This window comes from Rubrobacter sp. M3-4, from assembly GCF_059772285.1.
The window spans coordinates 1-54048 of sequence record NZ_JCBAJP010000007.1; the positions used below are offsets into that span (position 1 = coordinate 1).

Here is a 54048-nt window from a genome sequence, read left to right on the forward strand (position 1 = left end):
TTGCAGCCCGCCTACGAAAACTTCTCTGCGCTCTCGCCCACGCTGCTTGCGCTCGCGCTGCCGGCGCTGGTGGTGATGGTGTGGGGGGCCGTGAGGATCTTCGGCGGCGGGGAGATGGTCTTGGGGAGGGTATGGACCTCCGGGGAGGCCTCTACTGGGGGCGTGGGTTACACGCCGAGGGGCTTTTCCAACGCGCTGCGCACGGTCTTCTCGGACTTCTACCGGCCGAAGGAGGAGGTCGTGGGGCGTCTGTACCGCTCGCGCACGCTCTTCTGGCTCGAAGGTAGCTTCTACGAGTGGGCATCCGGCGTCCTCCTCGGGGTGACGCGGAGGATGAAGAGGATCCAGTCGGGCAACCTCTCGGCGTACCTCCTGTACGTCTTCGTGGTCCTCATGCTCGTGCTCGTCTACGCCTCGGCCGGGTAGACCGTGATCCGCAGGCTGCGACACGCTCCGGGTCCGGAGGAAACCAGCTCCCTCAGGGTCGCCCGGGCCGACGTCCTCGGCTCGCTCTCCTCCGGGGAGTGCATCTTCTGCCGGCGGGAGGGCGAGTCGGTCGGGCGGTTCTTCTTCTGGTACCTGCACGAGGGCTATTCCCAGCCGGAGAACGTGGAGCGACTGCGGCGATCGGGCGGGTTCTGCCCCGCTCACACCTCCTTCCTGATCCAGCAGGCCGTACCTCAGACGGTCGCGAGCATCTACCTGCCTCTGATCTCCGCGGCGGCGGAAGACCTGCGCGGAGAGGGAGGTGCCTTCTCTTTGGAGGCCCCGTGTCCGGCGTGCACCGCCGCAAGACGGGGTCGGGAGAACCTCCTGCGCTCGCTCGTATCCTCCCTGCGAGACGGTGAGGTGCGCGGCGCCCTCCGCCGCAGCCGGCCCCTCTGCCTTCCTCACCTGCTGTGGCTCGCGCCGGCCCTCTCCTGGGACGAGCTCGCCTTCGTGGTCGGGGTGATGCTCGACGAGATCCAGGAGGGGATGCGCACGGACTCCCTCTCCACCCCGCTTTGGGGATCACCACATCCCGGGGAGAGCCCCCCTCCCGAAGCCACACCCGCTACCAGCGGCACACCTGGAAGGGGCTGGTCTCCGGCCGTGGCGGAGCTCAGGTTCGACCTCTCCCGCCCCGGCTGCCCCGTATGCCGGGCGGAGGAGGAAGGGCTGGGACGCTACCTGAGCTGGCTCTCACGGGAGGTCGCGGAGCACCCCCACCACCGCTGGGAAGAAGCCCTCGGGCTCTGCGGGGAGCACGGACGGGCCTTCGGAGAACTCTCGGAGGCTTCCGGTAGGCTTCTCACGGAGCTCGCCTCCCGCTGGCAGGAGAAGCTCGGCGCGCTGGGGGATGCCCTGCGGGAGGAGAGGCCCCCGGAAGGTTTCCTCCCCCGTCTGGCACGCCTGCCCACCCTTTTCGGGAGCCTGCGGCGCGAGTCCGCGGCACTCCCGGCGCTCCGTCAGGCGCTCGTACGGTCGTTCGAGCCGCGCAAGAAGGTTCTGCAGAGGCTGCGCGGTCCGGTGCTGCAGCGCTCGCCGTGTCCGGCGTGCCGCAGCGCGAAGACGGCCGGGAGGTCGAAAGCGGACCTCCTCTGGCGCGCCCTCTCCGACCCGGAGACCCGCCGCACCTACGAGGAGTCGAACGGGCTCTGCCTGAGACACCTTCCACCGACGCTCTCGCTCTGCGAAGATGGTGCGGCAAAAGAAGTGCTGTCGGGCACGGCGAGGAGCAGGATGCTGATCCTGCAGTGGGAACTACGCGAGTACCAGCGCAGGCAGAGCTGGAACGCACGGTACGAGAGAAAGGGGCCCGAGCAAGACGCCTGGCTCCGGGCCGTGGCGGCCTGTTCGGGGATCACTGGGGAGGTGAAGCCATGATGGAGGTCACGATACCGGGACGCGGCCCCCTCACCTGGGAGCACCTGGTGCTGGATTTCAACGGAACGCTCGCCCTGGACGGAGCACTGCTCCCGGGCGTCGCCACCCGGCTGAGGAAGCTCTCCCGAAAGCTGGAGCTGCTGGTCATCACCGCCGACACCTTCGGGAGCGCCTCCCGCGCCCTCGCCGGGCTCCCGCTGCACCTGGAGGTTCTCGGCGAGGGGGTACAGGGCGAGAGAAAGGCCGCGGCGGTGCGCAGGCTGGGCGCGGAGAGGACCATCGCCGTCGGCAACGGCGCGAACGACGCCGCCATGCTCGAGGCGGCCGGTCTCGGGATCGCGGTCCTGGGCGGGGAGGGCGCCGCGCGCGGCGCCCTCCTCGGAGCGGACGTCATCGCCCCGGACATCCGCTGCGCGCTCGACCTCCTGCTCCTCCCCGGGAGGCTCGTCGCCACCTGGCGCCCCTAGGGATAAGAGCCGGGTGACCTCAGTAGGCTTCCTCTATCTCCAGGACGGTTATGTACCCCGGCTCCCCCGCCTCCACCGGATAGCCCTCGACCAGAAACCCCGAGACCCTCACGTGCTGCCCAGCGTACGCTCCGAGGTCTTCGGTGTCGCTCCTCAGGGCGTAGGCCACGTCCTCCTCGTCCTCGTCGAGGAGCGCCCACTCGGTACCGTAGGTGTGCCTGAACTCGGCATCCTCCACCCTCTCCAGCATACCCTCGGCTTCGACCTGCTGCTCCTCCACGGTCTCACCTCCATCTCGCTCGTGCAGCTCTCCTCCCTCTCTCTCTGCCTACCCCGAACCTCCTCCCGGCAAAACAAACTCAGCACGAACCGTCCGCCCGCCGCCGCGCGGCGGCAAGATCAGAGACCACCTGCTCCCTGAGTCCCTCGTAGTCCCCCCTCCCCCGCAGCCTCAGCAGATACGCCGGATGGTAAGTGGCGATCGCCGGGAGGCCGAGGTTCGAGTCGAAGAAGCGGCCCCGGCCGCGGCTCAGGGTGAACGAGCCCCCGAGGAGCGCCTTCGCCGGCACGCCCCCCAGGAGGACGAGGACCCGCGGACCGACGATCCCGAGCTCCTCTTCGAGTATCTCGAGCCCTTCCCGGATCTCGGCGGCGCGCGGCGGCCGGTTGGAGAGACGCCCGCCCCGCTCCTTCGTCGGCCGCACCTTGACTACGTTGGTCACGTAGACCCCGGACCGGTCGATCCCGGCTTCCTCGAGCAGCTCGTCGAGGAGCCTCCCCGCCCTTCCCACGAACGGCCTCCCGCGCTCGGCCTCTTCCCTGCCCGGCGCCTCCCCGACGATCGCCAGATGCGCCCCCACCGGCCCCTCCCCGAAGACCGCACCCTCCCCGAGGCGCTCGACGGTCCTCCCTTCGAGCCTCTTGAGCTCCCCGGTGGATCCCATGCTTCCCGCCGCTCCCTGCGGAGCAGGCTTTCCCTTACGTCCCCTCCTCGTCGGGCTCCAGCAGGTCCTGCACCGGCACGTCCGGGTCGAAGGGGTAGGGCTCTATCTGGCTCGATCCACACCTGGGACAGGCGAGGTGATCCTCCTCCGGCTCGACCGGGCTGAGGCGCGCTCTGCTCTCCGGGAAAACGTGCCGACAGATCAGACAAACGAACCTGGCTTCTGCCATCTTCTCCCCTTCCGTCTCCCGATCAAGACAGCGGGCGGAGAGAAGGCGAGACCCTCCGCCTGGTCTTCCACCCCTGACTCTACCACGCTCCCGATCGCCCGAAACCGGACCCTCGATCCCCGAAGGCGGGCCGCACCTCCCCCACCACCCCGCCGTGCAGGTCGTGCACCGGCGCGGAGAGCAGGCCGGGCGGCACCCCCACCCCGCGACGGGCGAGCGCCCCGGCGGCAGCCGGTCCCACGGCCCTCTTCGCACCGTCGGAGACCTTCAGAGCGAAGCCCCAACCTCCTTCGGGGCTCCCACAGGCGAAGACGCCCTCGGCCCCGCTCTTGGCGACGAGCGGAGCCCCCCGCATGAGGTCGGTGTCGAAGCGCCCGGTCCCGGCGACGAGGTAGGGATTGTGCATCATCGCCTCCCGGACCCGCCGCGCCGCCTCCGCAATCCCGCCGCAGAGTCCCTCGCCGGTGGCGAGACGGGCGAAGCCTGTGGCGAGCGCCCGCAGAGGGAGCGCGAAGGTCTGCACCCCGCAGTTGTCGCGGGCGGGCGAAAGATCCCCCTCCGGGACCCCGCAGACCCGCGCGAGCACGGCCCTCACCCCGCGCTGCACCGGGTGTTCGAGCTCCTTGTAGCCTGCGACATCCCACCCCCGGTGCACGCAGAGCGCGAGCATCCCGGCGTGCTTGCCCGAGCAGTTGCCGTGCACGGGACGCGGCCTCTCCCTGCTCCGGGCGAGCGCCTCGGCGGCGGGCCCGTAGAGCGGAGGATGCGCCCCGTTGCCGAGGTCTTCCTCCCCGAGACCGGCCTTGCGCAGGACCGAACGGACGGCCTCCACGTGCGCCTCCTCCCCGCTGTGCGAGGAGCAGACGACGGCGATCTCCTCCTCCCCGAGCCCGAAGCGGTCCGCCGCGCCGGAGACGAGGAGGGGCAGGGCCTGGAAGGGCTTGGCCGAGGAGCGGGGGTAGACGGGGACTTCCGGATCCCCCACCGCCTCGAGAACCTCCCCCGAGGGATCGCAGAAGACGAACCTGCCGCGGTGGACGCTCTCGACGAGAGGCCCTCGGGTCACGGTCGCGAGCGGGACGTCCTCCCGCATCTTACTCCCCACAGAGCTCGATGATGCGCAGCGAGATCATGTCCTGCGCCACCCGCAGGCGGGCCATCGCCGCCGCGAAATCCTCCTTCTTCCGGTAAGAGACCGCCTCCTCGAAGAGCGCGCGCACCTCCTCCAGGAAGGGCTCGTCCTTCCCGCCGGGGCTCTTTTCGTTCAGGCTGGCGCGGGCCATCGCGAGCAGCGACTCGGTGCGGCGGTTCGGCATCCAGAGCGCCGCGATCGCCCCCTCCAGGTAACCTCCGACCCGCAGCAGGTGCGCGACCCTCACCCCGGTCGTCCCCCCGCTCATCCGAACCACCGCCGGATGTTCCCGGAGAGGATGCCGGAGACCTCCTCCTCGCTCAGACCCGCCGCCCGGCAGGAGGCGAGGGTGGCGTGCAGGGTCGAGGGGAAGTCCCCGTAGGGGATGTCCGATCCGTAGCAGACGCGGGCCGGATCCACCGAGCAGAGCAGCACGTAGAGGTCTTTCGCCCTCACGACCGAGGTGTCGAAGAGGACGTTCGGATTATCGGCGAAGGCGCGGGAGGCGGTGAGCACCTCGACCATGGCGGAGTGGCCCAGGATCAGGCGCAGCTCCGGGTGGGCCTCCAGCGTCGGCAGCAGCGGCTCGACGATCCTGCCCATCCCGAAGCCGGTGTGGATGAGGACCGGGATGTCGGCCTCGGCGGCCATCCCGAGCAGCCTGACGACCCGCTCGTCGTCGAGCTCGAACCGCTGGCTCACCGGATGCAGCTTGAGGCCCCTGAAGCCCCGCCCGACGCAGCGCTCGAACTCGGCGTCGTAGTCGAGGTGGGGGTTGAGCCGGAAGAAGGGGACGAAGAGATCCGGGTGCTCCTCGAAGGCCCGCCAGATTACGTCGTTCGGTCCCGAGTAGTCGTCGCGGGCGTCGGGGTCGTTGAGCGGGAAGACGATGTTGCGCGAGACGCCGGCGGCCCGCATCTGCGCGATGAGCCCCTCGGTGCTCATCGCGTGGCCGTCCACGTCGGTGCCTATGTGCGAGTGGCAGTCGAAGATCTCGGTACCCGGCGGGATGCTTCTCCTGACGCGCTCCCACACCGGGGCCATCGCCCCGCTCGTGAGCGCCTCGACGCTGGTGGTGCGGGCCTCTCCCTCTGAGGCATCCATTACTGGCCTCCGTCCTCCTCTCTAGATCCAGGGCGAATGTTAGCAGAGTAAGACGTCGCCGCGGTGCGATCGAAAACCGCGTTCATCCGCCGGAGCGGTGCGAGAACCCGCTCCAGTAATCGAAGGACTCGGTCCCGTCGGGAGAGCCTCCCCCCTCCTTTGCGCCGTACACCATCACGTAGGTGAGGGTCCTCAGGTGGCCGAACTCCCTCAGGTCCGGGGTGGAGGGGATGCGGCTGCGCCAGGTGCCGGTGTCCACGAAGTAGCGCTCATCTTCCGCGTCGGAGGCGAGCAGCGCGAGCCTGGGATCGTGGGTGTGACCGGCGACGACGAAGCGCACCGCTCCGTCGCGCAGCGCGCGCTCGCGGGCTGCGAACGGGACCGGGCCGGTGCCGGTCTCCTCGCGTACGGCGTGGCGGGTGTAGAGTCGGGCGGCCCCGAGGGGGATCCCGAAACGCCAGCCGCGCAGCCCGAGGAAAGCCCTGACCGCGTCGAGGACGTCCGGGCGGCCCTTCCTCTCCAGACGCTCCATCTCCTCCAGCAAAAACGGGCTCTCCCGGATGGAATCGAGTATCCTCCCCGCCACGGGCTCCAGAAGCCCCCAGATCTCCTCCTCCGGCAGGCGGGATCCGCCGACGTTGAGCAGGAAGTTGAGCAGCGCCGACTGCGGACGCAGGTCGTCGAACTCGAGCAGGCGCAGGTAGACCGCCGCGAGCGTCTCGTCCGCGAGGATCTCCTCGTCCCCGTAGACCTCGCGGAAGACGCGCGGGAAACCGACGGCGACCTCGGTGGTGATGAAGTCCCCCAGGTTCGGTCGGGCGTAGTACGCGGCCGGGAGCTCGACCGGGAGCTCGTCCATCCCCCCGCAGTCCAGCGCAAAATTGTAGCGGTCGTACTCGTGGCCGTGGCGCACCAGCACCCTCGGGTCCTCGAAGAGGATCTGGTTCGGGAAGGGCTCGTCCTTCCCGCCGAGCCCGACGAGGCGCCGGATCTCCCGCCGCAGGCGCGGGGTGGCACCCGCGAGCCGGTCGTGGTTGCCGGTGATGTAGTGCAGCGCGGTGGGCACGGGGAACTCTCTCTCCTCCCCATCCTCCACGTAGCGCCCGGAGGCGAAGGCCCGCAGGGCCTCGAGGCTCCCGGCGACCTCCGGTTCAGCGGCGATCGCGGAGAGTATCTCGAGCGCCTTCGATTCCACGGCGGAGCCGGAACCGTCCTCCCCGAAATGGTACGGTCTCTCCTCACCCGAGAACCAGAGGTCGGTACGGTTGAAGTCGAAGAGGTCCCCGGCGAGCACCAGGTCCACCCGCTCCGCCCGCCGGCGTTCCGCCTCAGAGGCCAGCGTGGCGACGAAACGCCAGAAGGCGCGAGACGGAGCGTTGCGGGAGAAACCGAGCGAGGAGCCGCCCTCCCCCTCTATGCGATCCGAACGCTCCTCCTCGAAGTGGCTGTCGGAGATCACGGCCAGCATGGGAGCATTCTAGAGGCGGGGAGCGCCTCCTGCATACCTCGTTTACTGGCCGCCTCTTCGCACGGCCTCTTCCTGCGTGTAGAGGGTGAGCATCGCCACCCGCGGCCCGTCGACGCTCTTGACCCTGAGCGTCGCCCCCTCCACCTCGACCGTGTCCCCCGGCCGAGGCGGACGCCCCAGCGCCCCGAGGACGTAGCCGCCGATGGTCTCGAAGTCCTCGCGGGGGATCTCGAGCCCGAAGCGCTCGTTCACCTCGCTTATCGGGATGCGCCCGTCGACCGCGAACACCCCGCGTCCGAGCTCCTCGACGGTCGCCTCCCCCGCGTCGAACTCGTCCCGGATCTCGCCGACGATCTCCTCGATTATGTCCTCAATGGTCACGAGCCCCTCGACCGAACCCCATTCGTCGACGACTATCGCCATCTGCAGCTTGCGCCGCTGAAACTCCCGGAGCATCTCCTCTATGCGTTTGTTCTCGGGGACGATGAGACACTCCCGGATCAGGGGCTCGAGCCTGAAATCCTCCGGGTTCTCCCGTGCCGCCCGGAAGATGTCCTTTATGTGCACGACCCCGAGGATGTGGTCGAGGTCCCCCTGGTAGACCGGGTAGCGGGTGTAGCGCCCGAAGACGGCGCGCTCCACGAGCTCCTCCAGCGGCAGGTCGCCGGGCAGGGCGACGATGTCCGGTCGAGGCACCATGATCTCGCGCACGACCATGTCCCCGAAATCGAAGACGTTCTCCAGGTAATCACCCTCCTCGGGCTCGATGTACCCCGATCGCGCCGAGGAGGCTATGAGGAAGCGAATCTCCTCCTCCGATGGCACCTCCGAACCCTCCCCGAGCCGGATGCCCCACGGCCTCAGGACCAGGTTGGTCGCGGCGTTGACCAGCCAGCTCATCGGCCGCAGGATCACGACGAACAGGTGCAGCGGACGGCTGATCCAGAGCGCCGCACCCTCGGCCCGCTCTATGGAGAAGTACTTGGGGGCCTGCTCGGCGAAGACGAGCTGGAAGAAGGTTATTATCGAGAAGCCGATCACCACCGAGACGACCCGGATGAGGCCACCGTCGCTCACCCCGACCGCCGCGAGCGCGGGGCGGATGACGGCGGAGACGGCCGGCTCGCCGATCCAGCCGAGAGCGAGAGAGGCCATCGTGATCCCGACCTGCACCGCCGAGAGGTAGGTGTCGAGGTTCTTGAGCGCGCCGTGCACGCTCGCCGCCCGCGCGCTGCCTTCTTTCTCGAGCTGCGCGATGCGGCTCTCCCGTACCCGTACCAGCGCGAACTCGGCCATGACGAAGAAGCCGTTGAAGGCGATCAGGACGATGGCGGCGAGTACGCCGAGCCAGGATAAGAGAGGGTCTTCGTGCATCTCTAGCGGCCCCTGAACCTCGGGCCTGCCGTATTATCCCTGAAAAGCTCACACATCTTCGTCTCTTTCGTGATTATACCGTGGAAGGCGGGCGGCGCACCGCCCCCGGGAGCGGCTAGAATCATCGCGTGACACACGAATCTTCTTCGAGAAGGGCGGCGGGCATCCTGCTCCACCCGACCTCGCTCCCGGGGAACGCCGGCATCGGGGAGCTGGGGGAGGAGGCGCTGCGCTTCGTGCGGTTTCTGCGCAGGGCCGACCAGCGCCTCTGGCAGGTCCTCCCGCTCGTCCCGACCGGACCCGACGGGTCGCCCTACTCCTCGTCCTCTGCCTTCGCCGGCAACCCCCTGCTCGTGAGCACGGGGCGGCTGGTGGAAGAAGGCCTGCTGGAGGAGGGGCCGGAGCCGACGCCGGAAGACGCCCCGGTCGACTACCCGCGTCTGATCTCTTCTCGCAGAAAGCTCCTGTACCGTGCCTTCACCCGCTGGCGCCCGGATGACAACTTCCTGCGCTTTCGGGAGGAGAACGCCTGCTGGCTCGAGGATCACGCGCTCTACGAGGCCCTGAGAGAAGCCCACGGCGGCAGACCATGGACGCGCTGGGAACCCGCCCTGCGCGACCGAAGACCGGAGGCGCTGAAGCGGGTGCGCAGGGAGCTCGCAGAAGAGATCCGTTACCACCAGTTCGTCCAGCACCGCTTCCAGAGGGATTGGGACCGGGTCAAATCGGCGGCGAACGCGGCGGGTGTCCAGATCATCGGGGACCTCCCCATCTTCGTCTCCCGCGACTCGGCCGACGTCTGGGCCGACCGCCGCCTCTTCCGGCTGGACGATCGAGGGGAGCCCGCCGCTATCGCCGGGGTTCCTCCGGATTACTTCTCGGAGACGGGCCAGCTGTGGGGCAACCCGCTCTACGACTGGGAAAGGATGGAGCGGGAAGGCTACCGGTGGTGGGTTTTGCGCATGAAGCGCGCCCTCACCCTCTACGACGCGGTGCGCGTAGACCACTTCCGTGGGTTCGAGGCCGGCTGGGAGGTCCCGCCGGGCGAGAAGACGGCGAAGAACGGCCGCTGGGCGCCCGGCCCGGGGAGGAAGCTCTTCCGGAGGCTCGAGGAGGAGCTCGGGGAGCTCCCCGTGATCGCGGAGGACCTCGGCGAGATCACACCAGAGGTCGAGGAGCTGCGCGCCGGGCTGGGGTTCCCGGGCATGAAGGTCCTGCAGTTCGCCTTCTCCTCCGACGCCGCCAACCCCCACCTCCCGCACAACCACACCGGGAACTGGGTCGTCTACACCGGGACCCACGACAACGACACCACGGCCGGCTGGTGGCACGATGCCTCCCCCGCCGAGCGCTCCTTCGTCCGCCGTTACCTGGGGCGGGAGTTCGTCTCGGTGTGGGACTTCGTGCGCCTGGCCTACGCCTCTCCGGCAGACCGCGCGATCGTCCCGATGCAGGATCTCCTCTCGCTCGGGTCCGAGGCCCGGATGAACGACCCGGGGAATCCCGAAGGGAACTGGCGGTGGCGGATGTCCCGGGAGGCGCTGTCGGAGGAGCTCGCCGAGAGGCTGCGCGATCTGGCCGCAACCTACGGCCGCTAGAGCCAGCGCAGCTGGCCCGGGGGCCAGAAGATGAGGAAGGCCTCGCCCTGCAAGTCGCTGTCGGGGACCGCCCCGAAGAAGCGGGAGTCGAAGGAGTTCGCCCGGTTGTCCCCCATCGCGAAGAAGTGGCCGGGCGGCACCTTTACCGGCCCGAAGGAGCAGGTTCTGGGTCTCCCCGGGACGCAGGGGTTCTTGTGGATGTAGGGCTCTTTCTGCGCGACCCCGTCCACGTAGAGCACGCCGTGTTTTATCTGGATCGTATCCCCGGCGACGCCGACGACGCGCTTTATGAGATCCTCGCCGCTCCCGTTCGGATCCTTGAAGATCACGATCTGCCCCCGCTTCGGCGGCTCGAAGCGGTAGATGAACTTGTTCGCCAGCACCCTGTCGCCGACCATCAACGTCGGCTCCATGCTCGCGGATGGGATGCGGTACGCCTCGACGATGAACGGCCTGACCACCCCGAAGACCAGAACGAAGGCGACGACGAGGGTGATGACAAACTCGCCGACCGGCCCGCCGAACCTGCCGCGGCGCTCCGGCCGCTTGCCCTGGTGTGAGAGATTATCGCTCATGCAACCCGTCAATCGTACCGCAGCAACCCCGATCGTGCACGCACCACACGGGCTCACAGCCACCCGAAGCGCCCTGGTGGCCAGAAGACGAGGAAGACCTCACCCTCCAGAGCCCTCTCCGGGACCGCCCCGAAGTAGCGGGAGTCCTCGGAGTCGGTGCGGTTGTCCCCCAGGACGAAGACCTTCCCCGGAGGCACGGTGACGGGGCCGAAGGGTGCGGGCTCACCCCCCTTCACGTAGGGCTCCCTCCGGGGAGCGCCATCCACGTAGAGCACGCCGTGTTTTATCTGGATGGTGTCCCCCGGCAGCCCGACGATGCGTTTGATCAGGGGGGCGCCGCCCGGGTCTTCGGGGTTCCGGAAGATCACGATCTGCCCCCGCTTCGGCGGCTCGAAGCGGTAGACGAACTCGTTCGCCAGAACCTCGTCGCCGGGCCGCAGCGTCGGGATCATGCTCCCCGTCGGGATCCAGTAGACCCCGACGACGAACGGTCCGAGAATCCAGAAGAGAGCGGCCAGAACTGCGGTGAGGACGAGCGAGAAGCCCGGCACCCCGATCCTCCGTCCGGACGAGGTCTCGAAGCGCCGGTAGGGGTCTCTCGCCGCCACGGAGGCTCAGGATACCATCACTCCCGGGGATCCCGACCGGTCGGAGGATCGTCTCGGGGCTCGGCGTGGATGACGACGTGCTCGAGATCCGGGAACCGCCCCCGTATCGCCTGCTCCATACGCTCGGTCAGAGCGTGCACCTCCCCCACGTTCTCCGAACCGGGGAAATCGCAGTGGAGCACGGCGTCCACACCGTCCTCCGAGCGGTACAGCCGCACCTCGTGGCAGCCCGCTCCCCTCCCCACCCCTTCCGCCACCCGCTTTATCTCCGATGCAAGGTGGGGCAGCTCGGAGGTGATCTCCTTCGCCTCCCCCGCGGGCTCCGGTTCGGCGACCTCGATGTGGGTGTTGACCCGGCTCAGCTGCGGGTACCGCCCGCGCACCGCCCGGCCGAGCCGGTTGGCGAGCGCGTGGGCCTCCCCGAGGGTGAGTTCCGGAGAGACCTCCAGGTGCAGCGAAGCCTCCAGATGTTCCCCGGAGCGCTGCACCCGCTCGTGGTGGGTCCTCAGGCCCATCTCGAGCGCCGTCGCATGGATAGCCTCGGCGAGCGTCTCGGTGTCGGTGACGACCGGTTCGGTGTGCACCACGCTCTCCACCCGCGGGTCGACGCCGCGCACCGCCTCCTCGACCCGCTCGGAGATCTCGTGCGCCTCCGGGGCGCTGATCGTCCGCGGCACGGTTATCACGACGTCGGCGAAAGCCCGGCTCCCGGACTCCCGCAGGCGCACGGAGGGGGTGTCGATGACGCCGGGGACGGAGGAGGCGGCGCTGCGCACCCTCTCCTCCATCTCCTTCGGCGCCCGATCGAGCAGCACGTTGACCGAGCTGAAGAGCAGCTCCGTGGCCTTGTAGAGGATTATCCCGGCGACGGCGAGCGCGGCCAGCGCGTCGGCGTTCGCCAGGATACCGATCCCGGTGGCCCTCCCGAGCGCGACCAGCGCGAGCCCGACGATGACGGCGGAGGAGCTCAAGAGGTCGGCCCGGAAATTCAGCGCGTCGGCCTCGAGCGCCCGGCTGCGGTAGCGCCGGGCCACGCTGAGCAGGATCCGCGAGCGCCAGAGGTCCGTCAAGATCGCCAAAAGCATCACCCCGAACGCCGCCGGGGTGGGCCGTACGTGGCTACCTTCGAGCAGGAGACGGATCGCCGCCTCATAGGCGATCCAGGCCGCCGTCACCAGAAGCAGCACCCCCTGTATTACGGCCGAGAGGTTCTCGAACCGCTCGTGCCCGTAGGGGTGCTCCTCGTCCGCCGGTCTGCGGGCCACGCGTACCGAGACGAAGGTTATGAGCGAGGAGACGAAATCGAGCCCAGAGTGCGCAGCCTCGGCCAGAAGCCCGAGGCTCCCGGTGAGGAGCCCCACCGCAAGCTTCAGGCACGCGAGGAAGAAGGATGCCCCCACCGAGACGAAGGTCGCCCGGTCCTTCTCCAGCCGCTCTCTGTCTTCCTGCCGGCCCATCGCCTGAGTTTAACACTCTCCCAGGGGTGAAAATCGCGCTTTTTGCGGGGCTTTCTCAGGCCTTCGGGGTGCGGGCGGAGAAGCGCCGCCAGAGCAGGTAAGCGACCGCGAGGACCACGCCGAGGACGACCAGATAGTCCAGGTAGTGCAGGTAGGATCCGACCCGCTCCCAGTTGCGCCCGAGGAAGTACCCGAAGTAGGTGAGCGCGGTGACCCACGGGATGCACCCGAGCAGGGTGTAGGCGGAGAACCGGACGAGGTTCATCTTCGCCGCCCCGGCCGGGAAGGAGATGAACGTTCGCACCACCGGCAGGATACGCCCGACGAAGACGACGATCTCCCCGTAGCGCTCGAACCACTTCTCGGCGGTGGCCAGGTGGTGCGCCCGGACGCCGACGAAGCGCCCGTAGCGGAGCCAGAGCCCCCGGCCGCCGGTCGCGCCGATGGCGTAGGCGATCCAGGAGCCGACCATGTTGCCCGCCACCCCGGCGGTCACCGCCCAGAAGAAGCTCATCTTGCCGGCGAAGACCAGATACCCGGCGAACGGCGAGATCGCCTCGGAGGGGATGGGTATTCCCATGCTCTCGAGGATCATCAGCGAGAAGACCGCGAGCAGCCCGTAGGCACCTATCGTTCCGGTGACCCACTGAACGAGGGGCTGCAGGATGGCTTCGACCATGCAGGAAAGCTACCATCGAGGCACGGAGATTTCCACCCGTGGGGTTATCCGGAGCGTGACCGAGGACGTATCATGTGTTCGAAGTGCCTTGCCGCCACGACCAGAGGGAGTAGCGAGGATGCAACACCTGCCACACGTCATACAGCCGATAGCGCCCTATCTCGACCGGTACGGCTACCTCGCGGTCTTCGGCGGCGTCATGCTCGAAGATTTTGGCGTCCCATCCCCCGGCGAGACGCTCATGATCGCCGGTGCCGCCGTCTCCGCGCTCAGCGGACGCCTGTTCGTCTGGTGGGTCCTGCTCGCCGCCTTCCTCGGGGCCGTCATCGGCGACAACATCGGCTTCGCGATAGGACACTTCGGGGGCCGCGCTCTGGTGCTCCGCTACGGCCGCTACGTCTTCATAACCGAGAAGCGGCTGCAGAAGGCGGAGAGCTTCTTCGACCGGCACGGCGGCAAGGTGGTGCTGGTGGCCCGCTTCGTCGAGGGGCTGAGGCAGCTCAACGGGATCATAGCGGGCGCGGCCGGGATGAGGTGGCGCAGCTTCCTGCTCTACAACATGGCCGGGGCCGCGCTGTGGGTTGGGGTGTGGGGTAGCGTCGGCTACTTCTTCGGCGACCACCTGGACCGGGTGCTGCCGCTCGTCGAGCGCTACACCCTCTACGTGGTCGCCGCAGCACTCCTGCTCCTCGCCGCCGGGGTCGCCTACACGCTCTACCGAAAGAAGAAGGAAGGGGGAGCCTAGCCCGCCTCATCATGACCCGTCCTCAGCGCGAGGGCGCAGACGAGAGCGCAAAGCGCGCATCCTCCCACCATCCCGGCGAGCCCTCCCCACCCGCCCCGCGCGTACGCCGACCCGCCCGCCGTCCCGCCGACGCTCGAGCCCAGATAGTAGAAGAGCAGGTAGAGCGAGGCGGCGTACGCCCGCATCCTTCCGGCGATACCGCTCACCCACCCGCTCGCGATCGAGTGCGTCCCGAAGAACCCGAAGGTGAAGACGGCGACCCCGAAGAGGATCAGGGCGAAACTCCTCGAGACGGTGACCGCGAGACCGCAGAGCATGAGCGAGAGCCCCGCCGCCAGCGCCCTACCCCGTCCCGCACCATCGGCGAGACGGCCCATCAGGGCCGAGCTCGCCGTGCCGAGCAAATAGAAGAGGAAGACCCCCGAGGCCTGCGCCTGGCCGAGGCGGTACGGCGGGGCCTGCAGCCGGTAGCCCAGGTAGTTGTACACGGCGACGAAGCCCCCCATCGCAAGCGCCCCGATCGCGTAGAGCAGGAGGAGGCGACCGTCGCGCAGACACCACAGCAGGGCCCGGCCCACGCCCACGAGCCCGACCTTGCGGGGCCTGAAGTTCCGCGCGGGCGGCAGGAGCCTCCAGAAAGCGGCACCCGCGACGAGGGAGACCCCACCGAGGACGGCCAGCGCCACCCTCCACGAGAAAGCCTCCGCCAGAAGCCCCGACGCGATGCGGCCGGCGAGCCCGCCGACGCTGTTGCCAGCGATGTAGAGCCCGACCGCGGAGCCCAACCTCTCGCGGCTCACCTCGTCCCCGAGGTAGGCCACCGCGACCGCCGGCACCCCGGCGAGGCACACCCCCTGCAACCCACGCAGCAGGACGAGCAGGGCGAAGTCCGGTGCAGACGCGACGAGCAGCATCACGAGGGAGGAGGAGAGAAGCGAGAACGTCATCACCGGCGCCCGTCCCCAGCGGTCCGAGAGCGCGCCGAAGACGGCCAGGCAGACGGCGAGCGTCCCGGTCGTCGCCGAGAGCGCGAGGCTCGCCGCCGCAGGACCGAGCCCGAACTCACCGGAGAGCGCCGGTAGCAGCGGCTGCACGCCGTAGAGCATCGCGAAGACCGCGACACCGGCGAAGAACAGGGCGAGCGAGGCACGTCCGAAGCCGGGGGTACCCGGTGCAAGCTTTCCGCCCTCACGCATGCATCCAGCGTACCTCCCCGAGAGAGAACATGCACGCGGCGCCTGCGCCCTCACGTATAATCGCGGCAAGAGAGGAGGCACGTGGACAACCGGCAGATAGCCAGAACCCTGCAGACGATCGCGACCCTGATGGAGATCCGGGGCGACGACCACTACCGGGTGCTCGCCTACCAGCGGGCGGCCGAATCGGTCGCCTCGCTGGGCCATCCGGTCGCCGAGGTGGAGGATCCGAGGGAGCTGCCGCACGTCGGCGAGACGACGGCCGGGGTCATCCGCGAGCTGGCGCAGGGCCGCACCCCCGGGATCCTCTCGGAGCTCGTCGAGGAAGTTCCCGCCGGCCTGGTCGAGGTCACCAACCTGCCCAACGTCGGGCCGCGTACGGCGGGCAGGCTCTGGCGCGAGCTCGGCGTGGAGAGCGTGGCGGACGTGGCGAACCTGAAAGAGGGAGCCATCGCGTCCCTGAAGGGCTTCGGGAAGAAGAGCGAGGAGCGCATCCTGCGCGCCGCCCGCACCTACGGCTCCACCGAACGCCGCATGCTGCTCGACGAGGCGACCTCCCTCGCCGCGAGGATGCTCGATTTCATCCGCTCCCACCCCGCGTGCGAGCGGGCGGAGGTCGCCGGATCTCTCAGGCGTCAGAAGGAGACGATAGGCGACCTGGACCTGGTGGCAGCGAGCACCGACCAGGAGAACCTGGCGGACGCCTTCGCCGCGGCCCCGTTCGTGGACGAGGTGCTGGCCCACGGCCCGACGAAGGTCTCGGTCCGTTGCGCGGGTACGGAGGTGGACCTCCGGATCGTCGAACCCGAGGCCTTCGGCTCTCTGCTGCACCACTTCACCGGCAGCAAGGCCCACAACGTCGCGCTGCGCGAGCGGGCGGTCAGGATGGGGCTGAACATCTCGGAGTACGGCATCGCGAAGGCCGGCAGCGGCCACTACGAGCCGGTCGCGACGGAAGAAGAACTCTACCGCAGGCTCGATCTGCCCTACATCCCGCCCGAGCTGCGCGAGGACACCGGCGAGATCGAGGCGGCCGAAGAGGGCCGCCTGCCGGAACTCATCGAGCTCTCCGACATCCGTGGCGATTTGCACGTCCACACCGACTACTCCGACGGCAGGGGCACGATAGAGAGCATGGCCGAGGCGGCCATCGAGCTCGGCCACGAGTACCTCGTCTTCTGCGACCATTCGAAGAGCCTCAGGGTGGCCAGCGGCCTCTCCCCCGAGAGGCTCGCCCGCAAAATAGAGGCCGTGCGCGCCGCCGACGCGAGATACGACGAGATACACCTCCTGTGCGGCGCGGAGGTCGACATCCTCAAAGACGGCACGCTCGACTACGAAGACGGGCTGCTCGCGGAGCTCGATCTGGTGGTGGCGAGCGTGCACACGGCGTTCAACATGCCCGAGCGGGAGATGACGGACCGCATCGTGCGGGCGATGAACAACCCCTACGTCCGGGTGCTCGGGCACCCGACTGGCAGGCTCCTCAACCGCAGGGAGCCGTACGCCGTGGACGTGAGCCGCCTGATAGCGGAAGCGGTCTCCACAGGCACCGCCCTCGAGCTCGACTGCTACGTGGACCGGCTCGACCTCTCCGTCCCGTACGTGCGCGAGGCGGTGGAGGCGGGGGCGAAGATAAGCATCGACACCGACGCCCACGACGAGGGCGCGCTCTCGTTCATGCGCTTCGGGGTCTCGCAGGCCCGCCGGGCATGGGTCGGGAAGGCGAGCGTCGTAAACTGCCTGCCCTGGACGGAGTTCGAGCGCTACCTGAAGCGCGGGAAGTAACCCGCAGCACCGGCGGAATGTATACTCACCCGGCATGGGCAAGGAGCGCACATCCCCTGAATTGGACTTCGGCATCCGGGTCGGGGCCGTGGTCGAGCGGGACGGCAGGATACTGCTGGTCCGCCACGAGAAGCCGGGGCGAGAGCCCTACCTGGTGCTCCCGGGAGGGAGGCTCGAACCACGGGAGACCATCCCGGAGTGCGCCGCGCGCGAGCTCGCCGAGGAGACCGGGCTGCGCGGCCGCTTCGGACGGATCCTCTACGTGAGCGAGTTCTTCGACGAGGGGCGCCACACGGTGGACATCACCGTGCTGATGGAGGAAGTACACGGGGAAGCGACCCTCGGCCACGACCCGGAGGTGGAGCCAGGAGCGGCTCCGACCCTGAAGGGGCTCGTCTGGGTCGAGACCGGGAGGCTCGGCGAGGCCAACATGCTCCCTCACAGCATAAGGGACCGTCTCGCACGCGGGCTCCTCCGGGAGGAACCGGAGATCTACCTGGGAAGTGGTCGGGATAACTAGCGCGGCGAAAACCCTCCTCCTCGTGGTCGTGCAGGACGTGGTGCTGGCCGCCATCGTGATAGCGATCTTCCTCACCGGGGTGTTCGTGCTGCGCAGCGCCGGACGCCGGGTTACCTACTCGCTGTCCTCGCTGGGCCTCAGGCGGCCACGCAACGGGATCCTGCGGGGCGTGGGGCTCGGGGTCGCCACCGGCCTCGCGGGCATCCTCGTGGAGACCGTGGCGAACCCCATCAGCGTCCTCGTGCTCCGGCACTTCGGCTACTCGGCGAAATCCAGCATCCAGCAACCGTTCATGCAGGGGCTGGAGGGCTGGGTGCGCCAGAGCCCCGGGGTCGCGATCCCGGCGATGATCGCCGTCGTTGTCCTCTTCGGACCGGCCGTCGAGGAGCTGGTCTTCCGCGGGGCGATCTTCAACGGGCTATACCGCCTCGGGGCGCTCCTCTCTTCCCGGCTCCGTCTGAAACGCGGGCGGGGCGTGTCCTTCTGGGTGGCGGCGATCGTATCCTCCTCGCTCTTCGCCCTGCTGCACCTGGAACCCGTGATCTTCCTCTCCATCTTCGTCCTCGCGCTGCTTCTGTGCTACGTCTTCTTCCGCACCGGGAGCATCCTCACCTCCTTCGCCGCCCACGCGACCTTCAACTCGCTCGCCGTGATCGTCATAATCCTCGACGGTCTCAGGGTGCTGAACCTGCCGGTCTGATAGTGCAGGTCCGCCCTTTCGCGACGACCGCGGCGCATGTATCATGAGGTCGTAGCATCCCGCGCCCTGGACGGCCCGGGTCGTGCGGTACGGAAGGTGATGATGCCCGGCTCGGTACGCAGCTCGCTGCTCTTCTGGTGGCTCGCCGCCATGGTGGGGGCGCTGCTGATCTGTTGCCGCCCGGCCCGGGGGCCGGAAGGGCCGTGGCACCTGAGTCTGGTCGCCCACGGACCCGCGGCGCAGGAAGGCACGTTCCTGAGCCGTGCGGGGGATCGACGAGCGCAAGCCGCGGCGCCAGCGCTTTCCCCCGACGGGCCGGCAGGAGGATCTGCGGCGAGGTGGGAATTCGCCTTACACCACCCGCCGGCCCTGCCGCACAACGCACCGCGGGCCGGCAGTAACCCGACGGGGGCGACCGACTCACCGCTCGAGGGCACGCCGCTACCGCTACTCACGGCGGTGCTGGCAGCGGTGTCCGGAATGCTGCCGCCTCCGCCGACCGCCCGCAGGGATTCCTCACGTACGTCCTGCCCTCCCGGCGCACCCTCCCCGACCATCGAGCATCCCGGATAACCCCTCGCCAAGAGAAGGGGCGGCAGAACGCCCACGCGGCGACGGAAGCCCGGCGAGAGCAGGGAGGCGATCATCATGAACACAAACGTGAAACCCAAAGAGTACAGCGCAAGGACAAGATGCGTGCTGCTCGTCCACGGCAACGAACTCTTCCGGGAGGCCCTGGCCCTCCTGCTGCAGTGGAAGACCAGCTTCAAGCGCAGCCTGCAGGCCTCCTGCCCCGAGGAGGCCCGCTCGCTGCTCGGAGAGCTCCGCGAGGGACCGGATCTGGCGATATTGGACCTCGACGCCCTCCCGCTGGAGTACCGTGAGGATCCGGGGAGGATCGGCTGGCTCACCGGGGTACCAGTGGTCGGGCTCACCTCCGGCAAGGGGAAGTACGAGGCGGCCGAAGGGTGTGTGATTCTCAGCGTCTCGAGCTCAGCCGAGAAGATAGTGGCGGCCGCCAGAGAACTCGGGGAACGCGGATGAACATCCTCTACGATCACCGAACAGGGAACGGCCCTCAACCATCTGCGCCGGGCACCTCACCGATGTACCTGGCCCTCGGCCGTATGAGGCCCCCGGACGCGTACTGCTCGATGGCGTGCCCCACCCATCCGACCGTCCGCCCGACGGCGAAGAGCGCGACCGCAGCGCCGGGCGGAAGCTCGAGCGCCCGCGCGAGCACCACCAGCCCGAAGTCCAGGGTCGGCCGCTCCCCCATGATCTCCAGCACGGCCTCCGCAACCTCTTCCGCGAAGGCGACCGCGCCGCTGCCGGGGAGCCTCTCCCGGAGTATCCGCATGATCTCAGCCCCGCGAGGGTCCCCCGCGGGGTAGAGCACGTGCCCGAAGCCAGGAACTCCGTCTCCCCGCCGGAGACGCCGGACTATCGCATCACGCGCATCGCCGGCATCCTCGACCTCCTTCAGGAAGACCTCGACGAGGTCGAGCGCCCCACCGTGCTTCCTCCCCTGCAGGGCCGCGAGCCCCGCCAGAACGACCGCGTAGGGGGTGGCCTCCGCCGAGGCCGCGCAACGCGCGGCGAACGTTGAGACAGCGAGCTCATGGTCGGCGCAGAGGATGAGCACAGCCTCCAACAACCGCCCGTCCCCGGCATCCCACCCGCGCCGCAACGTCTCTGCCATCCCGTCCCCCCCACACTCCTCACCGGCGACCGCCGCCATCGTGCGCAGGATGCGCGCCCCGGTTCTCGCTACAGCCTCCGGACGCAGGTCGTAGGCCGCGAGGTCTTCTGACGCAGCTACCGGTAGGATCACCTGGAAAACCTCGAGCGGCGTAAGATGCCCCACCTGCTCGCGTGCCGCTCGCAGGCGCGAAGAAAGCCCGGAAGGGGCCCCGCCGAAGACCTCCGATACCCGCCCTTCGTCTCCTAGCCAGATCAGGGCGGCCACCTCCTCGAAGGTCGCCCGGCGGGAGAGCTCCACCGCGTCCCTGCCCCGGTAGTAGAGCCGGCCCTCCGAGATCCTGGCGATGCCGGACTCCATCACCGGCACCCCCCACCCGAGTATCCCCTCCACAGCCCGCGCCGGATCCCGCCGCACCTCCCTCCGCCGCTTCAGCGCCCTCACGTCCTCCGCCCGGTAGCGCTTCTTCCTACCCTCACCCGGCTCCGAACGCACCAGCCCCCGGCTCACGTACGCGTACAGCGTCCGTACGCTCACCCCCAGCTCCTCCGCCGCCTCCCTCGCGCTCAGATACCGCCCTTCGCTCATGCATCGGCCTCCTCTCCAATTACATTGATTATATTAGCAACGTTGACAATATATTTACACAAAGCTAATCTGTGTGTGGTTGGCACCCTTTTCAGGAGGCTGAAGATGGACGAAAGGGAAGCGACGTTCGCACCGGGTCTGGAGGGTGTGGTCGCGGCGAAGACGCGGCTGAGCAGTGTGGATGGGGAGAGAGGGGAGCTCGTGATCTCGGGGTTCCCGGTCGAGGAGCTGGCGGGCCGGGCGTCCTTCGAGGAGGTGCTCTATCTGCTGTGGAACGACGAGCTGCCCGATGCGAAGCGGCTGATGGAACTAAGGCGTGGGCTGGCGGCGCGGCGCACGCTCCCGCGGGCCGCGCTGGAGGTGTTGCGGGAGGCAGCGAGAGAGAAGTCGCCGGCGATGGAGGCCCTGCTGATGGCCTGCAGCACGCTGAGCCTGGATGTACCGAAGGGTGACCTCCGGGAGTCGGCGCTCGCCCTCGTGGCCCGCTTCCCGGTGATCGTCGCCGCCTACTGGCGGCTGCGGCTCGGCGAGGAGCCGGTCGAGCCGGACCCGGAGCTCGGACACGCCGCCAACTACCTCTACATGCTCTCCGGCGAGGAGCCCGAGGAAGAGCAGGCCCGGGCGCTGGAGACCTACCTCAACACCGCGGTGGACCACGGGCTCAACGCCTCCACGTTCACAGCGCGCGTCATAGTCTCCACCCGCTCGGATCTCGTCTCCGCCGTCACCGGGGCGGTCGGGGCGCTCAAGGGGCCGCTGCACGGCGGCGCGCCCGGACCGGCGCTGGACATGGTCTTCGAGGTCGGGGAGAAAGAGAGAGCCGAAGGGTATCTGCGCGAGAAACTCGAGCGCGGGGAGAGGCTCATGGGCTTCGGGCACCGCGTCTACAGGGTCCGTGACCCGCGGGCGGACGTGCTCGCCTCCGCCGCGAAGCGGCTGTACGCCACGGAGGCAGACACAGAGCTCTACGAGCTGGCGATGCACGTCGAGAATGTGGCCCTCAGGCTCCTGGAAGAGTACAAGCCCGGGCGCAGCCTCAAGACAAACGTCGAGTTCTACACCGCTCTACTGCTGCACGGGCTCGGGATGCCCTCGGAGCTCTTCGCTCCCACCTTCGCCGTGAGTCGGGTGGCGGGATGGACGGCGCACTGCCTCGAGCAGCTCGAGTCCGGACGCATCGTCCGGCCGCAGTCGGAGTATGTCGGGGTGAAGGACAGACGCTGGGTGCCGCTCGAAGAGCGGCAAGGAGCCGCCTAAAACCGCAGTCGACGGATCCCGGCCCCGCCACGAAGCGGGCGCACGCACAGTGTGGCCTTCGGCATGTTCGCCCTCCGGCGGACAAAAAACAACCCCCGGAAACACAGTCCCGGGGGCCGTACCCTTTCGAGTCTCGCGAGGTATCCCGTTGTCGGCACGCCGCCTGCAACTACCGAAGAGGCGGGGTGACCCAGGGTTCCCGCGGGATTTCGGGGAGCTAGGTCAGTGCCACCTCTCCCAGAAGATACCCGCGACTGCTACTCGGTGCGTCTATCTGGATCACCTCCTTTCCGTGCCGCCAACTGGGAGGAAGTGTACTACCCCGTCCCGTGAGGGGCAAGGGTGGGTTTTCAGATCCTCCCCTCAAGACGGCGGCGCAGCAGGTCGAACGCACCGCTGGCGCTGCGCTCCCGGATCGCTTCCCGCGAGCGGCTCCAGGCGGTGAGGTTGAGTTTCTCCGCGCGGGTGCCCCCGGCGTCGGCGAGGCCGACCCACACCAGACCGACCGGTTTCTCGGGCGTGCCGCCCTCCGGGCCGGCGATGCCCGTGACGGAGAGGCCGTAGTCGGAGTCCGCGAGCCTCCTCACGCCCTCGGCCATCGCCCGGGCCACCTCCTCGCTCACGGCGCCGTACCGGACGAGCAACTCGCGGGGGACGCCGAGCAGGCGTTCCTTGGCCTCGTTCGAGTAGGTCACGAGGCCCTCCTTGAAGTAGCGCGAGGATCCGGGTATGTCCGTGAGGCGCTTGGCGAGGAGCCCCCCGGTGCAGCTCTCGGCCAGAGCGAGGGTCCTGCCCTTCTCGGTGAGGAGCCTGCCCACGACGCTCTCCAGGGTCTCCTCGTCCTCCCCGAAGTAGTAGCGCCCGAGTCGGGAGAGGATCTCGCGTGCGACCGGCTCTATCTGCCTCTCCGCCTCCTCGGGGGTGGCGGCGCGGGCTGTGATCCGCAGCCTCACCTTGCCCTGCCCGGCGAGCGGGGCGACGGTGGGGTTCTCGGCGTCGAGCAGATCCTGCACCCGCTCGGCGAGCGCCGACTCCCCGAGCCCGACGAACCACAGCGTCCTGGAGACTATAGCGCCCTCGCTGCGCTCCCGGATCAGGGGTACCAGCGTCTCCTCGAACATCCCGCGCATCTCCTGCGGGACGCCGGGGAGCGTGGCGAAGAGCGTACCGTCGCTCTCGAGCAGCGCGCCCATCGCGGTCCCGAGCGGGTTCGGGATGAGGGTGGTACCTTCGGGGAAGAGCGCCTGCTTGTAGTTGGAGGGCGAGGGCTTGCGCCCGAACTCCCGGAACTTGCGCTCGACGTGCTCGCGGGCCTCGGCGTACTCGACCATCCTTCGTCCCGTGGCGCGCGCCAGCGCCTCGTTGGTGAGGTCGTCCGAGGTAGGCCCGAGCCCGCCGGTGGTGATCACGAGGTCCGCCCGCGAGGCCGCCTCCTGCAGGGCGGCCGCGATGCGTTCGAGGTTGTCCCCTACGGTCGTGTGACGGTAGATCCCGACGCCGAGCGCCGCGAGCCGGCGGCTGATCCAGGCGGTGTTAGTGTCGACCAACTCCCCGAGGAGCATCTCGGTACCGATCGCGAGAACCTCGGCGCTGTCAATGGTCTCTCTCTCGTGCATGCGCTCCTATTCTACAATCCTTCGCATGGCTAAGGACATGACACCGCAGGAGGCTGAGGAGTTCGTCCGCCCGCTGCTCTCCGAGAAACGCTACGCCCACACGCTGCGGGTGGCGCGCACGGCGGAGGAGCTGGCGTACCGGCACGGCATCGACCCCGCGCGGGCGCGCCTCGCCGGGCTGCTGCACGACGCCGCCCGCGACATGGGCGGAGCCGAGCTCCTGAGGCTGGCCGGGGAGTGGAAACTCCCCGTGGACGGTTGGGAGAAGGAGAACCCCAAGCTCCTGCACGGCCCGGTCGCCGCCGAGATGGCCCGCCGCAGGCTCGGGCTCACCGACGAGGAGGTGTTGGACGCCATCCGGGTGCACACCACCGGCGCGGCGGGGATGGGCCCGCTCGCGCTCGCCCTGTACGTCGCCGACAAGATAGAGCCCGGACGCGACTATCCGAGCGTGGGCCGGCTCAGAAAGCTCGCGGAGGGAGACCTCGCCGCTGCCGCCGCCGAGTCGCTGCGCACCGCCATCTCTTACAACGAGAAGCGCGGCAGGCGGACCCATCCCGCGAGCGTCGAAGCCCTGCGCTGGTTAGAGAGGGAGGCCGGGGGCGTAGAGGAGCCATAGCCCCAAAGCGGCCAGAAGCGCGACCGCGACCGCGACAACGGCCTCGGCGAGGCCGCCGGATCTGATCCCCCCCGGCAGGAGCCGGAAGGGGCGTCCCAACGGCCAGAGAAGCGGCACCCCGCGGGTGTTGAGCGCGTCGGCGAAGACGTGCGAGGCGTAGCCGGCGACGAGCGCCGCGGCGAGCTCCGAATGTCCCCCGAAGAAGTAGCTCACCACGATCCCGAAGACCACGAGCCCGAAGAGCGAATGGGTGAGCGTGCGGTGGCCGACGGTGTGAACGAGGGTGAACGATACCAACCTCAGCGCCCAGCTCACCGGGCGCGTGAGCGCATCGAGCAGCGGGCTCTTCCTCCGGCTGAGGCCGTTGCCGAGGGTGCTGCGGGGGTTGTCCAAATCCGGCAGCCAGGCCGCCACCACCGCCGCAGGATAGACGTAGAGCGGTGGATCGAACCCCGCCACCAGCGCCGCGCCCGCGAGCGCCGCAACCCCGAACACGGCGTGGGTGCCGGCCTTCATCCCCCGAGCAGCGAGCGGTAGATCTCTTCGATCTCCGAGGCGATCTGGGGCCAGTCGTAGCGGCGGGCCGTGATGAGCCCCTCTGCTGCGAGCCGCGCGCGGAGCTCCGGGTCGCGCAAAAGCCGCACCAGCTCCCGCGCCAGCGCCCGCGGGTCGCCCGGCGGCACGAGGATGCCGTCCCGGCCGCGTGTGATCACCGAGTCGTAACCCGGGATGTCGCTCGCGAGCACCGGGAGCCCGGCGGCGAGCGCCTCGATCAGGACGACCCCGAAGGACTCCGAGCGGATCGAAGGTGCGCACAGCACGCTCGCCGCGTGCATCGCCCCGACGAGCTCCCTCTCGTCGAGCATCCCCCGCACCCTCACGCTCGAGAGCAACCTCTTCGGGATCTTCACGTCCTCTGGGCGGCTGCCCACGATCTCCAGGTGCGCACCCGGCACCTCGTCGAGCACCTCCTCGAACGCCCGCAGGAGCACCGGAAGGCCCTTGCGCGCCTCCGGGCGCCCGACGAAGAGCACCCGGTCCGGGTCTCGCCTCGGGGAGGCGGGAGGTGCGAAGCGCCTCGTATCCACCCCGTTCGGGACGATCCTGTACTCCCCGGGGAAATATCTGGAGGCCGTCCTCGCCGCCGCCGGGGAGACCGCCACCCTCACCTTCACTATCCTGCCGGCCCGGTCCATCGGATCCGCCGCCCGTTTGACGGTCCGGAAGGCGCGGTAATAAACGCCCCTCTCGGGGTAGTTCGCGTGGAAGGTCCCGACGACGGGGATACGATAGGCCTCGGCCGCGGCGAGCGCGGCCCAAGAGACGACGGGCACGAACGGCTCGTGGACGTGCATCACGTCCGGCATCTGACGCCGCACTGCCCTCCGCACCGCACCCCACGCCGACGGCGAGAACGCCAGGTTCGCGAGCGAGCCGTTCATCGGGATCGGCACCGATCTCCCCACCGGCTCGACCCGCGGGGGCAGCGGTCCGTGCCGCCCGAGCTTCGGGTGCAAAAGGCGGGTGCGCACGTCGAGGGGGTCGTTCGGCGCCATCACGCACACACGGTGTCCCCTGCGCTCCATCTGGGTGGCGAGCGCGTCCACGTGCTCGAGCACCCCTCCGGGGAAAGACCAGGAGTACGGAGAGACCAGGCAGATCCTCACCCGAACACCCTCTCCAGACGCCCGCCTATCCTGCGCCAGTGCGAGCCGTACCAGAAGACACGCCCGCACCCGCGGCAGGCGTAGAACCGCCGCTGCTCGCGCCTCACCCCGGGCGGGATGCGCCCGGCCACGGTTTCGGCGGAGACCTCCGTGAGATCCCCGCCGCACTCCATGCACCGCGGCGCGCGGCGTTCGAGGGAAAAGGAGCGTACGACCAGGGCGAGCTGCTCCTCGACCGGCAGGTTCTGCGGGATGCGTACGAAGCGCAACCGCCCCTCGCGCACGGGCTTCCGCTCGAGGAAATCCGCGTCGCTGCTCAAGAGCACCCTTCCCTCCGAGAGCGCCTTCTCCGCGAGGTGACGATCGGAAGTATCGGTCCCCTCCCTCGCGTAGTACGCGTCGTATCCGGCCGCCCGGAGCCACTTCGCCAGGGAGCCGAGCATCGCGTCACAGAGGAACCTCACCTCATCCCCGATGATCCGAACCCTCCCTCGCCGCGCCCGTCGGTCGAGGCGCCCAGCTCTTCGACCTCGACGAAGGAGACCTCGGGGACCCTCACCACGACGAGCTGGGCGATCCTCATCCCGGCCTCCAGGCGAAAGCCCTCGGCGGGGTCGTGGTTGATCAGGGGCACCTTTATCTCCCCGCGGTAGCCGGAGTCTATGAGGCCCGGCGCGTTGACCAGCGAGATACCGTGCCGGGCGGCGAGCCCGCTGCGCGGCAGCACGAGCCCGGCGTACCCGGTAGGGATCGCCACGCAGATCCCGGTGCGCACCAGGACCCGGCCTCCGGGCGGGAGCTCCGCCGCCTCGAGCGCCCTGAGATCGTAGCCGGCGTCACCGGCGTGGGCCCGGGCGGGAGGTGAGGCATCGGGCACCACCCTCCTGAATTCGATCCGCGGCACGCTCACCCTCGCGCGCTGGATCTCGGACACGACGTCTCCCTCGGGGGAACACACTCAAGCAGGTTCATACGGAAGAGCATGTTAGCACGGAGCGGGCTTATCGAACCACGCCGGCAGATGCTATGCTTAGCGCCATGGAGAGAGCGAGAGAAGGCAGGTACCTGGTAACCTCGGCGCTCCCCTACGCCAACGGGGCGCTGCACGTCGGTCAGATCGTCGGGGCGTACCTCCCGGCGGACATCTTCGTGCGATACCTGAGGATGCGCGGTGAAGACGTACTCTACATCTGCGGCACCGACGAGCACGGCGTCCCGATCACGCTCACCGCCGAGCGCGAGGGCAAGAGCCCGAGGCAGGTCGTCGACTACTGGTACGCGCACATGAAAGAGACCTTCTCCCGCTTCAGGATCAGCTTCGACAACTTCTCCCGCACCTCGACCCCGCTGCACGCGAAGAACACCCAGGACTTCTACCGGAAGCTCAAGAGCGGCGGCTACATCTCCCAGGCGGCATCCAGGCAGATGTACAGCCCGACCGAGGGACGCTTCCTGCCGGACCGCTACGTCGAGGGGACCTGTCCGGTCTGCGGCTACCGGGAGGCCAGAGGCGACCAGTGCGACAACTGCGGCAGCTGGTACGAGGCGTACGAGCTCATAGAGCCGCACTCCAAGATCACCGGCGGCCCGGTCGAGGTCCGGGAGACGACCCACCTCTACTTCGAGCTGCCGAAGTTCTCGCAGAGGCTCAGGGAGTGGGTCGAAAGCCAGGAGCACTGGCGCGAGTCGGTGAAGAACTTCATCCTCAGCATGATCGAGGGCGGCCTCGAGCGCCGGCCGATCACGCGGGACATCTCGTGGGGTGTGCCGGTTCCGGAGCCGGGTTTCGAGGACAAGCGCTTCTACGTCTGGTTCGACGCCCCGATAGGCTACGTCTCCTCCACCCAGGAGTGGGCCGAGCGGGTGGGCGAGCCCGACCGCTGGCGCGAGTACTGGCAGGAGCCGGACACGAAGCTCATCCACTTCATCGGCAAGGACAACACGGTCTTCCACACGACGATGTGGCCCGCGATGCTGATGGGCGCCTCGGAGGGCGGCCCGGAGGAGTGGGTCCTCCCCTACGACGTCCCGGCGAACGAGTTCATGAACCTCGAGGTCGTCGTCGACGGCGAGCGGCGGGCGGTTCAGATGTCGACGAGCCGCAACCTCGCCGTCTGGCTGCACGAGGCGCTCGACCGCTTCCCCGCAGATCCGCTGCGCTTCTACCTGGCCTCCACCCTCCCGGAGACCGGGGACGTGAACTTCTCCTGGCACGACTTCCAGGAGCGGGTCAACTCGGACCTCATCGGAACTTTGGGCAACTACGTAAACCGCACGCTCTCGTTCACCGAGCGCTACTTCGGCGGGGAGCTGAAGCGGCCGCCGAAGATGCCGCCCGAGGCGCTCGAGGCGCTGGAGGACTTCCGGCGGATCGAGGCCCGCTACGAGGAGAGGATGCTCGCCCGCCGCCCCCGGGAAGCCTTCGCCGAGCTGCTGGCGCTCGGCCGGCGAGCGAACCGCTTCTTCGACGCCGAGGCTCCCTGGCGCACCCGCAAGGAGGACCCGGAACGCGCACGGACCACGCTGTACGCCTGCTGCGTGCTGCTGGGGTCCATCGCCTACCACGCCGCCCCGTACGTGCCGGATGCGATAGAACGCCTGGAGGGGTTCTTCACGGGGCCTGTGGAGCGCGCACTCGACCTCGAGCTCCCGGAGAGATATCGCTCCTCGGGGGCCGAGCCCCTCTTCCGGCGGATCGAGGACGAAGAGGTCGCCGAGGCGGAGGCCCGGCTGCTCGAGGCGCTCGGAGCCTGAGCCGGGCTTTCGGCGCCTGACTAAAGCCTTCTCCATTTTCCGCCGATCAAACAGGTATGCGAGGGACCGCGCTGGCAGAGAGTCGGCCCGCCGGGGAGGGAAGAGCGGCCGGAGGAGGCCCCTGGATCGAGACCTGGACGCTCTTCCTCCTCGTCTTCGGAGCCCAGTTCGCATTCGGGATGTGGATGGATGGCCGGGGTTTCCTGTGGGGAGACGCGCTCGATCGCGCCACGAGCGCGCTCGTGGCGCTTTACAGCACCGACCCGCACCTCGCCGCGATAGGCTTCGTCTGGATGCCCCTTCCGACCCTGCTGGAGATCGCCTTAACATCCACCTACGTCCTGTGGCCGCAGGTGGTCTCGAGCGGCTTCGCCTCGACGTTCATCACGGCACTCGCGGGAGGGGTGACGGCGGTTCTGCTCCTGAAGGTCTCCAGGAGGTTCGGAGTCTCCCCGGTGGTCGGGTGGGCTTTCGCACTTCTGGTGTGCACGAACCCGATGCTCTTTCTCTTCTACACCAACGGGATGAGCGAGGGGGTGGCGGCGCCGTTCCTGATCGGGGCGACGGCGGGCATCACCCTCTTCTGGTACACCGGCCGGCGCAGCTACGTGGCGATGGCCTCGCTCGCGCTCGCCTTCGGGTTCGCCTCGATCTACCAGGCGGTGCCGTACGGAGGATCGCTCTTCGCAGCACTCGTCCTGGGGGTGCTCTTCGGTTCGGAGTCGAAGAGGTCCGCCCCGCAGGGAGCGTGGAGAGCGATAGAGGGTCTCGGGATACTCTTCCTGGTTCCGAGCGTCTACGTCGGCATCCTGTGGATCGGGGCCAACTGGGTAATCATGGGCGATCCGCTCTACTTCGCCCACAGCCAGTACTCCAACCAGGGAGTGGTCGCCTCATACGAAGGCGCGAGGCTCGCCGCCGGGGCCACGGGAGATCTCGGGGCCACCCTACGTTACGTCGGGGAGCGCACGGCTCCTTTTCTCATCCCAACGGCCTTCCTGCTGGCGGCTCGCATACTCGATGGAAGAGCCCGGGAAGTGAACACGATCTCGCTGGTCCTGCTCAACCTCGGCGTGCCGCTGGGCCTGATGGTGCCCCAGCTCTACGCCGGCAGCTCCTTCGGCTGGCTGCGCTACTTCATGTACCCCCTCTTCGCCGCCGCCGGCTGGGGTCTCTACGAGGTGGCGAAGAGCCGCAGGAAGCGCCTGGCGACGGTCTTCGTGCTCGGAGGGTGGGCGTTCGCTTTCCCGGTGGTCCTCTGGGCCATGGCCAACCCGTCGCTGGGCCAGGACGAGCACTACGAGGTGCGCGCCCTGGTGAGCGGTCAGGACGCCTCGGAGACGGGGTTCACGAACTACCTCGCGGACGCCGCTCCGGTCGTACGCTACCTCGAGGAGAAGGTGATGCCCGAGGGCCACGTCGTAGCCGCGGACGCGACGCAGGGCTGGCCCATCGCGGCACAGATGCCCCCCAGGTACCTGTCGAACCTTCTCATGCTCACCCCCGACAGGAGGTTCCTGCAGGCGGTGCGAGCTCCGCAGAAGTACCACGTCTCGTACCTGCTCGTGCCCGACCCGAAGAAATACCCGAACGACCTGATAAACACGACCTATCCCAGGCTGTGGGAAGGGAAGGAGCCGGGGTTCAGGCTGGCCGCGAAGTTCCCCAGAACAATGCAGGGGTGGCGTCTCTACCGGCTCGCGCGGTAGGTCAGGACCCTACTGGCTCCCCTGCGAGGCCCCCGATTGCTCTTCGAAGTGCAGTCCGTGCTCGGTCTTCTGCCAGTAGGAGGGGCGAACGATCAGCTCGTAGAGCGCCATGTACCCCGCGACGCTCATCAGCAGCCAGTACAGCGGGATCAAGAGCGTGTACGGCGCGAGATCGTCGTTGCCTCGTCCAACGGCACCGATGAGCCCGAGGAAGACGAAGAAGAAGTTACCGACGAAGAGGCTCGCGAGCGCCAGGTAGTAGACCGGCCCGGGGAAGAGCATCGGGATCCAGCCGGGGCGCAAGAGCAGCCAGAGGACCAGGAGCAACCAGAAAACCGGTGAGACTATGACGGTGTAGATGAGCCCTCCGACGGTGGCCAGGAAGTGCAGGGTGTTCTTCAGCCCGATCTCCCGCCACAACCGCAGCGGATGGCGGGTGTGGACGAGGAAGGTCTGCATGTAGCCTTTGATCCACCGCGAACGCTGCCGGATCCAGTTCTTGAGCCGGCTGTTCGCCTCCTCGTAGGTGGTAGAGTCTAGCATCCTAGTGGTCCTGCCCATGCGCGCGAGCCTCAAACCCAGATCGGCATCCTCGGTGACGTTGTACGGGTCCCAGCTCATCGACTGTTTGAGCACCTCGGCGCGGAAGTGGTTGGAGGTCCCACCGAGCGGGATCGGGGCCCCCAGACGGTGCAATCCGGGCAGGAACATGTCGAACCAGGCCGAGTACTCGAGGGAGAACCAGCGCGTGAGCAGGTTCTGGCGAGGGTTGTAGTAGTTGAGCTTGGCCTGGATGCAGGCGACCTCCTCGCCGGAGTGCCGGAACCCCCAGACCGCGCCCTTGAGCTGGTGGGGATCGGGCTGATCCTCGGCGTCGTAGATCGTGATGAGCTCTCCCCGCGCGTAGAGCAACCCGTAGAGCATGGCCTTGGGCTTGGTGCGGGGCTCCCCGGGAGGTACCTTGAGCACCCTGAGCCACCCAGGCCTGCCGACCTTCTTGGCAGGTGATCCCCCCGGAGCTTCCGGGACCGGGAGAGACCTGAGCCAGCCTGGTTTGCCGACTTCTTCGACGGCCGCGAGCGTCTGATCGTCGTCCTCTTCGACGAGGAGGATGCCGTCGAGTTTGTGCTTCGGGTAGTCCAGTCTGGAGAGTGCATCGAAGAGGGCCCTCATCGTGGAGGGCTTCTCCTTGTAGACGGGGAGAAGCAGCGTATAGACGGGCAACTCGCGCTCGTCGAGGCTCTGCAGCTCCTCTCGCGAGGGGCGTATGGCCGACCCCGCGCGCCAGCCCTGCCAGGCGGTATACATCCGGTAGGTCCCGTAAGCAACGTAAAGGAGGGTGCCCACCGCCACGAGCACGACGGCGGTCATCACGGGAGCGACGAAGATGGCGCCGGCGGCGAGCACGAGCAACGCGATCCCCACGACGATCTGGAAGGCCGAAAGCCGGTTCCCGAAAGCCGAGAAGTGCGGGACCTCCTCGAGCAACCCGGTGACGACGGCTTCGACGTCGTCCTCCGCGTACAGGGAGCTGGAGAGCGCGGCTACGGTCTCGGCGTCGGCTATCCGGGGCTCGACCGATCGACCAAGGTACTCCTGGATCGCCTCGACCGCCTCCGGAGAGGGGTCGGCGAAGACGACGGGGACGGCTTCCCCGCCGGGGTTCTCGAGGGCGACAGCCTGCCACCGTCGGGCCAGATCCGCCGGGAGCAGCGGCTGTGGGGTCTCCGAAGGGCCGGCCGCCGAGAGCCCCAGCCTCCGGGCGAGGACGCTCGAGAGCGTGGGCGCATCCACGGCGTCGTGGGCCAGAAGGATCTCCCCGAGCCGTCCACCGCTGCGCGCCTGTTCGTCCAGGGCGAGGAGCAGGTCCTCCTCCGTGATCACACCTTCGTCCAGCAGCAGCCTCCCCAGCCTCCGGAACCGCATCTTCTCTTCTTCGTGGACGGGGAAAGCGGTTCCGAGAGCGGCGTCTATCTCCCGGGCCGGCGCGATCCGCACCGGGCGTCCGGCGAGGTCGCCGTCTGGCAAAGGCCCGAAGGGGTCCGCGATGGCTACTTCTCCACCGACCAGTGGAGCCCAGCGACGGGCTTTGAAGACCTCCGGTTCGCGGGCGCGGATGGCACCGATGTCCAGATGCTCGGCCCGCAGGGGGAACTCGAGCGGTGGGATACCGGTCGCCTCCGAGAGCACGGAGACGACCTGCTCGGGACCGAGATCCTCGAGCACCAGCCAGAAAGGGTAGCCGAGCTTGAGTCGCCGCCTCGCCCGCTCGGGGTCCGGGACCACCCCTCGTTCGATGAGATCTTCCAGCAGCTCCGTGGTTCTGGCGTTCATGGGATCAGACGCTCCACCCATCTTCGGCCTCTGTCCCGATTATTCGGAAGCACTCTCCAAAACTTTAGGCGACCTCCGAACCGGTCGGAACCGCTGCATCACCGCTGGAGCTCTCCATCAGGCTTTTCTGTAGGGCGTGGAGACGGTGTGGCTCCCGTCGGGGAGCTCCGAGATCTCGTAGTCGCCGAAGAGGATCGGGTCGGAGATCACGAGGCACAGGAAGAGCCTGACGGCGAGGGCCCGGATCTCGCTCTCGGCGTGAGCGTCGGCGCGCATCTCGATGATGTGGCGCAGCGCACGAACGTTGCCGGTGAAGATCATCGGCGCCTCGGTCTCGTTCGGCAGAAGCGAGCGGGCGGTCTGCTGCACTTTCTTGCGGGCGTCGGTCCTGTAGTCCGCGGAGAGCGCGGCGTCGCCTTTGCTCTGCAACCCGATCAGCCTCCCCGCCAGCTCCTCGTACTCCCGCCGCGCCCGGTCTATCCTCTCCTCGAAGAGGCGGTGCAGCTCGTCGTCCTGGCGGTATTCGGGCCTCTCGACGAAGCGCAGGACGTTACCTGAGACGTAACGCTGGCTCACCTGCGAGAAGCCGACGCCGGCCCTGTGCCTGACTAGCTCGTGTGTCGTGCTGCGGCTGATACCGTAGAGGAGGAAGCTGAAGCTGGCGTGCTCAAGAACGGAGCCGTGCCCGGAGGAGACGAGCCGCTCGAAGTAGCCGACGGCGTTCTCGTTCTTCGTGCGCCGGGGCCCGAAGGACATGTAGCAGATCTGTCCGGCGCTCTTGCAGAGCTGGGAGGAGTCGGGGAGTCGCGTGGGATCGCGGACGTACTGCGTGAAACCCAACCCGGCATCGAACCCCTCCAGGAACCCCGCAAGCCCCTCCAGGTTCGTTTGGGGCCTGGCGACCATCACGACGCCCGGCGCGCGCAGGTAGGGTGTCCCGGAGGCGGTCCTGAATACCGGGGAGTGGATGGCGGGATATCCGGAGAGGATCTCTCCGCCGAGCTCCCTGAATATCTCCGCCGCGTGTTCTTTCACCTCCAACACCAGGCCCCCTTCTCCGCTCGTACGACCGAGAGGAAAGGGTACCCACAGGAGCACGCCGGCACAAGTGCTCGTCCTCAGACAGCTTCGGAGAGCAGCGCCTGACGCAGCAACCCGGCGTGCCGGCCGGTCCTGATGGTTCGCAGGGCCTTTATCTCGACCTGCCGGGCTCGCTCCTGGGAGATGCCGAGCCGCTCGGAGATCTCGCGCAGCGTGAGGGGTCTGCCTTCCCCACCCAGCCCGTGGCGCATCCGGAGGATGCGTGCCTCCCGCTCCGGAAGAGACTCTATGGCCTCGGCCAGAGCCTCCTCCCACCCGGCGGCCTCGACCCGATCGTAGTCGGTGTGGCTGCTCTCGTCGGGCAGCAGCTCGCCCATCTCCGCCCCGTCTTCGGACATCCTGACGTTGACGCTGCTTATGGGCTGGCCGACCTCCCGCAGCCTGCGGGCCTCGGCCGGTTCCACCCCGAGACGTTCGGAGAGCTCCTCGTCCGTCGGCTCACGCCCGAGCTCGACGCTCAGGGCCGCTTCGACGCGGCGCAGCCGGAAGAGGGAATCGACCACGTGCGCCGGCAACCGCACGGTGCGGCCGTGGTCGGCGATGGAGCGGGTTATGGCCTGCCGGATCCACCACGTCGCGTAGGTGGAGAAGCGGTTTCCCATCTCGGGGTCGAAACGCTCCACCGCCTTTATGAGGCCGGAGTTTCCCTCCTGGATGAGGTCCTCGAAGGGGACCCCCCTCCCGCGATACTTCTTGGCGATGGAGATGACGAGCCGGAGGTTGGACTCTACGAGCCTGCGCCTCGCCGCCGGGTCGCCGGAGCGTGCCCGGCGGGCGAGCTCGCGCTCCTGTCGGGCGTCGAGGAGCTCGTGGTCCTGGATGCTGGCCAGATACTGCGTGAGCGTGTCGTAGGATTCCACCTCTCCTCCCTTCAGGCCGCCGGATGACGCCCGCCGTCGACGCGCGCCCCCGCGTGGGTGACGAAGCTTTGCAGTACGCGCTCGTCGAGGCTGGAGGTCACCCACCACTCGCGCCCGCAGGTTCCACAGCGTAATGCGAGCTTTCTTCGCTCTTCCTTCAGGACGACGCTCTCTTTGAGAGACCGCAGACAGCACGCCGGGAGATCCTTTATGTAGATCTCCTCCCGCGGCCTCCCGACCGGAGCGAGAACGGTGTCCGGACGCAACGCCCTTCTTCTGGGTCTCTTCATAACTCTGATACCTCCTCGTCGAAAGGAAACTCAGGCTGCCCCCCGGCGCTCTCCGAACTCCACGAAGCCACAGCCTTCGGGCTCGGCGGGGATGGGAATCCCCCACCGGGCCCCGCACGCAGGGCACTCGAACCCTTCCTCACGCGTGCGGGCGGCCTCTTCCCGGCAGCAGGAGGGAAGGTCCTCCTGGTAGCGGACCTCACCCTCCTCCGCCCACACCGAGACCCACGCCCGCCCCATCTACGCGGCCCTCCCGGAGAGGCGGCTTATCCACTCGGAGGCCTCCTCGCGGGTGAGCTCGGAGACGCGCTTCCCGACCATCTCCTCGAACTTCGGAACCCCGTCCTCGACCACGTCGGAGATGAGAGCCTCCAGATAGTTGAGCTGCTTGCGGGTCGCCGGAAGCTCCGCACGCCCCTCGTCACGCTGCCCCCGCTGCTGCAGGGCCTGCTCCACCGCCTCCTCCCCCTCGCTGAGCTCCTCGAAGGCCGTGACGCCGACGTTGATCGCATCCCGGAGAGCCCGCGCCTTCGCCCGGGTCTCGGCCATCCGGATCAGATGCGGCGCGATCGCCCGGCTCACGTTCTCAGGGCTGGCATCGCCTATCCCGCTGAAGCGCCCGTCCTCGGTCCTCACCACCGCCCGTACGATCGCCAGATGGCCGTTCTCCGCACTCGGCGCCTGAAGCAACTCCGTCTCGATGCTCCTGAGACCCCGCGAGTGCGCCTCGTCCAGAAGCCCGGCGTACAGCACGTACCTGCGGCCCCCGCGCTCGATCATGTGCTCCTCTCTCACCTTCGCACCTCCTCTCTATTATCCTCACTGAATCTGGTGAGACTGAAGTCAAATAGAGACACTAAGCTATCCCTTCGTAGGTGTACTGACGTCCTCCAGGGGCCGCGGTCTCGACGCGCCGGCGGATGAGGCCGAGCCGGGCGAGCCTGGCGGCGCGGTTGTTGCAGGCGGTGTGGTTGATCCCGAGCCGGGCGGCGAGCGCGGCGTTGGTGATCGGCCCGCCGGCGTAGATGGCTTTGAGGGTCTCCACGAGGTGGTCCGGGAGAGAGCCCACGAGGTCCGGATTCGCCCCGGGATCTTCCACCCTGAGAAGAGCGAGAGAGCGCTGCCTGAGCGAGGCCTCGACGTTCTCCAGCAGGTCACGGTCCCTCTCGATCAGCACCACCCGCCGCTCTCCGTACTCCCCCGCCGCGACCCGCGAGATGAGGATCCCGATCGCCTCGTCGGCGAAGGAGTAGTCCATCATCTCCACCCCACGGGTGTCCACGTAGAGCGTCTGCCCGTCGGGCATCTCGCCGAGCACACGTTCGATCGCCTCGCGCACCTCGCGGCCCGCGCGCCGGGTGACCATCAGCCGCCCCCCGGCCTCCGCCACGTCGAAGACGCGCCGCGCCCGGCCCTCATCCACTGATCCCGTCCTCACTGTACTCAGTGAAATCATTTGAGAGTATTGTACCCGCCGGGTGGCCGTAAAGCAAGGGTGAAATGGTGTGGATCATCCTCTACGCCCGTCCCCGGTGGCGAGGCGGGGGAGGGAGACGCGGACGAAGGTACCGGGAAAGTCGGGGACGTTGCGGGAGTTTCTGCGGCTCTCGTAGACGGTCACGCGTCCGGTGCCGCTGCGCAGCGAGAGGGAACCGCCGGAGCGGGTGGCGATCTGGGCGACCAGGGTGAGGCCGCCGCCGCGGCCGACCTCTCCGGTCCCCGAGACGCCCATCTCGAGCGCGTGGCGCAGGGCGTCGTTGTCGGTGACGACGTGCTCCGCCAGGGCGGGGTTGCGCAGGAGCGTCCTGCGGATGCCGACGCCGCCGTCGGCGATGGCTATGAGGACCTCCTCCCCCCTGCGGCGGGCGCCGCTTACGATGTGCTGGTAGGCCTGCACTGCGGCGAAGGCCCCGCAGGGGGAGGCGCTGTGTTCGGTGGCGTTCGAGCAGACCTCGGAGAGGACCGAGCAGACCGCGACCCGCTCGCGCAGCAGGTAACCCCGGTTCTCGAGGATGTCCGAGATCCTCTGGATGATGGCGGGGATCTCCTCCTCGGTGTGGAAGCTGACCAGCTCCTGCAGGGTTCCGGGATCCCGCCTCCTTCGCTCCTCGAGTGGGGAGAGGTCGAGGTTGACCCGCACCCGCTCACCGAAGAGCCTGAAGAAGTTCATCCTCTCCAGGTAGGCGGCGACGTCCCGTCCCGAGAGCGCGAGCCCCACCTCCTCCGAGCTCTCGAGCAGCTTCTCCAGGAGCACGGCGAGCCCGCACAGCCCGGCGGGTTCGACGAACTCCACGCTCCTCAGGTCGAGCACCGTGGGTCCGCCATCGAGCCTGGCGGCGGCTGAGAAGGCGGGGTCGAGGCTCCCGAGGGTGAGCACCCCGCTCATCGCGCCCCTTCTGCGGACGTCGAGGTTTATCTGCGTGATCACCGCCATGTTATTGTAATCGCTTCTGCGGGCAGCGCCGGTAGTAGAATCTCTCGCGTGCTCCGCCGTTGCCGACTGGAAGCGAGCCCGCAGGTGGCGATGAAGGACAGGCCGGTGAGCATCAGGGTGACCGGCCTGAAACCCCGCGGCAGGGTCACGCTGCGCGCGCGGACGAGAGACGAGCGCGGGAGAGGATGGAGCTCGTGGGCCTGCTTCGAGGCGGACGGGCGGGGAGAGGTGGACCTGCGAGAGGCGCGTCCGCTCTCGGGCACCTATCGGGAACCAGATCCGATGGGGCTCTTCTGGTCGATGCTCCCGGAGGGCTCGCGCAGACCCGAGGGGGTAAGGTTCGTCTGGCATACCCTCGCGCCGATCACGGTCCGCCTCACCGTAGAAGAAGACGGGTGGCCGCTGGCGAGCACGTCCTTGAGGAGGCTCGCCATCCCGGAAGACGGCAGCGTGGTACGCGAGGAGGTCACGGAGGAAGGTCTCGTCGGCACCTTCTTCCATCCCGTACGGGAAGAGCCCGCGCCGGCGGTTCTCATCCTGGGCGGGGTGGGCGGTACGGTCGGGGAGGACAGGGCCGCGCTGCTGGCCTCGCACGGTTTCGCGGCCCTCGCGCTCGCCTACTACAGGAACGGGACGCTGCCCCGGGCGCTCGTCGAGATCCCGCTCGAGTACTGCGAGCGGGCGCTCTCCTGGCTGGAGAGCCACCCGGCCGTCTCCCCGGGACGGACGGGGGTGCTCGGGATCTCCAAGGGCGGGGAGCTCGCGCTGCTGCTCGGGGCGACCTACGGCGAGAGGATTCGCGCGGTCGTGGGTTATGTCCCGAGCTCCGTGGTCTGGCCCGGCATCTACCTGAGGTGGCACCCGAGGCAGGCGCTCCGCTCCTCGTGGACGCTGGGCGGGGAGCCGCTGCCGTTCGTGGAGATACACTTCAGCCTCAGGGAGATCTCCGAGCTGTTTCTGCGGGCGCTGAAGCAGAGAGGATTCGCCCCGCGCTTCGTGCAGGAGAGGCCGCTCGAGGACGAGAGGGCCGTCTCGAACGGCGCGATCCCGGTGGAGAGGATAGCGGGTCCGGTCCTGCTCATCTCCGGCACCGACGACAGGCTGGTGCCCTCGAACCGGCTGGCCGATCTGGCGATCGCCCGCATGGAGTCCCGGGGACATCCCTTCCGTCACGAGCACCTGTGCTACGAGGGGGCGGGGCACTCCATAGGCGTTCCGTACCTGCCCGCGGTTACGAACAGGACGGGACCGCTGCTGCACGGGGGCAGCATGGAGGCGAACGCCCGGGCCAGCGCGGATTCCTGGCCGAAGGTCATAAGGTTCCTCGAGGAGAGCCTCGGAGAAGGATAGATTTCAGGTGCCCTCTCTACGCCGCTCGTAGAAGAGCTCGGTGTAGCGGCGGTTGTCGAAGCGGCTGATCAGGGCGCCATCCCCCACCTCGCGGAAGCCGCACTTCTCGAAGACCCGCTGCATGCGGTGGTTGTGCGCGAGCGTGGATCCCCGCACCACCCTGAGCCCGAGCTCGTTGAACGCGTACTCCACGAGGAGCCTGACGGCCTCGCTCGCATACCCCTTCCCGCGCTCGGTTTTGGGGCCTATCTTGATGCCGAGGTCGCACCCGCCGTTCCTGAAGTCGTACAGGGTGGCCATCCCCACAGGCTCCCCGCCCGCCTCGATGATGAAGGTCCTGACCCCCGGCTCCCGCCAGCGGGCGAGATAGTCCCTGCGCGCGGCCTCCAGCGAGATCGAGAGCGGCGGACGCCCGTTCCAGGCCGCGAGCTCGGGGTCACGATCCCACTCGTAGACGACCTCCACGTCCGAGGGACGCGGGGGACGCAGCAGCACCGAGCTACCTTCCAGCTCCTTCAGCTCTTCAGCGTGTATGGCAGTCCTTCCCTCCGAGATGAGATCCTACAGCCAACTAGTATAAAGCCCACACAGAAAAAGGGCCGGTCTTCACAAAAGGGATAACCCTCTTCCGGCCCTTAGCGTGCTCCTGGTGAGCCGCTGTATGTACCGTTGATTATATACTCTATGTCCGCTCCGCACAACCTTCCCGCCGCAGAGCACCCCGTGATATAATGCTCCCCGTCTGAGGGCCGCTAGCTCAATTGGCAGAGCAAGAGACTCTTAATCTCTAGGTTCCAGGTTCGAGTCCTGGGCGGCTCACAGGAGGCAGAGCCCCCGGCATGAACCGGGGGTCCCGTTTTTTCACCCCAGGGCCTTTTTCAGGAGCCCGATGATCCTCGCCTCTTCGGCGGCGGACAACTCCTTCAGCGCGAACGATACCGGCCACATCACGCCATCGTCGAGCTTCGCCGCATCGCTGAAACCGAGTGTGGCGTACCGCGTCTTGAACTTCTGCGCGCTCTGGAAGAAGCAAAGTACCCTGCCGTCCCTGGCGTAGGCGGGCATCCCGTACCAGGTTCTGGGCGTGAGCTCCGGGGCGTTCTGCGTGACGATCTCATGGAGACGTTCGGCCATGGTCCTGTCGGGTTCGGACATCTCGGAGATCCTGGCCAGCACGGCGCGTTCGCCCTCCTCCCGGCTCTTCCTGGCGCGTTCTTCGGCCTTGCGCTCCCGGGCGCGCTCCCTCATCGCGGCCCGCTCCTCGGCCGTGAATCCTCCGGGGTTCTTCGCGCTCATCGCTTCCTCCTCAGTGGTTCTTCCACACCGGCCGGCGTGGAAGAGTACACTCGTGACCCGGTCTCCCGCGCCGTCGCGGTTCTTCGCGTCGCGTGACCGCGATCTCTTGATCCCCACCCGCGCACAAACCACCCGACATGCACGGATGATACGCCAGAGCCTGGACAGGCACACCACCGAATCATGGAGACGGGCCGCCCAGAGAGATCGGTCTCAGCCGTCCCCTTCGGACGGGACGAGCGCCACGGCTCTCGCCCAAGCCCCGCTCCCCCGCTCGACCCTGACCGGAAAGCACACCAGCGTCGCCCCCACCGGCGGGAGCCTCTCCAGGTTGGCGAGCTTCTCGATCTGGCAGTACTCGCGCTCCATCCCGGCGAAGTGCGCCGGCCACAGCAGCGAGGGATCACGTCTCTCCCTCCACTCCGCACCGATCATGGGGTAGGGTCTGTCCAGGCTCCAGGCGTCGGTCCCGATGAGCCGCACGCCCCTCCCCACCAGGGAGAGCACCGCCTCCCTCCCCAGACCGCACCCGCGCCAGAAGAACTCCTCCTCTCCCCAGTGCTCGCCGGCGCCCGTGCGCAGGAGGACGACGTCCCCGGGCGAGGGGGTGTGTCCGATCCCTTCCAGCCGCTCCTCGAGCTCCTCCGCCGGGATCAGGCACCCGTCGGGAAGGTCTGAGACGTCGATTACGACCGCGGGCCCGACGAACCACGACAGCGGCACCTCGTCTATGGTCCTCGCGCGCCTGCCCTCCGAAACGGGGGCGTAGTGGAAGGGCGCGTCGACGTGCGTCGCGGCGTGGGTGGAGGCCTCCACGATCTCCCCGGCGAAGCCGAGCCCGGAAGGCAGGGCGCTCTCCGGTATCCCGAACATCTGCCGCCAGAGCTCCGCCCCCTCCTCGTGGGTGATGCGGCGCAGCCGCGGGGGCGCAGGCTCACCAGGCGTCGGCCCCAGCGGTCTGCTCAGGTCTATCAGGCGGACGCGCCCGCCCGGGAGCAAGACCTCCCCATGCTCCATTCGATCCCTCCTCTCTTCCCGCCGTTCCGCGAAATCACCGCTCCCGGGTTAGGATACCGGCATGCTGCCAGACGCTCACGGCTCGTCCCTGTTGCTCGTCCTGGATCTCGCCGGCACCTTCGCCTTCGGCCTCAGCGGTGGGCTGGCCGGGGTGCGCGCCCGCCTGGACCTCTACGGCGTCGTCGTGCTCGCGGGCGTCGTGGGGCTCGCGGGGGGTATAACCCGCGACATCCTCCTCGGCGCGCTGCCCCCCGCAACCTTCAGCGACTGGCGCTACCTGGCGGTAGCGGCCCTCGCCGGGCTCACGACCTTCTTCTTCCACCGCACGATAGAACGCTTCTACCGGCCGGTCGCCGTCTTCGACGCCGCGGGGCTCTCGCTCTTCTGCGTCACCGGGGCGGCTAAAGCCCTCGAGTTCAACGTGGGGGCCGTTCAGGCGGTTCTGCTCGGCGTCGTCACCGCGACCGGGGGAGGGATGCTCAGGGACGTCCTGGTTCGCGAGATCCCGACGGTGTTGCGCAGCGAGCTGTACGCGGTGCCGGCCCTGATCGGGGCGTCGATCACGGTGGCGGGCTCCAGGCTCGGGTACGACCCGACGGCCGCATCGCTCTTCGCAGCGGCGGCCTGCTTTCTCATCCGGCTGGCGAGCCTTCGCTTCGGCATCGGGCTCCCGACTCCCCCGGACGGTCGCGGCAAACCTGGGGAGTGAGCGCCGGAATAATCACAGCCCGGCGGGCTCCATGGCCGCCTCCCGCAGCCGCTCGACGTCGCGCGCGGGTGGCTCGCCGAAGAGCCTCCTGTAGTCGCGGCTGAAGTGTGAGGGGTCGCGGTAGCCGACCCGGCGGGCGGCGCCCGCGGCGTCGAGCCCCTCACCGAGCATGAGCCGCCGGGCCTCCTGCAGCCTCAGCCTCTTCTGGAACTGCAGGGGGCTCATCGCCGTGACCGCCTTGAAGTGGTGGTGGAAGCTCGATGTGCTCATCCCGAGCTCCCGCGCGATCTCCTCGACCCTGAGCGGCCGGGCGAGATCCTCGCGCAGCCTCTCCATGGCCCTCGCGATGCGGTGGGCCTGCCCGCCGCGGATGGCGATCTGGCGCAGCCGCGCCCCCTGATCCCCGCGGAGGAGCCGGAAGACGATCTCCCGGACGACGAGCGGCCTGAGAAAGCGCGCCTCTTCCTCCGGCTCCTCCAGGAGCCGCAGCAGCCTCACGACGGCGTCCAGGAGCCCACCGTCCAGCGGGCTCACGTCGAAGGCCCGCACGGCGGCGCGCTCCCCGGAGACGGCGTGCCCGGCCTCGACCATCACCGAACCCACGAGCGCGGGGTCCAGGGTCAAGACCACCCCCAGATAGGGCCGCTCCTCCGAGGCCTCCGTGATCCGGCTGGCGATGGGGAGGGCGGCGGCGGTGACGAGGTAGTGGCTGGCGTCGTAGCGGTAGAGCTCGTCGCCGAGCCAGACCTCCTTTGCCCCCTGCGCGACGACGCACAGCGCGGGGAACGAGACGCCGTGGTCCGGCTCCGTAGGCGCAGAGGCGCGCCGCAGCCGCAGCCCGCCGGGCAGATCGACGGCCCCGTCCTCGCGCACGGCCCGCGCGACGCGCTCCACGAGCTCCCGGCGCACGTCGCGCCCCCTCTCCGTCTCCCACCTGTGCATCGGATCCACAGCCAGCCCCTCCGTTCGATTCGGCAGGTTTGCAGGATAGTCCAAGAGTTCTGGAGGATCATTATACTGGCCCTCGCCCCAACGCCTGTAAAATAGCCGGCGTGCGGAGTGATCTCATGCCGGGTCTCTGATACAGCCCGGAATTTCATCCAACGACTCGCTCCGCCGAAGGCAGGAGTCGATACGGGAGGTAGCCAGGCCATGCGAGGAACGGTTCTGTACGGAACGCGGGACGTGCGCGTCGAGGAGCGCCCGGAGCCGGAGATAGTCGAGCCGACCGACGCCATCATCCGGCTCTCGGCGGCGTGCGTGTGCGGCTCGGACCTCTGGCCCTACCGCGGCATCGACCCGGTGGCCGAGCCGAGGCCGATGGGCCACGAGTACGTCGGCGTCGTCGAGGAGGTCGGGAGCGAGGTACGGAACGTAAAGCCGGGGCAGTTCGTCGTCGGCTCGTTCTTCGCTTCAGATAACACCTGTGAGATCTGCCAGAGCGGCTACCAGTCCTCCTGCGTCAACCGCGCACCCATCGGAGCCATCGGAACCCAGGCCGAGTACGCCCGCATCCCACTGGCTGATGGCACATTGGTGGCGACGCCGGACATACCCGATGACGACCTGATCCCCCACCTCCTCGCCGCCTCGGACGTGCTCGGCACCGGCTGGTTCGGCGCGGTGGCGGCCGAGGCCGGTCCGGGCAAGACGGTCGCGGTCGTCGGCGACGGCGCGGTCGGGCTGCTCGCGGTGCTCTCCGCGAAGCAGCTGGGCGCCGAGAGGGTCATCGCGATGAGCCGGCACGAGGACCGGCAGAAGCTCGCGCTCGAGTTCGGCGCGACCGACATCGTCGAGGAGCGCGGTGATGCGGGCGTCGAGCGCATAAAGGAGCTGACCGGCGGGCTCGGAGCGCACTCGGTCGTAGAGGCGGTCGGGACGCAGGAGGCGATGATGCAGGCGATCCGATCGACCCGTCCCGGCGGGCACGTGGGCTTCGTCGGCGTGCTGCACGGGGTGGAGATCCCGGGCGAGGAGCTCTTCCTCTCCCACGTGCACCTGCACGGAGGCCCTGCCCCGGTGCGGCGCTTTCTTCCCGAGCTGATCGACCTGATCTGGCGGCGCAGGATCGAGCCGGGGAAGGTCTTCGACCTGGAGCTTCCCCTGGAGGAGGCCGCCGAGGGCTACCGCGCGATGGACGAGCGACGCGCGATCAAGGCGCTGCTGCGCCCGTAGGGCGACCCGGGCCGGGCGGAACGGAACCGCGGTGAGCGGGCCTCCGCCCGCCCGCGGTCTTCCGGAGAGGGACCGTGCGGCCTCTCAGGATTCCGGGAAGGAGGAGCGGGTGTGAGCCCGCAGCCATCGCGCATCTTCGTCACGGGCTCTGCGGACGGGCTCGGGCGGGCGGCGGCGCGGGCGCTGTTGGAGCAGGGGCACGGGGTCGTCGTGCACGCCCGGAACCGCAAGCGGCTGGAGGCGGTGCGCGAGCTTCTGGAGCGGGGGGCGGAGGCCGTGGTCGGGGATCTCTCCGATCCCGGCGAGACGCTCGGCGTCGCGGAGCAGGTGAACCGCCTCGGGCGGATGGACGCGGTGATCCACAACGCCGCCGTCGGCGGCGGGCCGCAGGTGCTGCCGGTCAACGTGGTCGCCCCGTATCTGCTCACCGCCCGGATCCAGCGTCCCCGGCGCCTGATCTACATCTCCAGCGGCATGCACCGCGGCGGCAGGGCCGACCCGGGTAGCATGGACTGGAGCGGCAGCCGGGCGACGGCCTCCTACTCGGACTCGAAGCTCTTCGTCACCGCGCTCGCGATGGCCGTCGCCCGGCTCTGGCCGGAGGTGCTCAGCAACGCGGTGGACCCGGGCTGGGTGCCGACGAAGATGGGCGGCCCCGGCGCCCCGGACGACCTGCGCCTCGGGCACACGACCCAGGTATGGCTCGCCACCAGCGACGACCCGGAGGCGCGCACCTCCGGCGGCTACTGGTACCACATGCGCTGCCAGGAGCCGGCCAGGACAGTCAACGACGAACGCTTCCAGGACGAACTGCTCGAAGAGCTGGCACGCTTCACCGGGATCCGCCTCACACCCGGCGGACCGTCGACAGAGGAGGAGCGATGAGCGAACGGAAAGACGACGAGCTTGACGGGATCGGCGGGGAGGAAGAGATCGAGATATCCCCCCTCCGGCGCAGCGGGAGCCCGGGGAAGGCGGTGCCGGTCTGGGTCGTGCGCGTCGGCGACGACCTCTACGTCCGCTCGTGGCGCGGGCGCGGCGGAGGCTGGTACCGCACCGCCCTCGCCACGGGCGAAGGGCGCGTCCGGGCCGGCTGCGTCGAGAAACAGGTCGGCTTCGTCGAAGAGAAGGACCCCGCCGTCAACGACCGCATCGACGCCGCCTACCGCGAGAAGTACGGCCGCTACCCGGGCTACGTCCGGCCCATGATCGCCGGGGAGGCGCGTGCCACGACGCTCAGGCTCGTGCCGCGCCCTTGAATGCAAAACCATCCAGACCAGGAAGGGAGAGAACCAGATATGAGCGGACCATTGCTGAAGCTCAAAGGCGGCGTCGAGATGCCCGCGCTCGGGCTCGGTGTCTTCCAGACCCCGCCGGAGGAGACCGCGGCGGCGGTGGAGGCGGCTCTGCGCACCGGATACCGCCTGATCGACACCGCCGCGGCCTACATGAACGAGCGCGAGGTCGGGGAGGGCATCCGCCACTCCGGTGTGCCGCGCGAAGAGGTGTTTATCGAGACGAAGGTCTGGATCAGCGACTACGGCCACGACGCGACGCTGCACGCCTTCGAGAAGAGCAGCCGGAAGCTGGGGGTCGACGTCATCGACCTGCTCATCCTCCATCAGCCGCTGCCTAGCCGCTTCGACCTCACGCTCGAGGCCTACCGCGCGCTCGAGGAGCTGCTCGCCGACGGCAAGGTGCGCGCCATCGGCGTGAGCAACTTCATGCCCGAGCACCTCGACCGCCTGCTCGAAGTCGCGTCGGTTGTGCCCGCTGTCAACCAGATCGAGCTGCACCCCTACTTCCAGCAGAAGGAGCTGCAGCGGCGGCACGCCGGGCCGGGCATCGTGACGCAGGCGTGGTCGCCGATTGGCGGGATCACGTTCTACCGGGAGAGCGAGAGAAGTACGCTAGAGGATCCGACGATCGGCGAGATCGCGCGCCGGCACGGCAAGACGGCGGCGCAGGTGATGCTGCGCTGGCACCTGCAGGCAGGCCGCTCCGCGATCCCGAAGTCGGTCCGGCCCGAGCGCATCGCCGAGAACTTCGACGTCTTCGACTTCGAGCTGACACCGGAGGAGATGGCGGCGATCGACGCCCTCGACACCGGCGTGCGCGGCGGACCGGAGCCAGAGAGCATCACCCTCGAAACGTACGGCCGTGAGATCCCGGAGGCGTGAGAGGCGAACCCGGTCGATGACGCAGAGGGGCGGTATGCCAGACAAAAGCCACTGGATGGCGCGATGGAGCGATCGGCCGTATCTGTACCTGACCACGACCGGGCGCCGCACCGGGCGGCCGCACCGCATCGAGATCTGGTTCGCCGCCCATGAGGGACGGCTGTACCTGCTCTCGGGAGGCGGCGAGCGGTCCGACTGGGTGCGCAACCTGCAGGCTCATCCACGGGTTACGGTCGAGCTGGGGGACGAAACCCGGGTCGGTGTGGCCCGGGTCGTCCAGCCGGGCACGGAGGAGGATCGCCTCGCCCGCGAGCTGCTGGTCGCCAAGTATGCAACATCCACGGATTCCCTCGACGACTGGAAGCGGCGATCGCTGCCGGTGGCGATCGACTTCCCGGACGAGGAGAGCTGAAACGTATTCGAGGAGCAACGGACGCCCTCGATCACAAGGCGAAAGCAAGGAGGAGATCATGCAGAAGCGCAGACTCGGAAGGAGCGGCCTTGAGGTCTCGGAGATCGGGCTCGGCTGCATGGGCATGAGCCAGAGCTACGGCCCCAACCCCGGCGACCGGCGGCAGATGATCGCCCTGATCCGCGAGGCGGTGGAGCTGGGCGTCACCTTCTTCGACACCGCCGAGGTCTACGGCCCCTTCGACAACGAGGAGCTGGTCGGCGAGGCGCTCGCCCCGGTGCGCGACGAGGTGGTGATCGCCACCAAGTTCGGCTTCCGCTACGACGAGAACGGACGCCCCAGCCCGGCGAACGGCATGGACAGCCGCCCGGAGCAGATCCGGCGGGCGGTCGAGGGCTCGCTCGAGCGCCTCGGGACCGACCACATCGACCTCCTCTACCAGCACCGGGTCGACCCGGAGGTGCCGATCGAAGAGGTCGCGGGCACCGTGGGGGACCTGATCCGGGAGGGCAAGGTCAGGCACTTCGGCCTCTCCGAGGCGGCGGCGCGGACGATCCGGCGGGCGCACGCGGTGCAGCCGGTCGCCGCGATCCAGAGCGAGTACTCGCTGTGGTGGCGCAGGCCGGAGCAGGAGGTTCTGCCCGCGTGCGAGGAGCTCGGGATCGGCTTCGTCCCCTATAGCCCCTTAGGCAAGGGCTTCCTGACGGGCAGAATAGACGAGAACGCCTCGTTCGCCGAGGGAGACATCCGCAGCACCATCCCCCGCTTCGCGCGGGAAGCGAGGAAGGCCAACCGGGCGCTGGTGGACCTGCTCGGCGGGATCGCGCGGCGGAAGAACGCAACGCCCGCCCAGATCGCGCTGGCCTGGCTGCTCGCCCAGAAGCCCTGGATCGTTCCGATCCCGGGCACCCGGAGGCTTGAGCGCCTGGAAGAGAACATCGGCGCGACGGAGGTAGAGCTCGCCCCCGAGGATCTGCGAGAGATCGAGGAGGCGGCCTCGAGGATCAAGATCCAGGGCGCCCGCTATCCCGAGGAGCTGGAGCGCACGACGTACCGCTGACGTGAAGCGCGGGGCACGAACTGCTAAAGTCGCGTCGAGGAGGTAGAGAGCATCTTCGGCCATCTCGCAGTATCCGATCTACCCGTCTAGGGTACCGATACCCCCTTGAAGACGTTCTTAGAAGATTATCGGCGCTTTATTGCGGCGTCCATCTCGCGCAGCGCTGGGTTGAAGAACATGCCAGATTTCAGCGCCAGGTAGACCAGGCCCATCCCGATCAGGGTCGGCGTGAGGCCGACGCCCTCCACCACGAAGCCTCCGAGTGCCATCCCAAGCGGGATGGCAGCGAAGAAAAGGGCATTTATAGTCCCCAGCACACGCCCGCGAATCTCGGATGGAGTACGCTCCTGGAAGACCGTCAACGAGATCGGGTCGATCGGACCGGCAAGGGCACCCAAGACCGCAAACACCCCGACGAGCACGGTTAGCGAAGGTGCCATCGCCAACGTCAAGTAGGCAGTAGGCCCCACGAGAACACCACAGACTAGGAAGGTCATACGCCGCGGTAGACGGTGACCGAAAGCCCCAAAGAGGAGTGTCCCCGTAAGCGCTCCCATACCGAAGCCACCCAATATGGCCCCGAGGGCAACGGCACTGCCGAATACCTCCCTGGCGTACACGGGAAGGACGACCGCCTGCAGCGGTGCGTCCAGGAAGTTTCCCACAGTCATCAAGAACACGAGGGACAGGAGCAGCGGACTGGCCCAAACGAACCTCAAACCCTCGAACAACCCGCCGAGGTAACCTCGCACACCTGCCGCGTAATGATCAGTCACGAACGACCGTACCGATGGCACGGCCACCGCGACGAGGACGGCCGAGAAGACGAAGGTTGCAGCGTTCAACCACAGAACGCCAATTGCCCCGAAAGCAGTGATCAGCACGCCAGCGAGAGGAGGCCCCAAGAACTGGGCCAGGCGCGGCACCGCCGAGTCGGCCGAGTTTGCCCTCTCCATCGGCATCCTCGCGACACGGGCCAGTTCCGGGATCATCGCCTGGCGAGCAGACATGCCCGGCGCGTCGAGCACCGCACCCAGGAAGACGAGGACGATGAGCAACCAGAAGGTGAGGTAACCGGTCGCAAAGAGCAGCGGGATGAGTACCGTCGTTGCCGCACTTATCAAGTCGGCTGCAACGCTCGTGAGTTTGAAACCCAGACGGTCGATGATAGGACCGCCAAAGAAAGCCGCAATGATTGCCCCGAGCGCGCCGACAGCGCCGGTGAGGCCTGTCCTCGCGGCGCTGTCCCTGGTCTGGAGGACGAACCATGGTATCACCACGGCCGACATGGCGTTGCCCACCACCGAGACCGCGTTGGCCGAGAGCAGCGCGAGTATCGAAGCACGTCGCCTGGGCTGTTCGGTATTCGATGGTCTCTCCGGGCGGTTTGGTGCGTGCGCTCCCTGATCAACCGGCATGCTCAAACCGCTGCTCAATGTGGAGAGTCGGCTCGAACGCGCGTTCGGCGCGCTCCCTGGCCAGCCCTTCCGGCGTTGCCAGGCCCAAACCCGAAGCGCCCAGGACTATCTCCCGGGTCCAGTCGATACGAAGCTCTTCTTCGACGACCTGCTCCCTCAAGGCCCCCACGAAGAAGGCATTCAGGTTCAGCCAGGTCGCCAGGAGGTAGAAGCTCTGGCTCAGGTGCCCCAGGTCCGCCATTATGAAACGGTAGAGCCTGGGGGTGGGATACTTCCACATGGGACGCTCTATCACCGCGGTGTAGAACAGGACCACGCTGGCATTCGCGGTCCAGGCCTGGTCACCACACATCTCTGACATACGATCCCGGGGGTTGATCCGGGAGACCAGCTCCAACTCATGACTCCTGACGGAGTAGTGGTAGATCCCGGGTTCGATACCCTCGACGTTCATGATGCAAGGGTACGCTTCTATAAGATGTCTCGACCCGCCGGATGGGCTCGTCTTCATCAGTACTTTGCCGACGCCTGCGGCCCTGGCGAAGCCGACAGCCCCGCAGGTGTAGACGATCCTACTCTCGGGCACGGTACTCGCCGGAGAAAGCTGGTCGACCAGCTCGTCGCGAAGTTCGTTCTCCTCAACGGCCCGCGCCAGAAGCTCGGGAGTCATACCTTCACCTCCTTCCCTTGCGTTCGGCCGGCTCCTTAAATGGCCGGTTTTTACAGCACCACATATAAGACCCTTGATTACTCAAAATAGTTTCACTAATATGAGGTTGTCGAGGAGATATTTGGTGCGAACTGGAGGTGAGAGGATAATGATCAGAAATCCGGAGCTTGGCGCAGCACTCGAATGCGATTGGAGCGAGGCTAGGCGGCGGTGTTTGGCTCTGGCGATTAGGTTACTGCGTTCGCAGCATGACGCCGAGGAAGCTGTGCAGGAGGCACTCTTGCGAGGACTACGGCACGCACACGCCTGCCGCAACCGGCAGGACCCGATCCCCTGGCTGATGACCATCACGCGGCGTGAGTGTGCACGACTGTCGCGCCGGCGCCTTGAAAAAGGAGAGGTGGCATTGGAGGTGTGCGGCGAGCGAGGAGAAGAACTCGATACTTCTCAGGCTATCGTATCGGTCGTTGATCTTCGAGAAGCCGTGGCACGGCTCTCGCAAGAGGAGCGCAGGTTGCTATCCTTACGCTACGCAGAGCAGCTGACGCAGTCGGAGATCGGCAAAGCACTCTGTATACCCGAGGGAACGGTCAAGACCAAACTGCACCGGATACGCACGCGTCTCCGGGCGGAGATGTGGGTGGAGAACGAGTGGAAAACGTTGAGCTCCTAATCACGGACACAAGGGTTGTCAAGGCCCTGGCCCATCCCTTACGTGCCAGGCTGCTGACGATGTTGGACAGGCGGGAGGCGAGCCCGAAGCAGCTCTCTGCAGAGCTCGGCGAGCCGCTGGGGACGGTCAGCTACCACGTGCGCACGCTCCACGATCTGGGCCTCTTGCGGCTCGTGGGTGAGAAACGTCAGCGGGGTGCGGTGGAGCATTACTACACCGCGGTCAAGTGGATAATCCACGAGGATGCCTGGAAGGCGTTGCCTGGTTCGCTCAAGCAGACAGTGCACGCCTCTTTCCTATCCCGGATCGGAGATGTGGTCTCCTCGGCCGCGGTTGCTGGTGGCTTCGACGAGCCTTACGCAGTGTTGAACCACGACACCTTGGTTTTAGACGAGAAAGGAGCCCTAGAGCTGGCCAGGGAGGTCTCCGCGCTGATGAAGCGTGCCTTAGCCATCGAGTCCGAATCGAAAGAGAGATGCAGGGAATCTCAGTCCGCCGGTGCCAAACCGGAGGCAGTTGAAGTCAACCTCGTACTGATGCTGTTCGGGGCTTCTGACGACACGGAAGAAGACGAGAAAAAGTAAGCCTCACAGCCTTAACAACGGTGAGAACTTACACTTCTCCATCGCATCGTGGCCAGAACGCTGAAAGAGATCGAGGAGGCGGCCTCGAGGATCGAGATCCAGGGCGCCCGCTACCCAGAGGAGCTGGAGCGCACGACGTACCGCTGACGTGAAGCGCGGGGCACGAACTGCTAGAGTCACCTTGAGGAGGCAGAGATGAAGATCACGAGAAACGGAAGGAGGCCCTCCGGCAAGGGACCGGCCGGGTGGTTCACCGGAGACGTCTACCTGGACACCGCCGCCGAGCCCTCTGGGCCCTCGCGCCTGGCGGCGAGTGTCGTCCACTTCACCCCGGGGGCCCGCACGGCGTGGCACACCCACCCTAACGGGCAGACCATCTACGTCACCGAGGGCGTGGGGCTGTGCCAGCGCCGGGGAGGTCCGGTCGAGGTGATAAGGCCCGGAGACTCCGTCTTCTTCGAGCCGGGCGAGGAGCACTGGCACGGGGCGGCCCCGGACCGCTTCATGACCCACGTGGCGATGCAGCAGACCGACGAGGAGGGCAACGCCGCCTTCTGGGGCGAGCACGTCACCGACGAGGAGTACGGCGCGGCCCATCGGACGGAGGGCTGATCTCCCGACGCGCAGGCACCACCGTCCCCTTCGTCCGCACACGAAAACCTCTATACTTTGGGCCGGGAGGCCAGGGATCCCTCGTCTCCCGGCCCAAAATCCGGAATCCCTGCTGACGGAGGAAGAGAGGTATGAGCGTTCGGGTGGGTGTGATCATGGGCAGCACCTCGGACTGGGAGACGATGAAGCATGCCTGCGAGGTGCTCGACGAACTCGGAATCTCCTACGAGAAACGCGTCGTCTCGGCGCACAGGACGCCCGATCTCATGTTCGAGTACGCCTCCACGGCGGCCGGGAGGGGGCTCGGCGTGATCATCGCGGGCGCGGGAGGTGCAGCGCACCTTCCGGGCATGGTCGCCTCCAAGACGGTGCTGCCCGTGATCGGGGTGCCGGTGAGGTCCTCGAACCTGAGCGGGCTCGACTCGCTGCTCTCGATCGTCCAGATGCCCGGAGGGGTCCCGGTCGCGACCGTCGCGATAGGCCGCTCCGGGGCGACCAACGCCGGGCTGCTGGCCGCCCAGATCCTGGCCGTCAGCGATCCCGACATCCGTCACAGGCTCGAGGAGCGCCGGGAGAGGATGCGTCGCTCCGTCATCGAAGGGGGTGATCTCGGTTGACGAAGGTCGTTCTTCCGGGCAGCACGATAGGCGTGCTGGGCGGCGGCCAGCTCGGCCGAATGATGGCGCTCGCGGGGGCGCACATGGGCTACCGCTTCGTGACGCTCGACCCCACGCCCGATGCCCCGTGCGGGCAGGTCTCGGCCGCCCAGATCGTCGCAGCCTACGACGACCGCGCCGCCGCCAGAGAGCTCGCCAGATCCGCCGACGTCATAACCTACGAGTTCGAGAACGTGGATTCCGGCGTGGCGCGGATGCTCGAGCAGGAGTCGTACGTACCCCAGGGGAGCCGTCTGCTCCACACCACCCAGCACCGGCTGCGCGAGAAGCGGGCCGTCGAGGAGGCGGGGGTGCGGGTGGCGCCCTACCGGCAGGTCGAGAGCGAGAAAGACCTGCTCGATGCGGTGGACCTGCTGGGCACCCCCTGCGTGCTCAAGACCGCGACCGGCGGCTACGACGGCAAGGGGCAGCGGGTACTCCACTCGGAGGACGAGGCCGAAGCCGCCTTCGCCGAACTCTTTGGCCCGGGGGTCGACCTGGTGCTGGAGAAGTTCATAGACTTCGAGAAGGAGCTCTCGGTCATCGCCGCCCGCACCCCGGACGGGGAAGCGGCGGCCTTCCCGGCGGCGGAGAACGTACACGTGGACAACATCCTGCACCTCTCGATCGTCCCGGCCCGCGTGCCGCAGGAGGTGCAGGAGAAGGCCACGGAGATGGCGCTCAGCGTGGCCGAGTCGCTCGGCGTGGCGGGACTCGTCGCGGTGGAGATGTTCTGGGCCGGCGGCGACGAACTCTACGTCAACGAGCTCGCCCCGCGGCCGCACAACTCGGGCCACTATACGATAGAGGCGTGCGTTACCTCGCAGTTCGAGCAGCACGTGAGGGCCATCTGCAATCTGCCGCTCGGCCCGACCACCCTGCTCACCCCCGCCGTCATGGTCAACGTGCTCGGGGAGCACCTGGAACCCCTGATCCGGCTGATCGAGAAAGGTGGGATGCGAAGCCGCGGGGGCGTGACGCCGAAGGTGCATATCTACGGCAAGGCCGAGTCCCGCCCGAAGCGCAAGATGGGACACGTCACCCTCGTCGCCGACGACGTCGATCCGGCCCTCGCCTGGATCGAGGAAGCCGGGATCTGGGAAGGCCAGGTAGCGAAGACGGGTCCCGTCCGGTAACCCTCAGGGAGAGGCAGAGCTCCCGCCCCAGAACCCGTCCGGGGCGAAGAGTTCCTCGACGCACTCCTCGAGCAGCCCGCTCTCGAGCGCGAGATCGAGGACGGTATAACGCCGGCGGATCGTCTGCGCCCGCGCATAGGTCTGCCGGAAGCTCTCCCACTCGAGCCCTATCTCCCGCGGGCTCGTCGGGCATCCGGCCTCCGCGAGCAGCCTGCGCAGCTCTCCGGGGGGCAGAAGCTGCTCCCGCAGCCGCCCTCTGAGCGCCTCCCACCCCTGCGTGAGGCGCACGAGCCTCCGGCGCAGCTCGCCGGCCGTGGGATGCTTGGCGAGCGACTCCTCCACCGCGGCGCGCGCCATCACGGGGTTCGGGTGCGCCTCCCTCACCCGGCGCTCCACCTCGTCCCTCCCCGGCCAGCGGCGGCAGATCCCGTCCACGTCGATGTCGGTGAGATCCTTCAGCAGCATCCTCTCGTAGAGGGCGGCGATCGCCACGGTGCCGACCCCGACCTTGAACCCATGCGAGAGCGGCGGGTCCTGGTCGTGCCCGAGCCCCTCCATCTCCCAGAGGTGGCTGAACTGGTGCTCGGCGCCGGAGGCGGTGCGCGAGGAGCGGTAGCGCTGCATCGCGAGCCCGGACATCACGAGCCCCTCCATCAGGCCGGCCACGGCCTCCTCGTCCCCCCGACGCAGCCTGCCGGGCGCAGCGGTCCAGCGACGCA

General features: G+C 68.1%; 59 protein-coding genes, 1 tRNA gene and 1 pseudogene (1 of these 61 only partly in view). 27 read left to right on the forward strand and 34 right to left on the reverse strand.

All coding sequences use genetic code 11. The features are described from left to right. From AC6EKW_RS09185 to AC6EKW_RS09195, 3 genes and pseudogenes are all read left to right on the forward strand, one after another. A pseudogene (locus AC6EKW_RS09185) lies at positions 1–426 on the forward strand (hypothetical protein); the annotation flags it as partial. 3 nt (positions 427–429) lie between these two features. Continuing rightward, entirely contained in the window at positions 430–1866 is a 1437-nt protein-coding gene (locus AC6EKW_RS09190) for a hypothetical protein (protein ID WP_273887606.1), read from the forward strand. Continuing rightward, positions 1863–2333 (forward strand): HAD family hydrolase, encoded by a 471-nt coding sequence (locus AC6EKW_RS09195; RefSeq protein WP_273842967.1) that lies wholly within the window; start codon positions 1863–1865, stop codon positions 2331–2333. Before AC6EKW_RS09190 ends, AC6EKW_RS09195 begins: the two co-directional genes overlap by 4 nt. A 19-nt stretch (positions 2334–2352) precedes the next feature. Here the strand turns inward: AC6EKW_RS09195 and AC6EKW_RS09200 are convergent, their stop codons facing one another. The 8 genes from AC6EKW_RS09200 to AC6EKW_RS09235 form a co-directional block, all read right to left on the reverse strand. Beyond that, positions 2353–2613, reverse strand: coding sequence for a hypothetical protein (locus AC6EKW_RS09200; protein WP_273887607.1), 261 nt, complete (start codon positions 2611–2613; stop codon positions 2353–2355). Positions 2614–2692: 79 nt separating this feature from the next. After that, positions 2693–3277 (reverse strand): uracil-DNA glycosylase, encoded by a 585-nt coding sequence (locus AC6EKW_RS09205; protein WP_498514254.1) that lies wholly within the window; start codon positions 3275–3277, stop codon positions 2693–2695. 34 nt (positions 3278–3311) lie between these two features. Beyond that, positions 3312–3506, reverse strand: a complete 195-nt coding sequence (locus tag AC6EKW_RS09210; RefSeq protein WP_273887610.1) for a hypothetical protein — start codon at positions 3504–3506, stop codon at positions 3312–3314. Between the two features lie 79 nt (positions 3507–3585). After that, entirely contained in the window at positions 3586–4599 is a 1014-nt protein-coding gene (locus AC6EKW_RS09215; RefSeq protein ID WP_273887611.1) for an asparaginase, read from the reverse strand. Between the two features lies 1 nt (position 4600). After that, entirely contained in the window at positions 4601–4906 is a 306-nt protein-coding gene (locus AC6EKW_RS09220) for a hypothetical protein (protein WP_273887612.1), read from the reverse strand. Further along, positions 4903–5742 (reverse strand): amidohydrolase family protein, encoded by an 840-nt coding sequence (locus AC6EKW_RS09225; protein ID WP_273887613.1) that lies wholly within the window; start codon positions 5740–5742, stop codon positions 4903–4905. Before AC6EKW_RS09225 ends, AC6EKW_RS09220 begins: the two co-directional genes overlap by 4 nt. A gap of 82 nt (positions 5743–5824) precedes the next feature. Next, entirely contained in the window at positions 5825–7210 is a 1386-nt protein-coding gene (locus tag AC6EKW_RS09230) for a metallophosphoesterase family protein (RefSeq protein ID WP_498514255.1), read from the reverse strand. Positions 7211–7252: 42 nt separating this feature from the next. Continuing rightward, positions 7253–8584 carry a hemolysin family protein gene (locus AC6EKW_RS09235; RefSeq protein ID WP_273887615.1) on the reverse strand — a complete coding sequence of 444 codons (1332 nt, stop codon included), beginning with the start codon at positions 8582–8584 and terminating at the stop codon, positions 7253–7255. Between the two features lie 128 nt (positions 8585–8712). Between AC6EKW_RS09235 and malQ the strand changes: the two genes are divergently transcribed. Continuing rightward, positions 8713–10182 (forward strand): 4-alpha-glucanotransferase, encoded by a 1470-nt coding sequence (gene malQ / locus AC6EKW_RS09240; RefSeq protein WP_273887616.1) that lies wholly within the window; start codon positions 8713–8715, stop codon positions 10180–10182. Here the strand turns inward: malQ and lepB (AC6EKW_RS09245) are convergent. Genes lepB (AC6EKW_RS09245) through AC6EKW_RS09260 form a run of 4 tightly spaced genes read right to left on the reverse strand, consistent with a single transcriptional unit; the run spans position 10179 to position 13501 of the window. After that, positions 10179–10757, reverse strand: a complete 579-nt coding sequence (lepB, locus tag AC6EKW_RS09245; protein ID WP_273887617.1) for a signal peptidase I — start codon at positions 10755–10757, stop codon at positions 10179–10181. The two genes, malQ and lepB (AC6EKW_RS09245), sit on opposite strands and share 4 nt — an antisense overlap. A 53-nt stretch (positions 10758–10810) precedes the next feature. Then, on the reverse strand, positions 10811–11365 hold the full coding sequence (lepB, locus tag AC6EKW_RS09250; protein WP_273887618.1) for a signal peptidase I: 555 nt from the start codon (positions 11363–11365) through the stop codon (positions 10811–10813). Between the two features lie 17 nt (positions 11366–11382). Continuing rightward, a complete protein-coding gene (locus AC6EKW_RS09255; RefSeq protein WP_273887619.1) occupies positions 11383–12822 on the reverse strand; it encodes a cation-efflux pump in 1440 nt (479 codons plus the stop codon). A gap of 55 nt (positions 12823–12877) precedes the next feature. Further along, positions 12878–13501 (reverse strand): DedA family protein, encoded by a 624-nt coding sequence (locus tag AC6EKW_RS09260; protein WP_273887620.1) that lies wholly within the window; start codon positions 13499–13501, stop codon positions 12878–12880. Positions 13502–13619: 118 nt separating this feature from the next. Between AC6EKW_RS09260 and AC6EKW_RS09265 the strand changes: the two genes are divergently transcribed. Beyond that, positions 13620–14246, forward strand: coding sequence for a DedA family protein (locus AC6EKW_RS09265; RefSeq protein ID WP_498514256.1), 627 nt, complete (start codon positions 13620–13622; stop codon positions 14244–14246). Here the strand turns inward: AC6EKW_RS09265 and AC6EKW_RS09270 are convergent. After that, entirely contained in the window at positions 14243–15442 is a 1200-nt protein-coding gene (locus AC6EKW_RS09270; protein ID WP_498514257.1) for an MFS transporter, read from the reverse strand. The two genes, AC6EKW_RS09265 and AC6EKW_RS09270, sit on opposite strands and share 4 nt — an antisense overlap. Before the next feature lie 81 nt (positions 15443–15523). On the opposite strand from AC6EKW_RS09270, the gene polX reads away from it, so the two are divergent. The 4 genes from polX (at position 15524) to AC6EKW_RS09290 (ending at position 19494) form a co-directional block, all read left to right on the forward strand. Next, positions 15524–17230: a DNA polymerase/3'-5' exonuclease PolX gene (polX, locus tag AC6EKW_RS09275; protein WP_498514258.1), complete on the forward strand. Its 1707-nt coding sequence runs from the start codon at positions 15524–15526 to the stop codon at positions 17228–17230. 61 nt (positions 17231–17291) lie between these two features. Further along, positions 17292–17750 carry an NUDIX domain-containing protein gene (locus AC6EKW_RS09280; RefSeq protein ID WP_498514259.1) on the forward strand — a complete coding sequence of 153 codons (459 nt, stop codon included), beginning with the start codon at positions 17292–17294 and terminating at the stop codon, positions 17748–17750. Continuing rightward, the gene (locus AC6EKW_RS09285) at positions 17734–18450 is read left to right on the forward strand and encodes a CPBP family intramembrane glutamic endopeptidase (RefSeq protein WP_273887625.1); all 717 of its coding nucleotides are present in this window, start codon (positions 17734–17736) and stop codon (positions 18448–18450) included. Before AC6EKW_RS09280 ends, AC6EKW_RS09285 begins: the two co-directional genes overlap by 17 nt. 648 nt (positions 18451–19098) lie before the next feature. Next, positions 19099–19494, forward strand: coding sequence for a hypothetical protein (locus AC6EKW_RS09290; protein WP_273887626.1), 396 nt, complete (start codon positions 19099–19101; stop codon positions 19492–19494). Between the two features lie 34 nt (positions 19495–19528). Here AC6EKW_RS09290 and AC6EKW_RS09295 read toward each other — a convergent pair whose 3' ends face one another. Then, a complete protein-coding gene (locus tag AC6EKW_RS09295) occupies positions 19529–20740 on the reverse strand; it encodes a citrate/2-methylcitrate synthase (RefSeq protein ID WP_273887627.1) in 1212 nt (403 codons plus the stop codon). 105 nt (positions 20741–20845) lie between these two features. Here AC6EKW_RS09295 and AC6EKW_RS09300 point away from each other — a divergent pair, with 105 nt between their 5' ends. Then, on the forward strand, positions 20846–21997 hold the full coding sequence (locus AC6EKW_RS09300) for a citrate synthase/methylcitrate synthase (RefSeq protein WP_273887629.1): 1152 nt from the start codon (positions 20846–20848) through the stop codon (positions 21995–21997). 350 nt (positions 21998–22347) lie between these two features. Here AC6EKW_RS09300 and AC6EKW_RS09305 read toward each other — a convergent pair whose 3' ends face one another. After that, positions 22348–23613: a competence/damage-inducible protein A gene (locus tag AC6EKW_RS09305; protein ID WP_273887630.1), complete on the reverse strand. Its 1266-nt coding sequence runs from the start codon at positions 23611–23613 to the stop codon at positions 22348–22350. A gap of 25 nt (positions 23614–23638) precedes the next feature. Between AC6EKW_RS09305 and yqeK the strand changes: the two genes are divergently transcribed. After that, complete coding sequence (yqeK, locus tag AC6EKW_RS09310) at positions 23639–24232, forward strand: bis(5'-nucleosyl)-tetraphosphatase (symmetrical) YqeK (protein WP_273887631.1); 594 nt, start codon at positions 23639–23641, stop codon at positions 24230–24232. Here yqeK and AC6EKW_RS09315 read toward each other — a convergent pair. Genes AC6EKW_RS09315 through dut form a run of 4 tightly spaced genes read right to left on the reverse strand, consistent with a single transcriptional unit; the run spans position 24197 to position 26824 of the window. Then, on the reverse strand, positions 24197–24748 hold the full coding sequence (locus tag AC6EKW_RS09315) for a metal-dependent hydrolase (protein ID WP_273887632.1): 552 nt from the start codon (positions 24746–24748) through the stop codon (positions 24197–24199). The two genes, yqeK and AC6EKW_RS09315, sit on opposite strands and share 36 nt — an antisense overlap. Then, positions 24745–25899, reverse strand: coding sequence for a glycosyltransferase family 4 protein (locus tag AC6EKW_RS09320; RefSeq protein ID WP_273887634.1), 1155 nt, complete (start codon positions 25897–25899; stop codon positions 24745–24747). Before AC6EKW_RS09320 ends, AC6EKW_RS09315 begins: the two co-directional genes overlap by 4 nt. After that, positions 25896–26363, reverse strand: coding sequence for a DUF5615 family PIN-like protein (locus tag AC6EKW_RS09325; protein ID WP_273842523.1), 468 nt, complete (start codon positions 26361–26363; stop codon positions 25896–25898). The genes AC6EKW_RS09320 and AC6EKW_RS09325 overlap by 4 nt, the downstream gene beginning before the upstream one ends. After that, the gene (gene dut, locus AC6EKW_RS09330; protein WP_420542040.1) at positions 26360–26824 is read right to left on the reverse strand and encodes a dUTP diphosphatase; all 465 of its coding nucleotides are present in this window, start codon (positions 26822–26824) and stop codon (positions 26360–26362) included. Before dut ends, AC6EKW_RS09325 begins: the two co-directional genes overlap by 4 nt. Positions 26825–26937: 113 nt before the next feature. Here dut and metG point away from each other — a divergent pair, with 113 nt between their 5' ends. Further along, positions 26938–28653: a methionine--tRNA ligase gene (gene metG, locus AC6EKW_RS09335; RefSeq protein WP_273887640.1), complete on the forward strand. Its 1716-nt coding sequence runs from the start codon at positions 26938–26940 to the stop codon at positions 28651–28653. 56 nt (positions 28654–28709) lie between these two features. Then, a complete protein-coding gene (locus tag AC6EKW_RS09340) occupies positions 28710–30362 on the forward strand; it encodes a glycosyltransferase family protein (protein WP_273887641.1) in 1653 nt (550 codons plus the stop codon). Between the two features lie 9 nt (positions 30363–30371). Here AC6EKW_RS09340 and AC6EKW_RS09345 read toward each other — a convergent pair whose 3' ends face one another. The 8 genes from AC6EKW_RS09345 to AC6EKW_RS09380 form a co-directional block, all read right to left on the reverse strand. Next, positions 30372–32717, reverse strand: a complete 2346-nt coding sequence (locus AC6EKW_RS09345) for a glycosyltransferase family 2 protein (protein ID WP_273887643.1) — start codon at positions 32715–32717, stop codon at positions 30372–30374. 96 nt (positions 32718–32813) lie between these two features. Further along, a complete protein-coding gene (gene thyX / locus AC6EKW_RS09350) occupies positions 32814–33731 on the reverse strand; it encodes an FAD-dependent thymidylate synthase (RefSeq protein ID WP_273887787.1) in 918 nt (305 codons plus the stop codon). Between the two features lie 83 nt (positions 33732–33814). Further along, positions 33815–34657: a sigma-70 family RNA polymerase sigma factor gene (locus tag AC6EKW_RS09355; RefSeq protein ID WP_273887645.1), complete on the reverse strand. Its 843-nt coding sequence runs from the start codon at positions 34655–34657 to the stop codon at positions 33815–33817. 11 nt (positions 34658–34668) lie between these two features. Further along, positions 34669–34947 carry a hypothetical protein gene (locus AC6EKW_RS09360; RefSeq protein ID WP_273887646.1) on the reverse strand — a complete coding sequence of 93 codons (279 nt, stop codon included), beginning with the start codon at positions 34945–34947 and terminating at the stop codon, positions 34669–34671. A gap of 30 nt (positions 34948–34977) precedes the next feature. Then, positions 34978–35187, reverse strand: coding sequence for a hypothetical protein (locus AC6EKW_RS09365; protein WP_273887647.1), 210 nt, complete (start codon positions 35185–35187; stop codon positions 34978–34980). After that, a complete protein-coding gene (locus AC6EKW_RS09370) occupies positions 35188–35742 on the reverse strand; it encodes a hypothetical protein (protein WP_273842514.1) in 555 nt (184 codons plus the stop codon). It lies immediately after the preceding gene. 61 nt (positions 35743–35803) lie between these two features. Next, entirely contained in the window at positions 35804–36370 is a 567-nt protein-coding gene (locus AC6EKW_RS09375) for a winged helix-turn-helix transcriptional regulator (protein WP_273887648.1), read from the reverse strand. Positions 36371–36457: 87 nt separating this feature from the next. Then, positions 36458–37381, reverse strand: a complete 924-nt coding sequence (locus tag AC6EKW_RS09380) for an ATP-binding protein (RefSeq protein ID WP_273887649.1) — start codon at positions 37379–37381, stop codon at positions 36458–36460. 48 nt (positions 37382–37429) lie between these two features. On the opposite strand from AC6EKW_RS09380, the gene AC6EKW_RS09385 reads away from it, so the two are divergent. Beyond that, positions 37430–38731 carry an acyl-CoA thioesterase/bile acid-CoA:amino acid N-acyltransferase family protein gene (locus tag AC6EKW_RS09385; protein ID WP_273887650.1) on the forward strand — a complete coding sequence of 434 codons (1302 nt, stop codon included), beginning with the start codon at positions 37430–37432 and terminating at the stop codon, positions 38729–38731. Positions 38732–38734: 3 nt separating this feature from the next. On the opposite strand, the gene AC6EKW_RS09390 is transcribed toward AC6EKW_RS09385, so the two are convergent. Continuing rightward, on the reverse strand, positions 38735–39226 hold the full coding sequence (locus tag AC6EKW_RS09390; protein WP_273887651.1) for a GNAT family N-acetyltransferase: 492 nt from the start codon (positions 39224–39226) through the stop codon (positions 38735–38737). A 251-nt stretch (positions 39227–39477) separates the two neighbouring features. Between AC6EKW_RS09390 and AC6EKW_RS09395 the strand changes: the two genes are divergently transcribed. Further along, positions 39478–39550 (forward strand) — tRNA-Lys (locus AC6EKW_RS09395). 42 nt (positions 39551–39592) lie between these two features. On the opposite strand, the gene AC6EKW_RS09400 is transcribed toward AC6EKW_RS09395, so the two are convergent. Both AC6EKW_RS09400 and AC6EKW_RS09405 read right to left on the reverse strand, forming a co-directional pair. After that, positions 39593–40027: an iron chaperone gene (locus AC6EKW_RS09400; protein ID WP_273887653.1), complete on the reverse strand. Its 435-nt coding sequence runs from the start codon at positions 40025–40027 to the stop codon at positions 39593–39595. A gap of 213 nt (positions 40028–40240) precedes the next feature. Then, positions 40241–41044: a cyclase family protein gene (locus AC6EKW_RS09405; protein WP_273887654.1), complete on the reverse strand. Its 804-nt coding sequence runs from the start codon at positions 41042–41044 to the stop codon at positions 40241–40243. A gap of 61 nt (positions 41045–41105) precedes the next feature. On the opposite strand from AC6EKW_RS09405, the gene AC6EKW_RS09410 reads away from it, so the two are divergent. Beyond that, positions 41106–41753, forward strand: a complete 648-nt coding sequence (locus AC6EKW_RS09410) for a trimeric intracellular cation channel family protein (protein ID WP_273887655.1) — start codon at positions 41106–41108, stop codon at positions 41751–41753. Between the two features lie 12 nt (positions 41754–41765). On the opposite strand, the gene AC6EKW_RS09415 is transcribed toward AC6EKW_RS09410, so the two are convergent. Then, positions 41766–42695, reverse strand: coding sequence for an AraC family transcriptional regulator (locus tag AC6EKW_RS09415; protein ID WP_273887788.1), 930 nt, complete (start codon positions 42693–42695; stop codon positions 41766–41768). Positions 42696–42905: 210 nt separating this feature from the next. On the opposite strand from AC6EKW_RS09415, the gene AC6EKW_RS09420 reads away from it, so the two are divergent. From AC6EKW_RS09420 to AC6EKW_RS09445, 6 genes are all read left to right on the forward strand, one after another. Next, positions 42906–43928, forward strand: coding sequence for a zinc-dependent alcohol dehydrogenase family protein (locus AC6EKW_RS09420; protein WP_273887656.1), 1023 nt, complete (start codon positions 42906–42908; stop codon positions 43926–43928). 111 nt (positions 43929–44039) lie between these two features. After that, the gene (locus tag AC6EKW_RS09425) at positions 44040–44813 is read left to right on the forward strand and encodes an SDR family NAD(P)-dependent oxidoreductase (RefSeq protein ID WP_498514260.1); all 774 of its coding nucleotides are present in this window, start codon (positions 44040–44042) and stop codon (positions 44811–44813) included. Continuing rightward, the gene (locus AC6EKW_RS09430) at positions 44810–45187 is read left to right on the forward strand and encodes a DUF2255 family protein (protein WP_498514261.1); all 378 of its coding nucleotides are present in this window, start codon (positions 44810–44812) and stop codon (positions 45185–45187) included. The genes AC6EKW_RS09425 and AC6EKW_RS09430 overlap by 4 nt, the downstream gene beginning before the upstream one ends. A gap of 39 nt (positions 45188–45226) precedes the next feature. Further along, on the forward strand, positions 45227–46108 hold the full coding sequence (locus AC6EKW_RS09435) for an aldo/keto reductase (protein ID WP_498514262.1): 882 nt from the start codon (positions 45227–45229) through the stop codon (positions 46106–46108). Positions 46109–46163: 55 nt separating this feature from the next. Then, a complete protein-coding gene (locus AC6EKW_RS09440) occupies positions 46164–46520 on the forward strand; it encodes a nitroreductase family deazaflavin-dependent oxidoreductase (protein WP_498514263.1) in 357 nt (118 codons plus the stop codon). A gap of 58 nt (positions 46521–46578) precedes the next feature. Beyond that, a complete protein-coding gene (locus AC6EKW_RS09445; RefSeq protein ID WP_498514264.1) occupies positions 46579–47580 on the forward strand; it encodes an aldo/keto reductase in 1002 nt (333 codons plus the stop codon). Positions 47581–47705: 125 nt separating this feature from the next. Here the strand turns inward: AC6EKW_RS09445 and AC6EKW_RS09450 are convergent, their stop codons facing one another. After that, positions 47706–48998, reverse strand: a complete 1293-nt coding sequence (locus AC6EKW_RS09450) for an MFS transporter (protein ID WP_273887789.1) — start codon at positions 48996–48998, stop codon at positions 47706–47708. Beyond that, on the reverse strand, positions 48988–49668 hold the full coding sequence (locus tag AC6EKW_RS09455; protein WP_273887660.1) for a SagB/ThcOx family dehydrogenase: 681 nt from the start codon (positions 49666–49668) through the stop codon (positions 48988–48990). Before AC6EKW_RS09455 ends, AC6EKW_RS09450 begins: the two co-directional genes overlap by 11 nt. 148 nt (positions 49669–49816) lie before the next feature. On the opposite strand from AC6EKW_RS09455, the gene AC6EKW_RS09460 reads away from it, so the two are divergent. From AC6EKW_RS09460 to purK, 5 genes are all read left to right on the forward strand, one after another. Then, positions 49817–50341, forward strand: a complete 525-nt coding sequence (locus tag AC6EKW_RS09460; protein ID WP_420542041.1) for an RNA polymerase sigma factor — start codon at positions 49817–49819, stop codon at positions 50339–50341. Next, positions 50320–50925, forward strand: a complete 606-nt coding sequence (locus AC6EKW_RS09465; RefSeq protein ID WP_273887661.1) for a winged helix-turn-helix domain-containing protein — start codon at positions 50320–50322, stop codon at positions 50923–50925. The genes AC6EKW_RS09460 and AC6EKW_RS09465 overlap by 22 nt, the downstream gene beginning before the upstream one ends. Before the next feature lie 195 nt (positions 50926–51120). Beyond that, positions 51121–51537 carry a (R)-mandelonitrile lyase gene (locus tag AC6EKW_RS09470; RefSeq protein WP_273887662.1) on the forward strand — a complete coding sequence of 139 codons (417 nt, stop codon included), beginning with the start codon at positions 51121–51123 and terminating at the stop codon, positions 51535–51537. Positions 51538–51668: 131 nt separating this feature from the next. After that, positions 51669–52154 carry a 5-(carboxyamino)imidazole ribonucleotide mutase gene (purE, locus tag AC6EKW_RS09475; protein ID WP_273842486.1) on the forward strand — a complete coding sequence of 162 codons (486 nt, stop codon included), beginning with the start codon at positions 51669–51671 and terminating at the stop codon, positions 52152–52154. Next, positions 52151–53329: a 5-(carboxyamino)imidazole ribonucleotide synthase gene (purK, locus tag AC6EKW_RS09480; RefSeq protein ID WP_273887663.1), complete on the forward strand. Its 1179-nt coding sequence runs from the start codon at positions 52151–52153 to the stop codon at positions 53327–53329. Before purE ends, purK begins: the two co-directional genes overlap by 4 nt. Before the next feature lie 3 nt (positions 53330–53332). Here purK and AC6EKW_RS09485 read toward each other — a convergent pair whose 3' ends face one another. Next, on the reverse strand, positions 53333–54048 hold the 3' portion of the coding sequence (locus tag AC6EKW_RS09485; protein ID WP_273887664.1) for a sn-glycerol-1-phosphate dehydrogenase. It continues 643 nt past the right edge of the window; the window shows 716 of its 1359 coding nt (coding positions 644–1359); its start codon lies off the right edge, out of view; the stop codon is at positions 53333–53335.

Excerpts from the sequence above, each read along its gene's own strand:
- AC6EKW_RS09195 (WP_273842967.1), top strand. The coding sequence starts at position 1,863 with ATGATGGAGGTCACGATACCGGGACGCGGCCCCCTCACCTGGGAGCAC.
- AC6EKW_RS09205 (WP_498514254.1), bottom strand. The coding sequence starts at position 3,277 with ATGGGATCCACCGGGGAGCTCAAGAGGCTCGAAGGGAGGACCGTCGAG.
- AC6EKW_RS09210 (WP_273887610.1), bottom strand. The coding sequence starts at position 3,506 with ATGGCAGAAGCCAGGTTCGTTTGTCTGATCTGTCGGCACGTTTTCCCG.
- AC6EKW_RS09215 (WP_273887611.1), bottom strand. The coding sequence starts at position 4,599 with ATGCGGGAGGACGTCCCGCTCGCGACCGTGACCCGAGGGCCTCTCGTC.
- AC6EKW_RS09220 (WP_273887612.1), bottom strand. The coding sequence starts at position 4,906 with ATGAGCGGGGGGACGACCGGGGTGAGGGTCGCGCACCTGCTGCGGGTC.
- AC6EKW_RS09225 (WP_273887613.1), bottom strand. The coding sequence starts at position 5,742 with ATGGATGCCTCAGAGGGAGAGGCCCGCACCACCAGCGTCGAGGCGCTC.
- AC6EKW_RS09230 (WP_498514255.1), bottom strand. The coding sequence starts at position 7,210 with ATGCTGGCCGTGATCTCCGACAGCCACTTCGAGGAGGAGCGTTCGGAT.
- AC6EKW_RS09235 (WP_273887615.1), bottom strand. The coding sequence starts at position 8,584 with ATGCACGAAGACCCTCTCTTATCCTGGCTCGGCGTACTCGCCGCCATC.
- lepB (WP_273887617.1), bottom strand. The coding sequence starts at position 10,757 with ATGAGCGATAATCTCTCACACCAGGGCAAGCGGCCGGAGCGCCGCGGC.
- AC6EKW_RS09255 (WP_273887619.1), bottom strand. The coding sequence starts at position 12,822 with ATGGGCCGGCAGGAAGACAGAGAGCGGCTGGAGAAGGACCGGGCGACC.
- AC6EKW_RS09260 (WP_273887620.1), bottom strand. The coding sequence starts at position 13,501 with ATGGTCGAAGCCATCCTGCAGCCCCTCGTTCAGTGGGTCACCGGAACG.
- AC6EKW_RS09265 (WP_498514256.1), top strand. The coding sequence starts at position 13,620 with ATGCAACACCTGCCACACGTCATACAGCCGATAGCGCCCTATCTCGAC.
- AC6EKW_RS09270 (WP_498514257.1), bottom strand. The coding sequence starts at position 15,442 with ATGCGTGAGGGCGGAAAGCTTGCACCGGGTACCCCCGGCTTCGGACGT.
- AC6EKW_RS09290 (WP_273887626.1), top strand. The coding sequence starts at position 19,099 with ATGAACACAAACGTGAAACCCAAAGAGTACAGCGCAAGGACAAGATGC.
- AC6EKW_RS09295 (WP_273887627.1), bottom strand. The coding sequence starts at position 20,740 with ATGAGCGAAGGGCGGTATCTGAGCGCGAGGGAGGCGGCGGAGGAGCTG.
- AC6EKW_RS09300 (WP_273887629.1), top strand. The coding sequence starts at position 20,846 with ATGGACGAAAGGGAAGCGACGTTCGCACCGGGTCTGGAGGGTGTGGTC.
- AC6EKW_RS09305 (WP_273887630.1), bottom strand. The coding sequence starts at position 23,613 with ATGCACGAGAGAGAGACCATTGACAGCGCCGAGGTTCTCGCGATCGGT.
- yqeK (WP_273887631.1), top strand. The coding sequence starts at position 23,639 with ATGGCTAAGGACATGACACCGCAGGAGGCTGAGGAGTTCGTCCGCCCG.
- AC6EKW_RS09315 (WP_273887632.1), bottom strand. The coding sequence starts at position 24,748 with ATGAAGGCCGGCACCCACGCCGTGTTCGGGGTTGCGGCGCTCGCGGGC.
- metG (WP_273887640.1), top strand. The coding sequence starts at position 26,938 with ATGGAGAGAGCGAGAGAAGGCAGGTACCTGGTAACCTCGGCGCTCCCC.
- AC6EKW_RS09340 (WP_273887641.1), top strand. The coding sequence starts at position 28,710 with ATGCGAGGGACCGCGCTGGCAGAGAGTCGGCCCGCCGGGGAGGGAAGA.
- AC6EKW_RS09345 (WP_273887643.1), bottom strand. The coding sequence starts at position 32,717 with ATGGGTGGAGCGTCTGATCCCATGAACGCCAGAACCACGGAGCTGCTG.
- AC6EKW_RS09360 (WP_273887646.1), bottom strand. The coding sequence starts at position 34,947 with ATGAAGAGACCCAGAAGAAGGGCGTTGCGTCCGGACACCGTTCTCGCT.
- AC6EKW_RS09365 (WP_273887647.1), bottom strand. The coding sequence starts at position 35,187 with ATGGGGCGGGCGTGGGTCTCGGTGTGGGCGGAGGAGGGTGAGGTCCGC.
- AC6EKW_RS09380 (WP_273887649.1), bottom strand. The coding sequence starts at position 37,381 with ATGGCGGTGATCACGCAGATAAACCTCGACGTCCGCAGAAGGGGCGCG.
- AC6EKW_RS09400 (WP_273887653.1), bottom strand. The coding sequence starts at position 40,027 with ATGAGCGCGAAGAACCCCGGAGGATTCACGGCCGAGGAGCGGGCCGCG.
- AC6EKW_RS09405 (WP_273887654.1), bottom strand. The coding sequence starts at position 41,044 with ATGGAGCATGGGGAGGTCTTGCTCCCGGGCGGGCGCGTCCGCCTGATA.
- AC6EKW_RS09410 (WP_273887655.1), top strand. The coding sequence starts at position 41,106 with ATGCTGCCAGACGCTCACGGCTCGTCCCTGTTGCTCGTCCTGGATCTC.
- AC6EKW_RS09415 (WP_273887788.1), bottom strand. The coding sequence starts at position 42,695 with ATGCACAGGTGGGAGACGGAGAGGGGGCGCGACGTGCGCCGGGAGCTC.
- AC6EKW_RS09420 (WP_273887656.1), top strand. The coding sequence starts at position 42,906 with ATGCGAGGAACGGTTCTGTACGGAACGCGGGACGTGCGCGTCGAGGAG.
- AC6EKW_RS09430 (WP_498514261.1), top strand. The coding sequence starts at position 44,810 with ATGAGCGAACGGAAAGACGACGAGCTTGACGGGATCGGCGGGGAGGAA.
- AC6EKW_RS09435 (WP_498514262.1), top strand. The coding sequence starts at position 45,227 with ATGAGCGGACCATTGCTGAAGCTCAAAGGCGGCGTCGAGATGCCCGCG.
- AC6EKW_RS09440 (WP_498514263.1), top strand. The coding sequence starts at position 46,164 with ATGGCGCGATGGAGCGATCGGCCGTATCTGTACCTGACCACGACCGGG.
- AC6EKW_RS09445 (WP_498514264.1), top strand. The coding sequence starts at position 46,579 with ATGCAGAAGCGCAGACTCGGAAGGAGCGGCCTTGAGGTCTCGGAGATC.
- AC6EKW_RS09450 (WP_273887789.1), bottom strand. The coding sequence starts at position 48,998 with ATGCCGGTTGATCAGGGAGCGCACGCACCAAACCGCCCGGAGAGACCA.
- AC6EKW_RS09455 (WP_273887660.1), bottom strand. The coding sequence starts at position 49,668 with ATGACTCCCGAGCTTCTGGCGCGGGCCGTTGAGGAGAACGAACTTCGC.
- AC6EKW_RS09460 (WP_420542041.1), top strand. The coding sequence starts at position 49,817 with ATGATCAGAAATCCGGAGCTTGGCGCAGCACTCGAATGCGATTGGAGC.
- AC6EKW_RS09470 (WP_273887662.1), top strand. The coding sequence starts at position 51,121 with ATGAAGATCACGAGAAACGGAAGGAGGCCCTCCGGCAAGGGACCGGCC.
- purE (WP_273842486.1), top strand. The coding sequence starts at position 51,669 with ATGAGCGTTCGGGTGGGTGTGATCATGGGCAGCACCTCGGACTGGGAG.